Origin of the sequence: Tsukamurella sp. NPDC003166 (genome assembly GCF_040611135.1) — a bacterium.
GTDB lineage: Bacteria > Actinomycetota > Actinomycetes > Mycobacteriales > Mycobacteriaceae > Tsukamurella.
The window spans coordinates 170,693-227,372 of record NZ_JBEXNL010000006.1 but is presented as its reverse complement, the minus strand read 5'-3'; the positions used below and the strand labels follow the sequence as shown (position 1 = coordinate 227,372).

Here is a 56,680-nt window from a genome sequence, read left to right as displayed (position 1 = left end):
CCCGAAGCCGCACCCCGATGCCGTCGAGGTGCCCTTCCTGTTGCGCGCCGCCGACCTCGACATCATCCAGCACGTGAACAACGCCGTGTACTGGACGGCGCTGGAGGAGGCGCTGGCCACCCAGCCGGACCTGCGCGAGCGGTTGCCGCTGCGCGGCATCGTCGAGCACAACTCGGCGCTGCAGCTCGAGGACGAGCCCCGGCTGCTGGCCCACCGCGACGGTGACGTGCTGTACGTGTGGTTCATGGCCGGGGACCGCACCGCCGCGGCGATGAGCGTCGAGGCGCTGCCGGTCGAGGCGGCGGAGTAGGCGCGTGCCCGGTATCCCGATGCGCGGCCCCGTCCTGTCGAGCGCCGTCGACTTCGGCGCGGTCCGCACCGAGTTCGAGTTGGTCGAGGAGTTCCCCGCCGAGGCGCAGGCCCAGGCCGACGCTGCGGCGGACCGGCTCGCCGCGGGGCGCGCGGACCGTCGGGACATCGAGTTCGTGACCATCGATCCGCCCGGTTCCAGGGACCTCGACCAGGCCGTCCACATCGCGGCGGACGGCGACGGCTACCTGGTGCACTACGCGATCGCCGATGTCGGCGCCCTGGTCGAGCCCGGCGGCCCGCTCGAGGCGGAGACCCGCCGACGGGGCCAGACGATGTACCTGCCGGACGGCTCGGTCCCGCTGCACCCGCGCTCCCTGTCGGAGGGCGCGGGATCGCTGCTGCCCGACCAGGACCGGGCCGCCGCGCTCTGGGAGATCCGGCTCGACGCCGCGGGTGAGGTGCGCTCCGGGACCGTGCAGCGCGCCGTGGTCCGCTCGCGCGCCCGGCTCGACTACGCCGGGGTCCAGGCGGATTTCGACGCCGGCCGGGTGCACCCGAGCGTCGCGCTGCTGCCCGCGGTCGGCGAGCTGCGCGCCCGCTGGGGCCGCGCGCACGGCGCCATCGACCTGCGGCTCCCCGCCCAGGAGGCCGTGCAGGGCCCCGACGGCTGGACCGTGCGGATCGAGCCGCGCACCGACTTCGACGCCCACAACGCCCAGATCTCGCTGCTCACCGGCGTGTGCGCGGCCGCGATCATGCTCAAGGCCGGGGTCGGGCTGCTGCGCACCCTGCCCGCCGCGCCCGCCACCGCGGTCGAGGAACTGCGGCGCACCGCCGCGGCCCTCGGGCAGGACTGGCCGGCGGATGTTCTCGTCGGCGACTTCCTGGCGGGCCTGGACGTGAGCACCCCGCAGGGACTCGCCGTCATGACGGATGCGGCGCGACTGCTCCGCCGCTCCGGCTACGCCGCGTTCGGCACCGACGCCGCGCCGCAGCCGGCCGAGGACGCCGCGCACGCGGGGGTGGGTGCGCCGTACGCGCACGTCACCGCCCCGCTGCGCCGGCTCGCCGACCGGTACGCCACCGAGGTGTGCCTCGCCACGTGCGCCGGCGAGCCCGTTCCCGACTGGTCCCGCGGCGCGCTCGACGAGGTCGCCGAGATCATGCAGCGCACCAACTCGCTGGCGAGCAAGGTGGATCGGGCGTGCATCGACCTCACCGAGGCGGTCATCCTCGCCGACCGGGTGGGGGAGGACTTCCCCGCGATCACGATGCGCGAGGACCAGGTGCTGCTCGACGATCCGGCCGTCATCGCCGCCTGCACCGGCAGGCCGCCGGAGGGCGCCCGGGTCACGGTTCGCCTGGAGACGGCCGACGTTGCCGCCCGAAAGGTGTCCTTCGCGTACGAGAAGCGCTAGCGTGGGGCGATGAGCCGTCGTCTCGTCCTCATACCCGCTCTGGCAGCCCTGGTCGCGCCGCTGGCGCCGGCCCTCCTCGCCGCCCCGGCCTCGGCCGCGCCGACGTGCGCGGACTACACCTTCATCGGCGCCGCCGGCTCGGGCGAGGGACGCGAGGCCGGTGGCCTGGGCCCGACGGTGAACTCCGCGGCGCAGGCCTTCGCGGCTCGGGCCCGGGCCGCGGGCACGACGGTGGCGATCCGCCCGATCCACTACCCCGCAGCGCCCGTGCCCACCGGTCTCGACAAACTCGGCGGGTTCCTGGCCAGCATGAACACGGGCGCGGCGAACACGCAGGGCGATGCGGACATCGTCATCAAGGCCTGCCCGTCGACGAAGATCGTGCTGGTCGGCTACTCCCAGGGCGCCGCCGCGGTGCACCGCGCCCTGCAGCGCCTCGGCGACAAGAAGCAGATCGTTGCCGTCGGCCTCATCGCCGACCCGGACCGCATCCCGAACGACACCACGCGCTACCTGGGCACCGCCCCGCGGACGCAGGGCATGGCGCAGGCCTCGGCGATGATCAGCGGCGCGAACCCCGCACCGCTTCCGGCGCGCATCGGCGGCCGCACGATCACCGTCTGCAACACGGGCGATCCGGTGTGCCAGTGGACCGGCAACCTCGGCGACACGGTCGTGGACTCGCACAGCTCGTACTCCGGCGCCGACATCGGCGGCAGGGTGGCCGCCATCGCCGGCCTGTAGCCGCGGCGCCCCTAACGGAGCCTGCGGAGCAGCGCGGGCAGGCTGTCGCGGGCCTGCGCGGCGCGCCACTCCTCGACGGCGTCGACCCGGCCGAGCCGGAACGCGATCGCCGGGTCGGTCGTTTCCGCCGCCAGGCCGGCGATCGCGTCGCGGGCGATCGTGGCGTCCTGGAACTCGCCCAGCCGGTTCTGCACCTTCGCCAGGCCCTTGACCCCGGACCGCAGGTCGCCGCGCACCACCGGGTCGACGACGGCCGACGCGTAGCGCAGCCGCTTGGCGTGCTTGCGGATCGCGTGCACGTCGTGGTCGGTGCACGCCGGGTCGGCCAACAGGACGACGGACTGCCGCGCGAAGGACCGGATCCGCTTGTCCAGCAGCGGCGCCAGGCTTTTCACCGCGGGCTGCTCGGCCCGCGCCCGCAGCGGCGGGTCGGCGATGAACGCGTCGATCGCGTCCAGCAGCACGAAGTAGCGGTCGGAGTCCAGCGCCAGGTCGACCCGGCTCCAGCCGCGGGCCTCCGCCGCGTGCTGCCGCTGGGCCAGCGCCGCTCCGGCGCCCCCGAACTCGCCGCCGGCGTCGAGGGCTTCGAATCGCTGCGCCAGCACCTCGGCGTCGCGCACGGCGCCGAGGATCGACGCCAGCAGCTTGAGCTCCGAACTCAGCGCGGCACGCGCGGGCCCGTCGAAGAACCCGGAGAACTCGGTGAGCACGCTGCGCAGCTGTCGCGTGGCGATGCGCATCTGGTGCACCGAATCCTCGCCACGCGCACGGACTCTCGGGTCCTCCCACAACAGCTTGTCCCGGTAGGCCGCCAGCGCGGCGGTCAGCAGCTGCCCGGCCGTGGCGTGCGCGATCTTCTTCGGCAGGTCGACGGGGCGCCGGGCAACGTCGGCGTCAATGGCGCGCGCCAGCTTCGACGCGGCGTCGGGACGCTCGCCGCCCGCGGCGCGCAGCGCCTTGTCGACGGCGAGCGCCGTCTTGCGCCCCAGCGCGGTGTCCGGCACCTCGAACTCCCACTCGCGCCACGTCTGTTCGGGGCCGTCGGGGAGCAGGGAGACCGAGTGCACATGGTCGTCGACGAACTCGCCGAGGAGCTCCCCGTCGACCGCGTGGCAGTAGGTCGTGTGCCGCTCGTTCTCGACGATGGCGATGGGGGCGAGAGCGCGCCCGCGCACCAGGGCGCGGACGCGCTTGACCAGATCCTCCGGAACGTCCTCGGAGGTGCCCGCCGGGACGTCGCCCGCAGGCGCGCCGGCGGGCGAGTCGCCGAGGGGCACGGTCACCTCGCGACGGTCGGCACCGTCGGGCAGCTTGAGGTGCCACCCGTCGTCCTTGCCGCCCGTGCGGCGGCGCAGCGTGATCCGATTCGCGGCCAGGTCCAGGGCGTCGGTGTCGTAGTACACCGCCACCAGGTGGAAGACCTCGTCGGTCGTGACGTGGTCGACACCGGTCACCGCCGTCAGCGCGGGCGCGACGGTGTCGGCAGCGACCTCGTACTTGGTCTCGATCTCACGCTGCTCCGGCATCGGTCAGCCCTTCGCGAATCGGTCGGTGGCCTCGATGAGCGCCGAGCGGATGCCCGGCTCGAAGGCCGAATGGCCGGCGTCCGGCACGATCACCAGATCGGCGGTGGGCCAGGCGCGGTGCAGGTCCCATGCGCTGCGCGCCGGGCACACCACGTCGTAGCGGCCCTGCACGATCACGCCGGGGATCCCGGCGAGGCGATCGACGTCGCGCAGCAACTGCCCCTCGTCGAGGAACCCACCGTGCACGAAGTAGTGGTTCTCGATCTGGGCGAAGGGGATCGCGAACCGCGGGTCGTCGGCGTCCGCCGAACTCTCCGGGGTGTTGATCAGGTGGCTCGTGCTGCGCTCCCACATCGACCAGGCCTTCGCCGCGCGCAGCGCCACCGCCTCGTCGCCGCTGTGCAGGAGCCGGTGGTAGGCCGCGATCTTGTCGGCCGACGGTGTCCGGTCCGCCTCGTCGAGCGGGGCCAGGTAGTCCTCCCAGTTGTCCGGGAAGACGTGGGAGGCACCGTCGTTGTAGTACCAGTCCAGCTCGCTGCGCCGCAGCAGGAAGATCCCGCGGAGCACGAGCTCCGTGACCCGCTCCGGGTGGGCTTGCGCGTACGCCAGGCCCAGCGTGGAGCCCCAGGAGCCGCCGAACACCTGCCACCGGTCGATGCCCAGGTGTTCGCGGATCCTCTCGATGTCCGCAATGAGGTGCGGCGTGGTGTTCACCGCGAGCCGGTCGGCGAGCGAATCGCCCTCTCCGACGGACGGATCCGCGATGTGCGGCTTGGACTGCCCGCATCCGCGCTGATCGAAGACGACGATGCGGTACACCGCCGGGTCGAAGAAGCGCCGGCACTCGGGGGAGGTGCCGCCGCCCGGCCCGCCGTGGATGAACACCACGGGCTTGCCCGCGGGGTTACCGCTCTGCTCCACGTACACGAGCTGGCCGTCTCCCACGTCCAGCAACTCCGTGCTGTAGGTGTCGATGTCGGGGTAGAACTCTCGCATCAGAATCCGTGCTCCGGTCCGGGGAACTCGCCCGAGGCGACCTCCGCCACGTACTCCTGGGCGCCGCGCAGCAACTCGTCGCCGATGTTCGCGAACTTCTTGACGAATCGCGCGGTGCGGCCGCGGTTGAGGCCGGAGAAGTCCTGCCACACCAGCACCTGGCCGTCGCACCGATTGCCCGCGCCGATCCCGATGGTGGGGATCGCGATCTCCTTGGTGACCTGCGCCGCCACGTCCGAGGGCACCATCTCCAGCACCACGGAGAAGGCACCGGCGGCATCCACGGCCTTCGCGTCGAGCCGGATCTTGTCGGCCGCCTCGTCGCCCCGTCCCTGGACCCGGTTGCCGCCCAGCGAGTTCACGGACTGCGGCGTGAACCCGATGTGCGCCATCACCGGGATGCCGCGGCGCTGCAGGAACTCGATGGTGGGCGCCATGTGCACGCCGCCCTCGAGCTTCACGGCCTCGGCGCCGGCCTTCATCAGCTTCGCGGCGCTGCGGTAGGCCTGCTCCGGCGACTCCTCGTAGCTCGCGAAGGGCATGTCCGCCACCACGAGTGCGTACTTCGTACCGCGGCGCACCGCGGCCGTCATCGCGGCCATGACGTCCAGCTCCATCGGCAGCGTGGAGTCGAACCCGTACACGGTGTTCGCTGCGCTGTCGCCGATGAGCAGGGCGGTGACGCCGGCCTCGTCGAAGATCGAGGCGGTCATGTGGTCGTAGCTGGTGAGCATGGCCCACTTCTCGCCGCGCTCCTTGAGCTCGGCCAGGTGGTGGATGCGCACCTTCTTGCGGGGCGGCCCGGCGGGATCGGGCTCGGCGCCGGATCCTCCTCCGTACAACGGGTTCTCGCTCATGGATCTCTCCCTTTCACAGTCCCAGCCGGTGTCTCCGGTCCGGGCAGTCCCAGGTCCGGCGCTCAGGCCGGGTCGTGCCAGCGGTTCGTCACGGGCATCCGTCGATCGCGGCCGAAGGCCTTCGGCGTGATCTTGGGGCCCAGCGGGTACTGGCGCCGCTTGTACTCGGCGCGGTCCACGAGCCGGGCCACCTTGCGGATGAGCTCGGGCTCGTATCCCGCTTCGGCGATCTCCGCGACGCCCTGGTCCTGCTCGACGTAGCGGCGCAGGATGTCGTCGAGAACGTCGTAGTCGGGCAGCGAGTCGCTGTCCTTCTGGTCGGGCCGCAGCTCGGCCGACGGCTCCTTGGTGATGGAGTTCTCGGGGATGGGCGGCGTCTCGCCGCGTTCGACCGCGACCCCGTTGCGCCACCGCGCCAGCTCCCACACGAGCGACTTCTCGACGTCGCGGATCGGGGCGTAGGCGCCGACGGCGTCGCCGTAGATCGTCGAGTAGCCCACGGCCAGCTCGCTCTTGTTGCCCGTGGCGAGTACGAGGTGGCCGTCGAGGTTGGACAGCGACATCAGGGTCATTCCGCGACAGCGGGCCTGGATGTTCTCCTCGGCGAGGCCGGTCAGATGCAACTGGCCGACGAAGGACTCCACCATGTGCTCGATCGGCTCGAACCGGAAGTGGATGCCCATCCGCTGCGCCTGATCGGCGGCGTCGTCCTTGGAATGGTCGGAGCTGTACTTCGAGGGCATGCCCACGCCGTAGACGTTGTCGGCGCCCACCGCGTCGGCGGCGATCACCGCGACCAGGGCGGAGTCGATCCCGCCGGACATCCCCAGGCCGACGGTGCGCCCGCCCACCTTGTGCACGTAGTCGCGCGTACCGGTGACCAGCGCCGCCCAGATCTGCGCGAGCTCATCGAGGTCGGCGGAGGGGGCAGGTCCGGCCTGCACCACCACGGAGGGCCGCGCGGGGAGGGACACGGTCTCCACCGCCCAGCCGTCGACGGCCGCAGCGGCGTCGCGGCTCAGCGCGGGGACCTCGGTGACGGTGGTGGCCTCGACGAACTGCGGTCCCGGCGCCCAGTCGGAGCCGGGGTGGGCGATGAACGAGTCACCGTCGAAGACGAGCTCGTCCTGCCCGCCGACCAGGTTGACGTAGATGATCGGCGCGCCGGCTTCGGCGACCCGGGCGGCGAGGATCTCGCGCCGCTGCGCGGGCTTGCCCACCTCGAACGGGCTGGCGTTGAGGCAGAGCACCGCGTCGACGCCGAGCCGGCCCAGCCCGGCCACGGGACCGTCGGGCCACCAGACGTCCTCGCAGATAGCCAGGCCCAGCCGGACACCGTCGACGTCCAGGACCACGAGCCGGTCGCCGGGCGTGAACCAGCGCTTCTCGTCGAAGACCCCGTAGTTGGGCAGGAAATGCTTGTCGTAGCGCGCCACGAGCTCGCCGCCGTGCAGTACGCCCGCGGCGTTGCGGGCGCCGCCGGTGGGGTTCGTGCTGGTCTCGGGGGCGTCCGGGTCGCGGTCGAGGAAGCCGACGACCACGATGAGGTCGCCGCAGCCCGCCTCGTCCAGTGCGCGGGCGAGGCGCTGCACGGCCTGCCGGGAGTCGACGGCGAAGGACCGGCGCAGCAGCAGGTCCTCGACGGGGTAGCCCGTGAGGGCCATCTCGCCGAAGACGGCGACCTGCGCGCCGCTCTGGGCTGCGTCCCGGGCGGCGGCGGTGATGCGGGTGACATTGGCGTCCAGATCACCCACGACGGGGTTGATCTGGCACGCCGCGACACGAAGGGGCGTCATGGCTCAACCCTAGCGTCCCGGGAACCGCGCCCGCCGCGTGGCAGGATCGTCAGGGTGAAGGCCAGGAAGCTCCCGTTCGCCGCGCTCGCGGTCGTGTCCGTCGTCGCCCTTGCGGGATGCTCGGTGCAGATCGGGGGCAGCCCCGCACCGTCGGACAGGTCGACGGTGAGCGGCGGTTCCGCCGGGCCCACGAGCACCGTCGCGGGCGCTCCGTCGGGCCTGCAGAAGTACTACGGGCAGAAGCTGTCGTGGGGGTCGTGCGCCGAGATGGCACGGACCGACGACATCGACGAATACGACAAGACCAAGCTCGAGTGCGCGCACCTCACCGTGCCGATCGACTACAACGATCCGGGGTCGGGGGAGACCGGTCTCGCGGTCGCGCGGGTCAAGGCCACCGGGCAGAAGCAGGGCTCGCTGCTGATGAACCCGGGCGGCCCCGGCGGTTCCGGCGTGCAGCAGGTGGCCGGTAAGTCGCTGGAGGCGGGCAAGCTGCCCATCGCGCAGACCTTCGACCTGGTGGGTTGGGACCCGCGCGGCGTCGGCGCGTCCTCGCCTGCGGTGAAGTGCTTCAGCGACAAGCAGCGCGACGAGAACCGGCTCTCTACCATCGGCTTCGACAACTCTCCCGCGGGCATCACCAAGCAGGAGGAGTTCAACAAGTCGCAGGCGAACCTCTGCGCGGAGAAGATGGGCAAGAAGTTCCTCGAGCACGTCGGCACCGCGGACACCGTGCGCGACCTGGACGTGCTGCGCGCCGTGCTCGGCGACGAGAAGCTCAGCTACCTCGGCTACAGCTACGGCACGTTCATCGGCGCGATCTACGCCGAGACCTTCCCCGAGAAGGTCCGGGCCATGGTGCTCGACGGTGCCGTCGACCCGGCGCAGGACCAGATCACCTCCAACGTGCAGCAGATGGCCGGATTCCAGACCGTGTTCGACGACTGGGCCAAGGACTGCGCGAAGTACCCGACCTGCCCGGTGGGCACCGACCCGTCGAAGGCCACGGAGCGCTTCCAGCAACTGACCCGCCCGCTCATCGACAAGACGGTCCGCGGCCAGGGCGGCCGGCAGCTGAGCTACAACGACGCGACCACCGCCACCATCCAGGCGATGTACGCCACGCAGCTGTGGGAGCCGCTGCGCCGCGGCCTGACCGGCCTGCAGAAGGGCGACGGCTCGCTCCTGCAGCGCATCGCGGACCTGTACCTCAACCGCGACGAGCTGGGCCACTACTCGCCGATGATGGACGCGAACACCGCCATCAACTGCGTCGACGGTCCGGCGGTCACCGATCCCGCGGATCTGTCGCGCCTCGACTCCGGGATCCGCAAGGCCGCTCCGTTCCTCGACGACGGCCGCGGCACCGGTCGCGCGGCGAAGGGCACCTGCGCCTTCTGGGCGGCGGCGCCCACGCTCAAGCCGCACGAGGTGCACGCGGTCGGCGCACCCAAGATGGTGGTCGTCTCGACGACGCACGACCCGGCGACGCCCTATGCGAACGGCGTGAGCCTGGCCAAGCAGCTCGGCGCCTCGCTGATCAGCTTCGAGGGCAGCCAGCACACCGTCTCGCTGGAGGGCAACGCGTGCGTCGACGGTGCCATCGGCGCCTACTTCCGGGACCTCACGACCCCGCCCGCCGATCTGCGCTGCACCGCGTAGGTCTGGGCCGCAGATACGAGCTTCTCGACATCCAGCAGGAATATATTTTGTGAGTGGACGGTTGGTTCCAGGCATGAGCAACCAGAAGATCGTCCTGACCCTCGGAGCCAACGGGCGCATCGCGCGTCACGTCGTGAGCGCGCTCGCCGACAGCGATGGCGTGCATCAGCGCCTGTTCGTCCGCAACGCGGCGAAGCTGACGGACGTGCCGGCGAACGCGGAGGTCGTGGTGGGCGATGCCACCGATGAGGCGTCACTTCGGGCCGCCGTCCGCGGTGCCGACGTGGTCTACGCGAATCTCACGGGCGACGACATCGACGTGCAGGGCGAGCGGGTCGTCGCGGCGCTGCAGGCCGAGGGCGTGCGCCGGCTGATCTTCGTCGCCTCACTCGGGATCTACGACGAGGTCCCCGGGGCGTTCGGCGAGTGGAACCGCGCGATCATCGGCGAACCCCTCAAGCCCTTCCGCCGCGCCGCTGACGCGATCGAGGCGTCGGGGCTCGACTACACGATCCTGCGTCCGGGCTGGCTGGACGACGAGGCCGCGATCTCCTACGAGGTCACCGAGAAGGGTGAGGCGTTCCGGGGCACCGTCGTGTCGCGGCCCAGCGTGGCAGCCCTGATCACCGCCATCATCAACGACCCCGCGCTGCACTCGAAGGGCAACATCGGCGTCGACCGGCCTGGCACCGATGGTCCCAAGCCCTACTTCATGTAGCTCGCGCCGCCCGGCCGTCGATGAGCTTCGCGGGATGTAACACGCAGTTAACACCTACTCGCTTAGGGTCGTCAGCATGGATCGGCAGCAGGAGTTCGTGCTTCGCACCATCGAGGAACGGGACATCCGCTTCGTGCGGCTGTGGTTCACCGACGTTCTCGGATACCTCAAGTCCGTCGCGATCGCCCCGGCGGAGCTGGAGGGAGCGTTCACCGAGGGCATCGGCTTCGACGGCAGCTCGATCGAGGGCTTCTCCCGCGTCTCCGAGGCGGACACGGTCGCGAAGCCCGACCCGTCGACCTTCCAGGTGCTGCCGTGGACGAGCGGTGACGGGGAGATGCACTCCGTCCGCATGTTCTGTGACATCGCGATGCCCGACGGTACGCCGTCCTGGGGCGACAGTCGGCACGTGCTGCGGCGCCAGCTCAATCGCGCCGCCGACCTCGGCTTCTCCTGCTACGTGCATCCGGAGATCGAGTTCTACCTGCTGCAGAAGGAGCGGGGCGAGGGCGGTATGCCCGTCCCCGCCGACAACGGCGGCTACTTCGACCAGGCGGTCCACGAGGCGGCGCCGAACTTCCGGCGCAAGGCGATCGAGGCGTTGGAGGCCATGGGCATCTCGGTGGAGTTCAGCCACCACGAGGCCGGGCCCGGCCAGCAGGAGATCGACCTCAGGTACGCCGACGCGCTGTCCATGGCCGACAACGTGATGACCTTCCGCTACCTCGTCAAGGAGGTGGCGATGGCCGAGGGCGTCAAGGCCTCGTTCATGCCCAAGCCCTTCAGCGTGCACCCGGGCTCGGGCATGCACACGCACATGAGCCTGTTCGAGGGCGACTCCAACGCCTTCCACGACCCGGACGACGAACTGCAGCTCTCGGCGACGGGCAAGGCCTTCATCGCCGGCATCCTGCACCACGCGCCCGAGATCTCCGCCGTGACGAACCAGTGGGTGAACTCCTACAAGCGCCTGGTGACCGGGGACGAGGCGCCGACCGCCGCCACCTGGGGCGCCGCGAACCGCTCCGCGATGGTGCGCGTGCCGCTGTACACGCCGAACAAGTCCAGCAGTCGGCGCATCGAGGTCCGCTCGCCCGATTCGGCGTGCAACCCGTATCTCGCGTTCGCGGTGCTGTGCGCGGCGGGCCTCGCCGGCATCAAGGGCGGTTACGACCTGCCCGAGGCCGCCGAGGACGACGTGCGGCAGATGACGGCCCGCGAGCGCCGCTCGATGGGCTTCCGCGACCTCCCCTCGGGCCTCGACGACGCGCTGGTCCTCATGGAGAAGAGCGAGCTCGTGGCGGAGACGCTGGGGGAGCACGTCTTCGAGTACTTCCTGCGGAACAAGTGGGCGGAGTGGAACGACTACCGCTCCGTGGTCACTCCGTTCGAGCTCGACCGCTTCCTCTCCCTCTAGGGGCCGACGGTGCCGCCGACCAGTCGCGAGGTCCGCCGTCCGAGTGCGGGCAGGCTCGGCCTGCTCGACGCTGCGGCGGAGTCGAACCTCGAACTCCTGAACTGGGCCGACACGGCCTGTTCCGATGTGCTGTGGGCGCTTTCGCGCGCCGCCGATCCGGACTGGACGCTGCGCGCCCTGGTGCGGCTGCGGGAGGCGATCGGCGACGACTGGGCCGAGATCGACGGCCTGATCCGTTCCGACACCACCTTCCGCGGTCGCCTGTTCGGGTTGCTCGGTGCCTCGGACGCGTTGGGGGACCACCTCATCAGCCACCCGGACTCCTGGCGGCTGCTGCTGGACACGGCGCCGCTGAAGTCGCGGGACGACCTGATCACGGCGATGCTCGCGACCGTCGACGCCGTGAAGGTGCCGGGGCGGCGCGACGACGACCTGCTCTACCGCGCGGCCGTGACCGGCGGCGCGGCGATCGCGCGACTGCGGGACGGCTACCGCGACCTCGCGATGGTGCTCGCCGCGCGCGACCTCGCCGAGCTGGTGGAGAACGAGCCCACGCTGCCCTTCTCAATCGTGGGTGCGCACCTGGCCGACCTCGCGGACGCGGCGCTGACGGCGGCCCTGTCGGTCGCCGTTGCGACGGCGTTCCCCGATGCCGACCCGGAGGGTCGGCTCGCCGTGGTCGCGATGGGCAAATGCGGTGCGCGGGAACTGAACTACGTCTCCGACGTGGACGTGATCTTCGTCGCCGAGCCGGCCGACGGCCCCTCGGCGCGGCTGGCGGGCGAGATGATGCGGATCGGCTCCGCCGCCTTCTTCGATGTGGACGCGGCCCTGCGCCCCGAGGGCAAGGCCGGCAGCCTCACCCGGACACTGGATTCCCATGTGGCGTACTACAAGCGCTGGGCGAAGACCTGGGAGTTCCAGGCGCTGCTCAAGGCCCGTCCGCAGACCGGCGACATGCAGCTCGGCTACGACTATCTCGCGGCGCTCAGTCCCATGGTGTGGGAGGCGGCGGAGCGTGAGGACTTCGTGCAGGACGTCCAGGAGATGCGGCGCCGCGTCGAGGAGAACATCGCTCCCGCCCTGCGCGAGCGCGAACTCAAGCTGGGCCGCGGCGGCCTGCGCGACGTCGAGTTCGCCGTCCAGCTCCTCCAACTGGTGCACGGCCGCACCGACGAGACCCTGCGGGAGCGGAGCACCGTCGACGCCCTGGAGGCGCTCACGACGGGCGGCTACGTGGGCCGCGAGGACGGGGCCAACTTCACCGCCTCGTACGAATTCCTGCGCCGCCTGGAGCACCGGCTGCAACTGCGCCGCATGGAGCGCACGCATCTGCTGCCGCCGCCGGATCACGAGGAGGCGTGGCGGTGGCTGGCTCGCGCCGCGCACATCCGACCAGACGGGGACCGTGACGCCGCGGGCGTGCTGCGCGCCGAGCTGAAGCGGCAGTCGGCGCGCGTGCGGCGGCTGCACACCAAGCTCTTCTACCGGCCGCTGCTCGACGCGATCGCGAACCTCGACGCCGATGCCGTGAGCCTGTCCGACGACGCGATCGTCGCGCGGCTCGGTGCCCTCGGCTTCCATCAGCCGCAGCACGCCCTGGCGCACCTCAAGGCGATGGCCGACTCGTCGCGCCGCGGCCGCATCCAGACCATCCTGCTGCCCACGCTGCTCGAATGGCTCAGCGAGACACCGAACCCCGATGCCGGCCTGCTGAACTACCGCAAGCTGTCCGAGGATCTGCGCGAGACGGAGTGGTACCTGCGGGTGCTGCGCGACGAATCGGTCGTCGCGCAGCGGCTGATGACGGTGCTGGGTTCCTCGACCTTCGTCGCGGAGCTGTTGGCGCGCTCGCCCGAGGTGATCCGCCTGTACGCCGACGGTGCCACCGGCCCCAAGCTCACGGAGACCTCGCCCCGGGAGGTCTACAACGGCATGCTCGCGGCGGTCAGCCGTGCACACCACCGGGACCGGGCCATCGCGGTGGCGCGGGCCATGCGCCGCAGCGAGATCGCGCGCGTCGCGTCCGCCGACATCCTCGGGATGATGACGGTCCCCGAGGTCTGCGCCGCGCTGTCCTCCGTGTGGGGCGCCGCGCTCGACGCGGCACTGGTGTCGGAGGTCGCGACCTCGGTCGTCGAACGCGAGTCCAGCAGAAGCGATTACAAGCCCGGCGCGCCCGCTCGGATCGCGGTGATCGGGATGGGGAGGCTCGGCGGACACGAGATCGGTTACGGCTCGGACGCCGACGTGCTGTTCGTCTGCGTCCCCAACGAGGGCTACGACGAGTCCGACGCCGTGCGCTGGGCGAACCTGGTCGCCGACGCGGTGCGCAAACGGCTCGGCGCACCGTCGGTGGACCCGGGCCTGGAGGTCGATACCGGGCTGCGCCCCGAGGGGCGCAACGGGCCGGTCGTGCGCACCCTCGCCGCGTATCGCGCGTACTACCACCAATGGGCGCAGCCCTGGGAGGTGCAGGCACTGCTGCGCGCCACGCACGTCGCGGGCGACGAGGACCTCTCGCGCGAGTTCCTGCACATGGTCGACGAGATCCGGTATCCGGACGGTGGCGTCTCGGCGGCGACGGTGAACGAGTTGCGTCGCATCAAGGCCCGCGTCGACTCCGAGCGGCTGCCCCGCGGTGCCGACCCGGCCACGCACACCAAACTCGGGCGCGGCGGGCTCTCCGACGTGGAGTGGACCGTGCAGCTCGAGCAGTTGCGGCACGCGAGCGACGTGCCCGCGCTGCAGAACACATCCACCCTGGAGTCCCTGGACGCCATCGGGGCGGCGGAGCTGGAGCCGGAGGGCGACGTGGAGCTCCTGCGCACCGCGTGGCTCACCGCGACCCGCTCTCGCAACGCTCTGTTCCTGGTGCGCGGCAAGCCCGTCGACCAATTGCCCGGACCTGGCGCCGTCCTCGCCAACGTCGCCTTCGTGGCCGGCTGGCGGGGGCCCGCGCTGGACTTCCTCGAGGACTACCTGCGCACCACGCGGCGCGCGCGGGCCGTCGTCGACCGGGTGTTCTGGGGCGAATAGCGGTTCGCCCGGCAGAATGTCGGCATGAGGATCTTCATCCGGGCGGTGGCGGGCATCGTCGGCACCGCGGCGGCGATCGCCGCGCTCGGGGCCGTCGGGCTGCACTACTGGCCGGGAACGCAGAAGGTCACCGTGGCCGCCGCGGCGATGGCGCCCGTGCTCCTGGCTGCCACCGTGGCGCTGGCGGTGGTGTGCCTGCTGTACGCGCGGGCGTACATCCGGCTGGCGCTCGCGATCGTCGTGGCCGTGGCCGCTATCGCGGTGCAGGCGTCGCTCTGGCGTGGCGAGGCGGCGCCGACCGGGAAGACCCTGACGGCGCTGACGTCCAACATCCAGCTGGGCGGCGGGGACGTCGGCGAACTGGCGAAGCTGGTGCGCGAGAACAGCGTCGACTTCCTGGCCGTCGAGGAGCTCACCCCCGAGGCGGCGCAGCGGATCGCCGGGACCACCATCGCGGCCGACCTACCGCACTCCTTCGTGCGCCCCGACCGGCTCGCCTACGGCACAGGCCTCTACAGCCGCTATCCGCTCTCCAGCACGGCGACGGTGCCCGGCTTCGCGCTCGCCACGCTCACGGCGGTCGCGGCCGTGCCCGGCCGGGGAGACGTCCAGCTGTTCGCGGTGCACCCGGTGCCGCCGCTGGAGCCCTCGGACTGGGCCGATGAGCTGAAGAAGATCGAGGCGCTCCTGCACGGTGTCCCCGAGCCGCGCCCGGTGATCGCGCTGGGCGATTACAACGCGACGTACGACCACGTGCAGTTCCGCCGCCTGCTCGCCGACGGCTACCGCGACGCGGGGCAGCTGGCCGGCGCGGGATGGCTGCCGACCTATCCCACGGACAAGGCCTATCCGCCGCTGGTGGGGATCGACCACGTGCTCGTCCGCGGGCTCGGCGCCGCGGAGGTCACGGGACACGAGGTGTCCGGCGCCGATCATCTGGCGCTGCTCGCCCGGGTCGGCTGAGTGGGACCCGCGGCTCCCGGCGAGGGCCCGCGGATCCGTCCCGGTCCTACTTCGCGGACAGGATCTTGATGACGAAGATCAAGGTGTCGCCCGGCAGGATCCCGGCGGAGGGCTGGCCGGTCGGGTAGCCGTCGGCCGGTGCGATGGCCACACCGACGGAGGTGCCGACCTTCTGGCCCACGATGGCCTTGCGGAATCCGTCGATGACCTCGCCCGGTGCCACCGAGAAAGACGCCGGCTTGCCGCGGTCGTAGGCGCTGTCGAAGCGTTCACCGGTGCGGCCGTTCACGCCCAGGTAGCAGACCGACACGGTCGCGCCGGCGCCGACGACGGCACCGTCGCCGGGCGGATTGAACGACTGCACGTGGGTTTCCGCGACCGCGAAGGGCTTCTCCACGGTGACCTGCGGCGATGCGGTATCGGTGGGACCGGTCACCACGATCGAGCCGGTCTGGCCCTGATACGTCCAGTCGGGGGAGTTCGCGGTGTTCGGCGCCCCGGTCGGGCAGGTCGCCGCGGCGTTCGACGAGCACGCCGTCAGGGTCCCGGTGACGAGGGTGACGGCGGTCGCGGCGAGGAGCAGACGGGAGGGGCGCATCCCTTGAACTTACCGGCGTCGCTCCTGAGAGCCTCGCGTAGTCGGGCGATCATGCGAGCTGCGAATCCGACTCGCGAACTCGCTCGTCTGGCATCGTGCGGATCTGTGACGTGCTGTAGGTGGTTCGCACGTCGACCAGGGAGGCGTGATCGGTCATCGTTCACTCCGCGAAGTACTTGCTGACCTGCGAACCCATCGGCGATGGCTGATCGTCCGCCTGCCAGAATCGGTCGGTGAACATCACCGAGATCGCCGGGTACCGGATCGTCCGCCAGCTGGGCGCCGGCGGGATGGGGCAGGTGTTCCTGGTCGAGCATCCGCGGCTGCCTCGTCAGGACGCGTTGAAACTCCTCGACGCCGGCGTCTCGCGCAACGACGACTTCAAGGCGCGGTTCCAGCGGGAGGCGGACCTGCTGGCGCAGCTCTCGCACCCGAACATCGTCACGTTGTACGACAGGGGTGAGTTCGAGGACCGGTTGTGGATCACCATGGAGTACGTCGACGGCACCGACGCGGCCGAACTGCTGAAGGTCGAGGGCCCGCTGGACCCGGACCTGGCAGCGCAGCTCGTGTCGGGCGCCGGCGCAGCGCTGGACTATGCCTGGCGCAAGCAGCAGATCACGCATCGGGACGTCAAGCCTGCGAACATCCTGGTCGGGATCGATCAGGTCGACGGTGCGCCGCAGATCGAGTCGGTGAAGCTCGCGGACTTCGGGATTGCGAAGGCGGCGGGGGAGGCGACGTCGCTGACATCGACGGGCATCACCGTCGGGACGATGCAGTACATCTCGCCGGAGGCGATCGAGGGTGAGGAACTCGACAACCGCGCCGACGTCTACTCCCTCGGCTGCACCGCGTTCCACTTGCTCACCGGGCGGCCGCCGTACACGGGGAAGTCGATCACGGCGCTGATGAACGCGCATCTGACGCAGTCGCCGCCGTCGGTGACCGTGGTCGCGCCGCAGCTGCCGGCCGAACTGGACGAGGTGTTCGCGACGGTGCTCTCGCGCAACCCGGACGACCGGTTCCCGTCGTGCGCGGAATTCGTCGCGGCCCTGCAGGCCGGCCTCGGTGCCGCGGTGGACCCGGCGTTCACGCGGACGGTGACGGCTGCAACGCTGCCGCAGCGCGTCGTGGCGGACCCACATGCGGTGCCCCAGCTGCGGGCGACGGCGACGGCGGGTGCGGGTGCGGCGAAGTCGCGAAAGGTCCCGGTCCTGGCAGCCGTGGTGGCGTTGTTCGCTGTGGCGTCGGCATCGCTGGGTGCCTACGTGTTGACGAGGGACGGGGGAGAGGCGCCGGTCGCGGCGCCCGTCCCGAGCTCGACGACGGTGCCGCTGCCCACTGTCACAGCGACGGTCAGCATCACGCCGACCACCACGACGACCACGGCGGCGGCGGTGGTCACGACCACCGCCCCGACCACGAGCCGCGTCCGGACGACCACGGTCACGCCGACGATCGTCGACGGTATGCCCTGTAGCCGTGCGGCTGGTGACGATACATCCCCTGACGGGATGTTGGTCTGCAGCGGCCTCGATGGCATCTGGAAAGAAGTCGTGACGACGCCGACACCAACGGTGTCGCGTGGTGTGAGGTGCACCGAGCCCGGCAAGAAGGGCTCGATCGCCGGCTCATTCGGAGAGGCTCGGGCAGTGTGTGTGCCCTCAGGCTCGGGTGACTACGTGTGGAGCCAGCAGTAGCGCGCCCCGCTACTCCGGTTCGACGGACCGCCGACTCAGCGACGTGGCGTCGTGCTGCAGGCTCAGGTCCGCGGTCGGGATGACGAGCACCTCGCCGTCGGGCAGGGTGGTGCTGACCCGCATCCGTGCTGGGCCGCCAGCTCCCGCGCCGGAACGGTCCACCACGTCGTTGCCCTTGAGTTTCACCTCGAACATCGCGGTCCTCCTTCGCTTCCCATCGACGATACGCTCGCCCGCAGGCCCGGACCGCCGAACGCGAGCGGCCCCGCACCGTCGAACGACGATGCGGGGCCGGACTGCTTGCGGGACTACGCCTTACACGTCGTAGTAGAGCTCGAACTCGTACGGGTGCGGGCGGAGGTTCACCGGGGCGATCTCCTTCTCGCGCTTGTAGGCGATCCACTCCTCGATGAGGTCCTCGGTGAACACGCCGCCGGCGGTGAGGTACTCGTGGTCCTCCTCGAGACGGTTGATGACGTCCGCGAGCTGCGTGGGGGCCTGGGGGATGCCCTTGGCCTCCTCGGGCGGCAGCTCGTAGAGGTCCTTGTCGACGGGGGCGTGCGGCTCGATCTTGTTCTTGATGCCGTCCAGGCCGGCCATCATCATGGCGGCGAAGGCCAGGTAGGGGTTGCCCGAGCTGTCGGGGCAACGGAACTCGATGCGCTTGGCCTTGGGGTTGTTGCCCGTGATCGGGATACGGACACAGGCCGAGCGGTTGCGCTGGCTGTACACGAGGTTGATCGGGGCCTCGTAGCCCGGCACCAGGCGCTTGTACGAGTTGATCGTCGGGTTGGTGAAGGCGAGCAGCGACGGGGCGTGGTGCAGGATGCCACCGATGTACCAGCGCGCCAGGTCCGACAGGCCGCCGTAGCCGGCCTCGTCGTAGAACAGCGGCTTGCCGTCCTTCCACAGCGACTGGTGCGCGTGCATGCCCGAGCCGTTGTCACCGAACAGGGGCTTCGGCATGAACGTGACGGTCTTGCCCTCCTGCCACGCGGTGTTCTTCACGATGTACTTGAACAGCTGGACATCGTCGGCGGCGTGCAGCAGCGTGTCGAACTTGTAGTTGATCTCGGCCTGGCCGCCGGTGCCCACCTCGTGGTGGCCGCGCTCGAGCGTGAAGCCCGCATTCTGCAGATTGGTCGAGATCTTGTCGCGCAGATCCACGTAGTGGTCGTACGGCGCGACGGGGAAGTAGCCGCCCTTCGTCTTGACCTTGTAGCCACGGTTGGGCGAGCCGTCCTCCTCGATGGGGCGGCCGGTGTTCCACGAGCCCGAGATCGAATCGACCTCGTAGAAGGAGCCGTTGATCGACGAGTCGTAGGAGACCGAGTCGAAGATGTAGAACTCGGCCTCGGCACCGAAGAAGCAGGTGTCGGCGATCCCCGTGCTGAGCAGGTACTCCTCCGCCTTGCGGGCGATGTTGCGCGGGTCGCGGCTGTAGGCCTCACGGGTGAACGGGTCGTGCACGAAGAACGAGATGTTCATGGTCTTCGCGGCGCGGAAGGGGTCGATGCGCGCGGTGGTGACGTCCGGCAGCAGCATCATGTCGGACTCGTCGATCGACTGGAAGCCGCGGATCGACGACCCGTCGAACGCCAGGCCGTCCTCGAACACGCTCTCGTCGAAGGCCGCGGCGGGGATGCTGAAGTGCTGCATCGTGCCGGGCAGGTCGCAGAAGCGGATGTCGACGTACTCGACGTCTTCCTTCTTCAGGTAGTCGAGAAGTTCCTCTTTGGTAGTGAACACCTGTTACTTGCTCCTTCGTCGTCCGGCGGTGGCGACGCGGTCGTACCGTGACCACCACCACCGAGGTTACGAGAATGAACGGTATGGACGAGGTGTTGCCCGGGAACTAACGCAATGTTTCAACGGTGTTACACATCGGGACCTGTCCGACACGCGGGGTAACGCGCCACCCACGTACCCTGGGACGCATGCGTCGAGAAACGGGATCATGGCTCTCCGGTGCCTCCGCGGCACTCCCGGAGGGCGCCCACAGTGACTACCGGGGCCAGCAGCTGGGTCTGCCGCGCGACGGTGCCGGCTCGGTCGCGGGCGCCGGTCGCCGTGTGCTCGGGCTGTTCCTCGACTGGGTGCCGTCCGCGCTGATCGCGGTCGCGGTGGTCGGCCCGAGCAAGGTGTTCGCGGGGGAGCCCACGTCCTACGACACGCTCGCGCTCGGCATCTGGTTCGTCGTCGGCGTGCTGTCGGTGACGCTGTTCGGCTTCACGCCCGGTCAGTACTTCGCCGGCCTGCGGGTAGCGCGCATCGAGAACCCGCAGATGCGGGTCGGCATCGTCCGGGCGCTCGCCCGGAACCTGCTGATCGTGTTCATCGTGCCGCCCCTCATCCAGGACGTGGACGGGCGTGGAATGCAGGACCGGGCCACCGGCACCGTCGTCGTCCGGTCCCGGTAGCGCTGGTCCGGACAGCACTCGGGGCCCGCAGCTGCGGGCCCCGGAGGCGTGATCAGTTCGAGCCGGTCTTGCGCCGGACGGTGCGCTGCACACTGCGCATCTTGGCGCCCTGCGGCAACGGGCCGCGGGGCATCTGCGCCCCGCCGCCGCGGTTGGACAGCGCCGCGAGGCGGCCCTCCAACTCGTCGATCTTCTTGCCGCTGATGTTCGACGGCAGCTTGTTCAGCGAGCGCTGCAGCTTGCGGAGGGGGACCTGGTTCTCCTCGGTGCCGACCACGAACTCGTAGATCGGGGTCTGGCCGACGACGCGCGCCGTCTTCTTCTTCTCCTGCGCGAGCAGGCCCTTCACCCGGCCCTCGTTGCCCTCGGCCACCAGGATCACGCCCGGCTTGCCGATGACGCGGTGCACCGCGTCGGCGTGGGTGGTGCGCGCCACGGCCTGCGTGACGCGCCACGAGCCGCGCATGTTCTCCAACGCCCAGCCCGCGGCGCCGACCTGGCCCTCGTTCTTGCTGTAGACATTGCGCTCGAGGCGACGGGTGAACACGATGAACGCCCCCAGCGCGCCCAGCAGGACACCCAGGATGAGGAACATCCACCACGAGCCGACGAACAGGCCGACGATCAGCGAGAGCGCGATCGCGCCGACGAACACGCCGATCATGATCGGCAGCAGCGCCTTGTCCTCCTTGCGCTGCATCTGGAACGCCTGCCACATCTGCTTGCGGCTCGCCCGGGACTTCTCCCTGCGGGCGCGCTTCGCCTCGGCCTTCTGCGCCTTGAGCTTGTCGGCGGCTGCCTTGTCCTGTGCCATGTCTCCCAGCTTAATGTGCGGTCGTTCGGGGCCCTGCGGCCGAGTATCCGGCTACTTGGCCGCCGCGGCCATCCGGCTGAGCACGGAGGTGGCCTCCTGCGCCGCGTCGCCCTCGGCGGTCAGGTGCGCCATGTTCTCCGGGATCGGACGGCCGTGGTGCGCCATCGCCTTGGCGTAGAGCTTGCCCGCGCGGTACGACGAGCGGACCAGCGGCCCGGCCATGACGCCGGCGAAGCCCATCTCCTCGGCGGCGGCGGTGTGCTCGACGAACTCCTCCGGCTTGACCCACCGCTCCACGGGGTGATGCCGCGGCGAGGGGCGCAGGTACTGGGTGATCGTGATGATGTCGCAGCCCGCGTCGTGCAGGTCGCGCATCGCGGCCGTCACCTCCTCGGGGGTCTCGCCCATGCCGAGGATCAGGTTCGACTTGGTCACCAGCCCGAAGTCGCGGGCCTGCCGGATCACGTCGAGCGAGCGCTCGTAGCGGAACGCGGGCCGGATGCGCTTGAAGATGCGCGGCACCGTCTCCAGGTTGTGGGCCAGCACCTCGGGGCGCGACTCGAACACCTCGGCCAGCAGCTCCGGCTTGGCGTGGAAATCGGGGATCAGGTTCTCGACGCCCGTGTTCGGGTTCAGCGCGTGGATCTGGCGCACCGTCTCGGCGTAGAGCCAGACGCCCTCATCGGGCAGGTCGTCGCGCGCGACGCCGGTGATGGTCGAGTAGCGCAGGCCCATCGCCTGGACGGACTCCGCCACGCGGCGCGGCTCGTCCCGGTCCAGCTCGGCGGGTTTGCCCGTGTCGATCTGGCAGAAGTCGCAGCGGCGGGTGCACTGCTCGCCACCGATGAGGAAGGTGGCCTCGCGGTCCTCCCAGCATTCGTAGATGTTGGGGCAGCCCGCCTCCTCGCACACCGTGTGGAGGCCCTCACGCTTGACGAGGCCCTTGAGCTCGGTGAATTCAGGGCCCATCTTCGCGCGCGTGCGGATCCAGTTCGGCTTGCGCTCGATCGGGGTCTGCGCGTTGCGGACCTCGAGGCGGAGTAGCTTGCGGGGGTTCTCCGGGGTACTCACCCGCCCCATGCTACGCCCGGTCCCGGAGCCCGACGGTGGCGCGGGTCACGCCGCGCGACACAGGTCGTCAGGGCTTCGACGGCCACCAGACCCGGTCGCCGAGGGCCGTGATCGCGGCGGGCACGAAGACGGTGCGCACCACCACGATGTCGAGCAGGAGCCCGATGCCGATGGTCGACCCGATCTGCAGCAGGTTGATCACGCTGCCGCTCATCAGGGCGAACATGGTGATCGCGAAGACCAGGCCGGCCGTGGTGATCACGCTGCCGGTGGTGCCGAACGCGCGGAGCACGCCGCGCACCGTCGAATCGCCCGCGGCTTCCTCCCGGATCCGGTCGGCGAACAGCATGCTGTAGTCCGCGCCCACGGCCACCAGCGCCATGAACGAGATCGGCGGCACCGACCAGTCGACGGGGATACCCAGGCCGTGCTGCCACAGCAGGACGGAAGCCCCCGCCGCGGCGGCGAAGGAGAGCACCACCGTGGCGACCATGAACGCCGCCGCGATCACCGCTCGGAGCAGCACCAGCAGCACCAGGAAGACGCCGATCACCGCGACCGTGCCGAACAACAGGAAGTCGCGCAGCACCTGCTCGCGCATCTGCGCCGAGATCGAGGCCAGGCCGAAGCCGTCCATCGTGGACGACTCGAGGACCGTGCCCTTCGCAGCGGCCCGCGCCGCGGCGGGGATCGACGCCGCGGTGCCCAGGGCCTCGTCCGAATACGGGTTGATCTTCCAGACCACGAGCATGCGTGCCGTGCGGCCGTCGGGTGAGAGGAGTACGCGGGAGCCGTCGACGAACCGGTCCGACTGCAAGCCCTGCGTGGGGAGGTAGAAGCCCCGGCCCGGGCCGGACGTGGTGCCGGCGCTCAGCCCCGCGAGGTAGTCGGCGGCGGTCCCGAGACCGACCTGCAGGCGGCCCGTCATCTCCACCACCTGGTCGGTGCCGGTCTTGACACGGCCGAGGCCCGCGCTGAGCTGGGAGAGGCCGGTGGACAGCTGCGTGACACCGGCATTGAGCTCCGCGAGCTGTCCCTGGACCTGCTCCGGGCTGAGCCCGCCGAGCCCCGTGAGGAGCCCCTGCAGGCGGGCGAGGGCGTCGTCGGCTTGGGCGAGCGCGGTCGCCGCGCGATCCGTCGTACCGGAGGGCAGGACGACGGTGGCCGCGCGCACCGCGGTCGACGCCCGACCGGACGTGGCTCGGTCCAGCTGCGCGAAGGCCTGGCGCGCCGCGACGCAGTTCGCGTCGGCGGCGCACGCCGGCGAGGCCGGGCCGACCAGCGGGCCGAACACGTCGCCGATCCCGGCGTTCTGCCGCTGCGCGGTGCGGACCGCGTCGGCGGCGGTGGTCAGGGTGGATACGGCGGTGCGCAGCAGCGCCGTCGCGGCGTTGACGTCGACGGTGCCTCCGCTCGCGGTCGCGAGCGCCTGCTGGGCGGAGGTCAGCGCGTCCAGCACACCCGACGCGAGGCCGGTCACCCGCTCGGTGCCCGCGACGAGCTCCGGGACCCGGCGCGACGCCTCGCTCGCGCAGGAATTGAGCTGATCGACGCCGGCCGCGAGGGCTTTGAGCTGCGGCGAAGCCTCCGTCAGCTGACGGTTCGCGTCGCCCAGGCCGTTCGCCACCTTCTGCGTCTGATAGCCGACCGCGGACTCGGGGATCGGCTTACCGTCGGGCCTGGTGATGGACCGGACGTACGCGACCTGCGGCAGGTTGCTCACGCCGATCGCGACCGCTTCGAGCGCCGCGAGGTCGTGGGTGTTGCGCATGTCGTGATCCGCGCGGATCAGGAGGAACTCGGGCACCGCTTCGTTGACGCCCCAGTGCTCCTGCACCGTCTCGTAGCCGCTGCGGGAATCCGTGGCCCGCAGCTGCATCCGGTTCTCATCGAAGCCGATCACCATGCTCGGGAGTACCGCGGCGGCGGCGAGCAGGACGACCAGGGCCGCCGCGGACAGCGGCACCGCGCGGCGCATCACCCGCGCACCGGTCCGGCGCCAGCGCTTCTCCGTGCCCGGTCGCGGCTCCACCCAGCCCCGGGCGCCGAGGAAGCGCAGCAGGGCGGGCGGCAGGGTGAGGGCGATCAGGCAGGTGGTGATGATCGAGATCGTCGTGGGCAGGCCCGCGGTCACGAAGATGCCCACCTTGCAGAAGATCATGGCGCCGCTCGCCACGGCGATCGTGAGGGCGGACGCGACGATGATGCGTCCGACGCGGGTGGACGCGGCGACCGCGGCCTCGTCGGAGGGGGCTCCGGCGCGCCGCGCCTCGTGGTACCCGGCGACGGCGAAGATCGCGTAGTCGGTGGCCGCTCCCAGCACCATCGCCGTCATGATCGCGATGGAGAAGTTGGACACGGGGATCACCTCGTGCTCGCCGAGCAGCGAGACGATGGGCCGCGCGACGGCGAGCGAGAGCCCGATGGTCAGCAGCGGCACAATCGCCGCGCCGATCGACCGGTAGGTGATGAGCAGCAGCGCCATGATGAGCACCACCGAGACCGCGGTGATCACCAGCAGCGACGCGTCGATCGCGGTGAACAGGTCCGACAGGGTGGGTGCGGTGCCCGTGAACTCCACGGTCGTGCCCGCCGGCGCCGGGATCGAGCGGATCGTCTCCCGGATCGCCTCGGTGCTCGACTGCGCCTGGGTGGAACCGATGTCGCCCACCTCGGCGACGAGCAGGTTGATGGCCTTGCCGTCGGGGCTCAGGCCCACCTCGCGCGCGGCCGGCTTGCCGAACGTGTCGATGACGTACGCGACGTGCTCCTTGTCTGCCTCGAGGGCCGTGGTGAGCGCGCGGTAGTACTGCTCCTGCTCGGGGCCGATCTTCCCCTCGGCGGCGACGATGACGTTGCCCTGCGCCGTCGACGACGGGGTGCCGAACTCCTCGGCCATGGCGCGCAGGCCGTCGACGCCGGGCAGGTCGCCCGGGATGAACGGTGCGGAGTGCTTGTGGACCGTGACCTCGAGCTGCGGCACGGCGACGTTGAGGACGCCCGCGAGGGCGACCCAGAACAGCAGGATCCACGCGGCGTACCGCACGCAGAGCCGGCCGAGCCGTGCGAAGAAGGGCTGCTTCGCTGCGGAATTACTATGGGCGTCGATCACGGTCACCTTCCGGTCCGCCGGAGGAGCTCCGGCCGTGGTCCAAAAATCGAACTGGACTGATAGGTGTGAACCGTATCTCTATCGACGAGGCGCGCCTAGGGCCTGTCGGTGTGGATTCCGACGCAGAGCGGCAGGGGGAGTGACATGAGTCACAACGACGGGGATGTCGACCGACCGCTACCCGGGCGGCCGGTCCGCGGTTCGGACACCGGGCGGCCGATGATGGCCGCGCTGGACCTGTTCGGCCGGCGATGGGCCCTGCGGATCGTGTGGGAGCTGCGGTTCGGGAGGTCGCGGTTCTCCGACCTGCGCACCGAGATCGAGGGCATTTCGTCAAGCACGCTCTCGCAGCGCCTCTCGGAGCTCACGGCCGCGCACATCGTGACGCAGACGTCCGACGGTGCCTACCGCCTCAGCTACCAGGGCAAGGCCCTGTTGATCGCCCTCGGGCCCCTGGAGCTGTGGGCCAAGGCCTGGGCGAAGGCCGTCCGGGACGGCGTGGCGGAGGACCCGGCCGATCAGGCGTGATCGGCGGTCGCGTGCAGGGTCTCGTCGGTGACCGGGAGGTCGCCGTCGAGCGCGCGCTGCACCGCCTCGACCACGGCGTCGCGGACCTCGCCGACGGTGACATCGCGGCCCAGTTCCGCGCTCAGTGTCGTGACACCCGCGTCGGGGATGCCGCACGGGATGATCGCGTCGAAGCCGCCGAGCGTGTTGTCGCAGTTGAGGGCGAAGCCGTGCAGGGTCACGCCGCGCGCGACGCGGATGCCGATCGCCGCCACCTTGCGCTCGGGACGCGCACCGTCGGCGGGGAACCAGACGCCCGAGCGGCCCTCGACGCGCCCCACGGAGAGCCCGAGGCCCCGGCAGACCTCGATGAGGGCCTGCTCGATGCGCCGCACGTAGTCGACGACGTCCATCGCCGAGCCGAGCTTGATGATCGGGTAGCCCACGAGCTGGCCGGGGCCGTGCCAGGTGATCTTGCCGCCGCGGTCCACGTCGATGACAGTGCTGCCGTCCGTCGGCAGGTCCTGGGGCTCGGTGCGTTTGCCCGCGGTGAACGTGGGCGGGTGCTCGAGGAGCAGCAGCCGGTCGTCGATCACGCCGTCGGCGCGCTGGTTCGCGAGATCGTGCTGGAGGTCGAAGGCCTCCTGGTAGCCGATGGTGCCGAGGTCCTCGACGACGATCGGCGTGGATTCGGCGCGGGCGGAGCGTGCGGGCATGCCCCTGACGCTACGCCTCGTCGGTCAGCGCCACGGCGAGAGCGCCGGGAAGTGCGGTGTGCGCGAAGCGGAATCCGCTCTCGTGCAGCACGCGCGGCACGACTCGCTGGGAGCCGAGTAGGCCCTCGTCGGCGAACTCGCCGACCGCCGCGCGCAGGGCGAACCGCGGCACGACCCACCGCGCGGGGCGGTGCAGCTCGCGGCCGAGGGCCTCGTTGAACGCCTGCTGCCGTACGGGTGCGGGGGAGGCGATGTTGACGGGACCCGCGATCGTGCCGGCGAGGGCGCCGTCGAGCACGTGCAGCACGGCGCGAGCGGCGTCGTCGCGAGCGATCCAGGACATCCACTGGTGGCCGCTGCCGAGCCGGCCGCCCAAACCGAGCCGGTAGACGCGACGCAGCACGGGCAGGAGACCGCCGGCCGCGGAGAGGACGTGACCGAAGCGCAGGTGCGCCACCGTGACCCCGGCGGCACGGGCGGGGGCCGCGGCGGCCTCCCACTCGACGCAGAGGCTCGCGAGGAAACCCGAACCCGGCGGGGTGCCGTCCGGTCCGTCGAGGCATTCCGTCTCGCCCGCGTCGCCGTAGACGCCGATCGCGCTCGCGCCCAGGAACACCGGAACGCCTGCGCGCGCGGCCGCGTCGGCGAGCGCGGCGGACCCCTCGGTGCGGGAGTCGCGCAGGTCCTGTTTCACCGCGCCCGTCCAGCGGCGGCCCGCGATGGGGGAGCCGTTCAGCACGATCACCGCGTCGAAGCCGGCCAGGTCGGGGACCTCGCCGCGCGCCGGGTCCCACCGGAGCCCGCGCGCGGCATCGTCCCGAACGAGCGGAACGACGGTGTCGCCCCGCCGCGTCAGCGCTCGCGACACCGCGGTGCCGATGAGCCCCGACGATCCGGCGAGGGCGACCCGTCGTTCCATGAGATCGGGTGGTTCCGGGTTTACAGGCCCAGATCCGCCTCGAACGCGCCCTCCTCGAGACGGTGCTTGACCGTCGTGAGGAAGCGTCCCGCGTCAGCACCGTCGATGAGGCGGTGGTCGTAGGTCAGCGGCAGGAAGGCCATCGGGTGGATGCCGATGGACTCGGTGCCCGCGGCGTCCTTGACCACGACCGGGCGCTTGACGATCGCGCCCGTGCCCAGCATCGCCGCCTGCGGCGGGACCAGGATCGGGGTGTCGAAGAGCGCGCCCTCGCTGCCGATGTTGGTGATGGTGAAGGTGCCGCCGGACAGCTCGTCGGGCTTGAGGCCGCTGTTGCGCGTGCGCTCCGCGAGGTCGACGATCGCGCGGGCCAGGCCGGCCAGCGACAGGTCGTCGGCGTTCTTGATCACCGGCGAGAGCAGGCCCTGCGGGGTGTCGACGGCGATGCCCAGGTTCACCCCACCGTGGTAGGTGATCTCCTTGAAGTCGTCGCTGATCGACGCGTTGACGTTCGGGTGCACCTTGAGCGCCTCGATGACCGCCTTCGCGATGAAGGGCAGGTAGGTGAGGTTGACGCCCTCGTTGGCCTTGAAGGAGGCCTTCGCCTGCGCGCGCAGCGCGACGATCTTGCTGAAATCGACCTCGAAGACCTGGGTGAGCTGCGCGGAACCCTGCAGCGACTCCCGGGTGACCCTCGCGGTGATCTGGCGGATGCGGTTCGTCTTCTGCGAGGTGCCGCGGAGCGCCGCCAGCTCGGGACGCGCGCCCTTCGGCGCCGACGGTGCCGCAGGGGCGGCGGCAGCCGCGGGAGCGGCGGCCGCGGCCGGAGCTGCGGCGGGGGCCTTGGCGGCCTCGGCCGCTGCGAGCACGTCCTGCTTGCGGATGCGGCCACCGACGCCGGTGCCCTTGACCGCGTTCAGGTCCACGTTGTTCTCCGCGGCCAGCTTGCGCACCAGCGGGGTGACGTACGGCGTCGAATCCGACGACGACGCCGCCGGGGCGGGCGCCTCGGGGGCGGCCGGAGCAGCCGGGGCGGCAGCGGCCGGTGCCGGCGCGGGAGCCGCTGCGGCCGGAGCTGCGGGAGCCGGAGCTGCGGGAGCCGGGGCGGCCGGAGCCGGTGCGGGAGTGGGCTCGGGGGCCGGTGCCGGGGCGGCGGGCGCGGCCGGGGCCGCGGGGGCGCCGGAGCCGACGACGGCGAGCACGCCACCCACGGCGATGACATCGTCCTCGTTCGCCTTGATCTCCAGCAGCGTGCCGGCGACGGGCGACGGGATCTCCGTGTCGACCTTGTCGGTGGAGACCTCGAGCAGCGGCTCGTCGACGGCGATCTCGTCGCCGACGTTCTTGAGCCAGCGCGTGACGGTGCCCTCGGTGACCGACTCGCCCAGCTCGGGCATCTTCACCTCGGTGCCGGACGCGGGCGCGGCCGGGGCGGAGGGGGCTGCGGGCGCGGCCGGGGCGGCGGCAGCGGGGGCCGGAGCAGGCTCGGGCTCGGCGGCCGGCGCGGGGGCAGCGGCGGCGGGCGCGGGGGCAGCGGCGGCGGGCGCGGCCTCGCCGGCTTCGCCGATGGTGGCGAGGTCGCCACCGACCTCGACGACGTCGTCCTCCTGCGCCAGGATCTTCAGCAGCACGCCCGATGCCGGGGCGGGGATCTCGGTGTCGACCTTGTCGGTCGAGACCTCGAGCAAGGGCTCGTCGACCGTGACGGTGTCACCCTCCTGCTTGAGCCACCGGGTGACGGTGCCCTCGGTGACGCTCTCGCCGAGTGCCGGCATCTGGACGGAGAAGGCCATGTCCTCTGACTCCTCAGGTTCGGTTATCTGCTGTGATACGAGCTGAACGCGGGCTTCGGCTGGTGGCCTCCACCGACACCAGACCCTACCCTCAGAGGCCCGGTCCGCGCGGCGGTTGGGGGCTTACTCGCCGGTAACTCCCAGCGGGTGGGAGCTCAGCCCCGCTGCGCGATGTCGCGAAGCACGGCGAGCATGGTGCGGACCGGGACGCCCGTACCACCCTTGGGCGTGTATCCGAACGGGCCGCCGGTGTTGAAAGCCGGGCCCGCGACGTCGATGTGGGCCCACTGCACGCCATCGGCGACGAACTCCTGCAGGTACACGCCGGCGGTGAGCATGCCGCCCCACCGGTGCGGGCTCACGTTCGCGAGATCCGCGACGCGGGAGTTGATGTCGGCCCGCAGCTCCTCGGGGAAGGGCATGGGCCAGCCGTTCTCGCCGACGGACTGCGAGAGCTCCGCCACTCGGTCCCGGAACGCCTCGGTGCCCATGACGCCCGGCGTGCGGGTGCCGAGGGCGACCATCTGCGCGCCGGTGAGCGTGGCCGTGTCGATGAGGTAGTCGGGCTCGTCCTCGCAGGCGCGGACGATAGCATCGGCCAGGATGAGGCGCCCCTCGGCATCGGTGTTGATCACCTCGACCGTGACGCCACCATTGCCGGCGCCCGGGTAGTGCGTGATGACATCGCCCGGGCGCTGCGCGGTGTCGGACGGCATGTTCTCCGCCATCGGAACGGTCGCGGTCACGTCCACCGGCAGGCCCAGCTGCGCGGCCAGGATCACCGTGGCGATGACCGCCGCCGCGCCGCCCATGTCCGAGGTCATGTTCTCCATGCCCGCGGCCGGCTTGATGGAGATGCCGCCGGTGTCGAACGTGATGCCCTTACCGACCAGCGCGACGTGCTTGGCACCGTCGACCCCGGAGACGTGACGCAGGCGCACGAGGCGCGGCGGGCGCGAACTGCCCTGGCCCACCCCGACGATGCCGCCGTAGCCGTTCGCGGCGAGGTACCCCTCGTCGAAGACCTCGACCTCGAGGCCCGCCTCGGTGCCGAGGCGCTGCGCCCGGTCGGCGAACTCGCCGGGGGACAGCACGTTCGGCGGGGTGTTGACGAAGTCGCGGGCCAGCGAGACGGCGGCCGCCGTCAGCCGGGCCTGTTCGACGGTGCCGCGCGCCTCGTCCGCGAGGGCCTCCGAGCCCGGGGACGCCAGGAGTGCGAGGGCGGCCAGCGGACCGCGCTTCGGCGCCGAGGTGTTGCGGAACTCGGCGAATCGGTAGGCGCCGAGGTACGCGCCTTCGACGGTCGCGCCGAGGTCGAGCGCGGAGAGGGTGGTCGCGGCGGTCTCCACGCCGTCGAGGGCACGCGCCGCGGTACCCGCCGCGCGGCGCACCGTCTCCGCGGGAACGAGCGCGCCCTCGGTCGGCGCGGCGCCGAGGCCCGTGCCGAGCACCGTCGCAGCGCCCAACCCGGAACCGGCCGGGGCCGGGACGCGCACCGTCTCGCCCGCCTTGCCCGTCGCGCCGACCAGCGCCAGCGCCTCCGCCACGGGGCCGCGAGCGGCCTCCGGGACGCCGGCGTCCAGGGTGATCGCCGCGCCTTCCGAGCCGGAGAACACGCCCACGACGAGCACGTCCGTCGTGGCCCCGAGGTCGTCGGTCAGCGTGAATGCGGGTCCGGAGAACGGCGTGCTCAAGGGGTTTCCTCTCGTCGGGGCGGCGGGTGTGCTTGCCTGTACGGATGTTACGCCCGGGACGAGGGAGAGCGCCGTCGGCCACTGCCGTGGTCGGTGGTGCGGAGGCGGGTGCAGATCTGCCCGCCCCCGTCGTCGCCCACCTGATGGAAAGCCTCGCCCGGGAGGGGCATCCGGTCGCGGTGTGGGCGGAGCGGGCCGGGATCGCGGACCTCGACCCGGCTGCGGATCTCCGGCTCACCTTCGCGCAGGAGATCCGGTTCCTCCGGGCGGCGGTGCGCGCGCTGCCCGGTCGGCCGCTCGGACTCGAGACCGGCGCCCGTTCGCTGCTGCAGTCCTTCGGCATGCTCGGCGTCGCCGTCCAGACCGCCGACGACCTCGAGGCGGCGATCGCCGTCGGCCTGCGCTACCACCAGGCGGCCGGCAGTCTCGTCGACTTCGTCCTCGACACCGGCGTCGACGAGGTCCGGCTCACCGTCGTCCCCCGCACCGACGACGAGGAGGTCCTTCCCTTCCTCTGCGAGGAGACGCTGCTGAGCGTTCTCGCGCTGCTGCGGTCCGCGCTCGGGGACGACCGGTGGGCACCCGGCACCGTCGACCTGCCGTACCCGGAGCCGCCGTACGGCGGCGAGTACCCCGCCCGGTTCGGGTGCGCCGTCCGGTTCGACGCGCCCGCGGGCCGGATGACGGTGCCGGCAGCCCTGCTCCGCGCACCGCTCCCGCGGCGGGAACCCGCGGTGCACGCCGCGGCGCTGGCGGCCTGCCGGGCGATCTCCGCCGACACCGGAGCGGCGCCCGACGTGGACCGGGTCTGGGCCGTCGAGCAGCTGCTGCGCGCCGACCTGCGGCATCCCCTCACGATGGCCGGCGCCGCCCGTCAGCTGCAGACCACGGAGCGCACCCTGCGGCGGCACCTCGTGGACGCCGGCGAGTCCTTCCGGTCCATCCACGCGCGGGTCCGGCGCGAGCACGCGGAGCACCTGCTGCGCACATCCGGCCTGTCGCTGTCGGAGGTCGCCGGCGCCGTCGGGTTCGCGGACGTCCGCGATTTCCGGCGCGCCTTCGTCCAGTGGACGGGGCGGACCCCGGGCGAGGTGCGCGGCGGCCCCGGATCCGTTCGCGGGGCGATCGCGGACGCCGACGGGGGAACTGCGGTCACGCCGGGCTGACGGTGCCCTCCCGCCCGTACGATCGGTGCTCATGACAGGGAACGGAACGGGCGAGACCACGACCGACGCGATCGCGCTGGACCTGGGGGCGGCACCGTCCCTGGACCGGGACTGGGAGATCGACCCGCTGTCGTACTGGGCCACCATCGACGCCGCGACGCACGGCGTGGACGCGCCGATCCTGGCCGCCGACCTCGATGCGCTGCGCTACAACACCGCCGACATGCTCCGCCGTGCGGCGGGCAAGCCGATCCGGGTGGCGTCGAAGTCGCTGCGGTCGCGTCCGGTGATCGACGCCCTGCTGCGCGTGCCCGGCTATGCCGGCGTACTCGCCTACGACGTGGCCGAGGCGCACTGGCTCGCCGCGGACGGCGTCGACCACACCGGCGCCCAACGGCCCGGCTGCCCGGACGTGGTGGTCGCCTACCCCAGCGCCGACCTCGGCGCGATCGCCGCCCTGGGCGCCGACGAGTCGGTCGCGGCGCGGGTGACGCTGATGATCGACGACGCGGACCAGCTCGATCTGATCGACGCCGCCGTGCCCCCGAGCCGCCGCCCCGAGCTGCGGGTCTGCATCGACATCGACGCCTCGTACCGGGCCCCGGCGCTCGGCACGATCGGGGCGCGCCGCTCGCCGGTCCGGGACCGCGCCGAGGCGGCGGTCCTCGCCGCGACCGTGGTGGGCCGCAAGGGCTTCCGGCTCGTGGGTGTGATGACCTACGATGCTCAGATCGCCGGCGTCGGCGACCTGAGCATCGGCCGCCCCGGCGCGGGGGCGCTGCTGCGCACCATGCAGCGGGCCTCGTGGGACGAGCTCGTCGCGCGGCGGCTCGAGATCCTCACCGATGTGCGGCGCATCACCGACCTGGAGTTCGTCAACGGCGGCGGTACGGGCTCGCTCGAGCGCAACGCCGAGGACCCGAACATCACGGACATCGCCGCCGGCAGCGGCCTGTACGGCCCGCACCTGTTCGACGGCTACTCGCACTTCCGCCCGGCGCCCGCGATGGGCTTCGGGCTCGCCGTGGTGCGCCGCCCCGACGCCCGGACCGTGACCTGCCACGGCGGCGGCTGGATCGGCTCCGGTGCCGCGGGATCCGACAGGCTGCCGGTGCCCGTCTGGCCGACGGGGCTCAAGCTCACCGGCCGGGAGGGCGCGGGCGAGGTGCAGACCCCGCTCGAAGGCGATCGCGCCGAACGGATCTCGCTCGGCGATCGGGTGTGGTTCCGGCACACCAAGGCGGGGGAGCCGGCCGAGCACTCCGAGGACCTGGTGATCGTTTCCGACGGTGCCGTGCACGCCACGGTGCCCACCTACCGTGGCGAAGGGAAGTGCTTCCTGTGAACAAGTGGATACCTGGGCTGGACCAGCTGACCGGCAAGGCCGGCGAGTGGCGCAACTGGGGGCGCACCGCGTCCGCGTTCCCGGCGTACGTCTCGCGGCCCGCGACGATCGAGGCAGTGGTCGCGACCGTCGAGCGGGCGCGCGAGCGCGGCGGAACGGTCAAGGCGCTGGGCGCGGGGCACTCGTTCACCGCGATCTCCGCGCCGCGCGATGTCGCACTCGCCCCCGACCACCAGGGCGGTCTGGTCACCGTCGACACCTCGGCCAAGCGGGTCACGCTGCGCGCCGGCACGCGCCTCTACGACGTGCCCGCGCTGCTCGAGCCCTACGGCCTGGCCATGCCGAACCTCGGCGACATCGACCGCCAGACCGTCGCGGGGGCGATCTCGACCGGCACCCACGGCACCGGCCTGGGCTTCGGCGGCATCGCCACCCAGGTCGTCGGGGCGACCCTGGTGTCCGGGACGGGGGAGGTGGTCACCGTCGGCGAGGACGACCCGCGCCTGAAGGCCGTGGCCCTGGGCCTCGGTGCGCTCGGGATCCTGGTCGAGGTGACGCTGCAGTGCGTGGACCGGTTCGTGCTCGAGGCGACGGAGGCGCCGATGTCGCTGGCGGAGACCGTGGACGGCTTCGTTGAGCGCGTCCGCGGCGTGGACCACTTCGAGTTCTTCTGGTTCCCCGGGTCGGACGGCACGCTCACCAAATCCCAGATCCGTCGCCCGGGTGACCACAAGCGCAAGCCGATCGGGACGGTGCGGCGGTTCGTCGACGACAAGGTGGTCGGCACCGGGGCGCTGCTCGCCGTGTGCGAGGCGGGCCGCGCGATCCCGTCGCTGACGCCGCGGCTCGTCTCGCTCGCGACCTCGATGCTCTCCGAGCACACCGAGGTCGACTACTCCACCAACGTGCTCACCACGGACCGGTCCGTGCGCTTCCGCGAGACGGAATGGGCTGTGCCGCTGGAGAACACGATGCCCGCATTCGCCGCGATCAAGGCTGCGACGGAGAAGCACGACTGGAACCTCACCTTCCCGATCGAGGTCCGCGTCGCCGCCGCCGACGATCTCATGCTTTCGACGGCGTCGGGCCGGCAGTCCGGGTACATCGCCGCGCACCGCTACGTGCGCGACAAGCCCAGCGACTACTTCGCCGAGGTCGAGCGGATCATGATCGAGCACGGCGGCCGCCCGCACTGGGGCAAGATGCACACCCGCACCGCCGAGTTCTTCCGCGGCGCCTACCCCCGGTTCGACGAGTTCCTGGCCGTGCGCGACGAGCTCGATCCGGACCGCGTCTTCGCCAACGACTACCTGGACGTCGTGCTCGGGCGGTAGAACCGGGCGCGTCAGGGGCGACGCAGATCCTCGAGGAGCACGTCGAGCGCGGCCTCGAGGTGGCCGATATCGCCCGTGGCGCGCAGGATCTGGACGCCGCCCTGGATCGCCGCGACGAACGCCGAGGCGATGGCGTCCGGGTCTGCGCTCGCCCGAACCAGTCCCTGCGTGCGGAGCGAGCGAACTCCGTCCGCGACGCGGGAGTGCCACTGGGCCAACAGGACCGCGGCGACCTCGTCGGAGCCGGGCGAGGCGCGGACCTGGGTCATGAGCGCCGCGAGCGGGCAGTGGGAGCCCTGCGCGCGGTATCGGGCCACGACGGTGTCGCGCCACGACTCCCATGCGGTCCACGAGGTCAGGGCTGACAGGTGGGGCTCCTGGTCGTCGAGCACCCGCTCGGCCTCGTGGTGGGCGACCGCGAGCAGCAACTCGGGTTTGCCGCCGGGGAAGTAGTGGAACAACTGACCCTTGCTCGTCCTCGTCGCGGCGAGGATGTCGTCGAGCGTGACGTCGGCGGGATCGTCGCGCCGCAGGTGCTCGGCGGCCCCCGCCACGATCCGCTCGCGCGTCGCGCGCCCCTTCGCCGTGATCGCCATGGGTGCAGCGTACCGAGATTTCTGGACTGGCGGGTCCAGAAAAATGCTCCTACCGTCGCGGACATGGGAATACACACTGGGCGCAGCGCCCTCGTCACCGGATCCACCAGCAACATCGGCCGCGCCATCGCGATCGCGATGGCGGCCGAAGGTGCGCACGTCGTCGTCTCCGGGCGCGACGAGGCGCGGGGTGCCGCCGTCGTCGACTCCATCCTGACAGCGGGAGGTCGGGCCGATTTCGTTCGTGCCGACTTCGACGGCTCATCCGTTCGCAGTCGTGAACTCGGTGACGCCGCGTTGGCGTTGACTGGCGGCCGGATCGATGTCCTGGTCAACAACGCCGGGATCTACCCGTCGAGCACCGACGCTCCGATCGCGGACGACGCCCTCGTCGACCACATGTACGCCGTGAACGTCAAGGCGCCGTTCTTCCTGACGCATCACCTGGCTCCGCGCATGGCTCCCGGCTCCGCCGTGGTCAACCTCGGGTCCTGGGTCGCCCGGCTGGGCCTTCCGGGCGATGGGCTGTACGCCTCGACGAAGGCGGCCCTCGAATCGCTGACCAGGTCGTGGGCCGCGCAGTACGGTCCGTCGGGCGTGCGGGTCAATGCGGTGTCGCCGGGTGTGATCCGCCCGTCCGAGGTCGCCGCCGGCCGGTTCCCGGGCGATCCGTTGATGGCGACCGCACCCGCCGGGGAATCCGGTGCGCCCGAGGCGATCGCGGCCGCCGTGGTCTTCCTCGCGTCCGACGCGGCGTCCTTCGTGCACGGCACCGTACTCGATGTCGACGGGGGCCGCGCCGGCGTCCACCTCGCGGCACACGGGTAGGGGCGTGCGGGTGCCGGACGGCGCCTGCCAAGATGCACCGCATGACATTGCGTGAGCGGTTCACCTGGGCCGAGGTCGACGGCACCGACGTGGTGGGGCCGGGCCAGCGGCTGCCGTGGCCCAAGACTCTCGGCATCGGCGTCCAGCACGTGGTGGCCATGTTCGGGTCCACCTTCCTGGTGCCGGTGCTCACCGGCTTCCCGCCGGCGACGACGCTGCTGTTCTCCGGTGTCGGGACGCTGCTGTTCCTGGTGATCACCGGGAACCGGCTGCCGAGCTACCTGGGGTCGAGCTTCGCGGTGATCGCGCCGATCACGGCGGCGACCGCGTCGCATTCGATGGGCTCCGCGCTCGGCGGCATCGTCGCGGTGGGCGTGCTGCTGATGCTGGTGGGCGCGGTGGTCCACGTCGCGGGGACCGCCTGGATCGAGAAGCTGATGCCGCCCGTGGTCACGGGCGCGATCGTGGCGCTGATCGGACTCAACCTGGCGCCCGCCGCGAAGGCCAACTACGAGAAGGCGGCCGTCACGGCCACCATCACCCTGGTCTGCCTGATCGCCTCCCTGGCCCTGTTCAAGGGCATGCTCGGCCGATTGGCGATCTTCACCTCGGTGGTGATCGGGTACGTGGTCGCGTGGATCCGCGGCGAGGTCGACTTCTCGAAGGTCTCCGCGGCGTCCTGGGTCGGCTTCCCGGAGTTCCACGCCCCGTCGTTCTCCTGGGCCGTACTGCCGATGTTCCTGCCGGTGGTGCTCGTGCTCGTGGCGGAGAACGTCGGGCACGTGCGTTCCGTCGCGCAGATGACCGGCGAGGACTACGACCCGGTCATGGGACGGGCCCTCGTGTCCGACGGACTCGCGACGGTGCTCGCCGGCGCGGGCGGTGGATCGGCGACCACGACCTATGCGGAGAACATCGGCGTCATGGCCGCGACCCGCGTGTACTCGACCGCCGCGTACTGGGTGGCCGGCGTTGCCGCAGTGTTGTTGGGGATGTCGCCGAAGGTGGGCGCCGTCATCGCGTCGATCCCGCCCGGCGTGCTCGGCGGGATCACGACGGCGCTCTACGGCCTCGTCGGCATCCTCGGGGTCCGGATCTGGGTGCAGGCGAGGGTGGACTTCTCGCAGCCGATCAACCAGCTGTCTGCCGCCGTGCCGCTGATCATCGGGATCGCGGACTTCACGTGGTCGCTCGGGCGGGTGGTGTTCACCGGCATCGCGCTGGGATCCGTCGCGGCGATCGTCATCTACCAGGGGATGCGGCTGTTGGGACGGCACGGCTCGGAGGCGCTGGGCTGATCCGGCGGGCCACGTCGGGCCGCCGGCCCACGGAAGTGCCCGGAGAAGGGACGCCCGCGGCGGTACGATTCGGACATGACCGCCGCGTCCGATCCGCCGCTCCTCTCGTTCGAGCAGTGGTGCGCCTTGGGGGAGGACATCGACACGCGGACGGAGCTGGTGCGGGGGGAACTGATCGTGTTACCACGTCCGAGGACGGATCATCAGACGGCGATAGCGGAATTGTTGTTCCAGTTCCGATCACAGCTTCCGCCGGGGCTCCGCGCGTACCCGGAGATCGACGTGGTGCTCGACAGTGGCCCGCGGCCCACCGTCCGGGTGCCGGACATCGCCGTCGGCGCGTATCCGCCGCCGGCGCAGTTGGCGATCGCGGCGCACATGGTCCTGGTCGTCGAAATCCTCTCGCGCAGCACAAGCCGGACGGACCGCGTCGCCAAGCGCGCCGAGTACGCGCGCGCCGGCATTCCGCACTACTGGATCGTCGACCTCGACGCGCAGGAGGTCGAGGCCATGACGCTCGTGGACGGCGCGTACACGAGCGCGGTCGCCCACAACGAGTTCGCGACCACGGCGCCCTTCGCCGTCCGGATCGATCTGACCGCTCTCGTCTGAGCCGTTCGCAGCGGCACCGTCGACTAGAGTCCCAGCCATGAGCGAGACGCTGATCGAGGGACCCCTGAACGCCGTGCACGTCGAGCTGGGGGCGGCGTTCGCGCCCTTCGGCGGCTGGTCGATGCCCGTCAAGTACGCGGGCACCGTCGGCGAGCACACGGCGGTCCGCGAGGCCGTCGGCATCTTCGACGTGAGCCACCTGGGGAAGGCCACCGTCGCCGGGCCGGGCGCCGCCGAATTCGTCAACCGGGTCCTCACCGCCGATCTCGGCAAGATCCACCCCGGCAAGGCGCAGTACACGCTGTGCACCAACGAGTCCGGCGGCGTGATCGACGACCTGATCGTCTACTACGTCTCCGACGACGAGCTCTTCCTCGTGCCCAACGCCGCCAACACCGCGGCCGTCGTGGCGCACCTGCGCGAGCGCGCCCCGGAAGGGGTCACCGTCGTCGATCAGCACCGCGACTACGCCGTGCTCGCGGTCCAGGGGCCGACGTCGGCGGAGGTGCTGCAGGCCGTCGGGCTGCCGACCGAGATGGAGTACATGGCGTACGAGGACGCCTCCCTGAACGGCACGCCCGTACGGGTGTGCCGCACCGGCTACACCGGCGAGCACGGCTACGAGCTCATCCCCGCCTGGGGCGACGCCGAGACGGTGTTCCGCGCCCTGCTGCCCGAGATCACCTCGCACGGCGGCCAGCCCGCCGGCCTCGGCGCCCGCGACACCCTGCGCACCGAGATGGGCTACCCCCTGCACGGGCACGAGCTGACCGTCGACATCACCCCCGTGCAGGCCCGCGCGGGCTGGGCCGTGGGCTGGAAGAAGCCCGAGTTCGTGGGGCGCGACGCGCTGCTCGCCGAGAAGGAGGCGGGCCCGTCCCGCAAGCTCTGGGGCCTGCGGGCCACGGGCAAGGGCGTCCTGCGTGCCGACCTGACGGTCCTCGGGGCCGACGGTGCCGCCATCGGCACCACCACGTCGGGAACCTTCAGCCCCACCCTGAAGACGGGAATCGCCTTGGCGCTCATCGATTCCGCGGCGGGCGTCGCCAAGGGCGACACCGTGAGCGTGGACGTGCGCGGGCGAGGCATCGAGTGCGAGGTCGTGCTGCCGCCGTTCGTCGAGGCGAACACGAAGTAGGCGCTCGGCCCCCCTCGCGGGGCCCGGGGCGGGGCGCCGAAAAAATACTCGGGGTTCCTACTGATTGGTACGGCCCGCGCGGACCGGCGCGGGTCGTAGAATCAGCTCCCATGACAACTGGCACGGCCTTCGCCCTCACCCGCAACGACCACCCCCGCTCTGCGGCTGAGCGCTCCGAGATCCTGGCGAACCCGGGATTCGGCAGGTACTTCACCGACCACATGGTCTCCCTCCGCTGGAGCAAGGAGCAGGGCTGGCACGACGCCGAGGTCCTGCCCTACGGGCCCATCCCGATGGAGCCGTCGGCGGCGGTGCTGCACTACGCGCAGGAGATCTTCGAGGGGCTCAAGGCCTACCGTCAGCCCGACGGTGCCATCGCCACCTTCCGGCCCGAGGCGAACGCGGCCCGCTTCCAGCGCTCCGCGGAGCGCCTGGCGATCCCGCCGCTGCCGGAGGAGGTGTTCATCGAGGCGCTCAAGCAGCTCGTCGCCATCGACGCCGACTGGGTGCCCGCCGCCGGTGGCGAGGAGGCGCTGTACTTCCGGCCGTTCATCTTCGCCGACGAGGAGACCCTCGGCGTCAAGCCCTCCAACAGCTACCGGTTCCTCGTGATCGCCTCGCCGGCCGGCGCGTACTTCTCCGGCGGGGTGAAGCCCGTGTCGGTGTGGCTCTCGCGTGAGTACGTGCGCGCCGCCCCCGGCGGCACCGGCTTCGCCAAGTGCGGTGGCAACTACGCCGCGTCGCTCGTCGCGCAGGCGCAGGCCGCGCAGCAGGGCTGCGACCAGGTCGTGTGGCTCGATGCGCTCGAGCACGAGACGATCGAGGAGATGGGCGGGATGAACCTGTTCTTCGTCTTCGGCTCCGGCTCGGAGGCCCGCGTGGTGACGCCCGAGCTCACCGGCACGCTGCTGCCCGGCGTCACCCGCGACTCGCTGCTGCAGCTCGCGCGCGACGCGGGCTTCGAGACCGAGGTCCGGCGGATCACGGTCACCGAGCTCAAGGAGGGCGCCGCGTCCGGCGCCATCACCGAGGTCTTCGCCTGCGGCACCGCCGCGGTCATCACCCCCGTCGGGCGGGTCAAGGGCGCGTCCGAGGACTTCACCATCGGCGACGGAGGGTCCGGCGAGATCACCATGGCCCTGCGCGAGACCCTCACCGGCATCCAGCGCGGCACCGTGCCGGACACCCACGGCTGGATGGAGACGCTGGGCTGAGTGGGAGCTGCGGGTCCCTGGCCGCGATGGGATTCGGGTGTCGGGGAGGGCCGAGAACCGATGGTCCTTCTCGCAAGCGATGCGTCCCGCGCATACCCTGTGACCTGCGATGATTGAGGTCAGGGTATACACCGGCTGCATACCCTGATCGGGGCAGACCTGACGGATTCACTCGGGGTAGTTGGTTGCCAATGCTGCATCGAGCTTGTCGATCAGTGGATCCAAGGCCGCCACGCTACCTGGCGACGCCCTGCTGCCGCTGTCGCCCGCCCCGCCCGCCCGCTGGCTACCGACTGGACTTCCATCGGGTGTAGAGGGCGTCGATGGCGGGTGCCACGGCGTCGTAGAGTTGCCAGGTGTCCGGGGCGGCGTAGGTGGAGTCGTACCGGGCGACCTCCGGCACCGTCGAGTACGCGTCCAGGTACGCCGAGTACGAGGCGTCGGTGAAGGCGTTCCCCTCGTCGGTGAAGGCGCCGGCGTCGAACTGGCCCACCATGTGCTGCACCAGGTATGCGCCCGGCGTGAGCTTGCGGTCGTCGAGCAGGTCGAGGTGCGGATCCGGGACCGGTTCGGGGACCCCGTGCCACAGGGTCGTGCCGCTCGCGAGACCGTGCGCCCGCATCCAGGCGTAGAAGATCCCGATGTGCGTCGCGGCGCTGTCCTCGGGGAGGCCGAGCTCGTCGACGGTCTCCTGGTGCCACTCGGCATCGTCGTAGGTCATGACGTGAGGCTCCCGCGCGGCGGTTGGCGGCGCCTTGTCGCCCGGTTGGTCAGGACGTGACGTGCTGCGCCGAGTGGCCGATCGCGGCGTCCTCGCCGAGGGTGCGCATGAATCTCGCCTGGCTGACATCGCCGCGGCGGGCGGCCCGCTCGCGGCCGCCGGGGAGCTGGTTGAAGACCGACTCGACGAGATGGTACGGAATCTTCAGGGCGGGATACCAGGGGAGCGTCGGCGGGACGCCGAGCTCCTTCATCGCCGCGGTGCCGAGGTAGGCGGTCGCGATGGACAGGTGCTGCGACCGGGCGATGCGGCGGCGGATCCCACTGAGGTGCTGGTAGTTCCATGCCATCGGGTCGTCGGCCATCGGCTGCGCGAGGGCCCTGCTCGTCTCGTCCGGGGTGGAGAGCGCGCGGGAGGTCTGGAACAGGATCCGCAGGCTGTCGCGGTAGCTGTGGGGCAGGAAGTCGTCGTGCACGCCCATGAGCCGGCCGACGTACCGCGTCAGGTGCGCCGCGGCCTCGTACTCGCGCGGATGCGCGAGCATCCCGAGGCCCATGCCGGTGGCGACCGGCGCGATGAGCGCGCCGACCAGCGTGGCCGCCATGTCGGTCTGGTTGATCGGCAGGCCGTGCGCGTCGAAGTCCCAGTCGGGCAGGGCCATCACGTGCCGGCGCACCATCGAGTGGATGAAGCGCACGTGCAGCGTTGAGCGGTAACCGACGCCGCCGGGGCGCAGACCGTCGGGCACGATCACGTCGAGCGCCCACTGCGAGGTCTCCGCGAACCGCTTGTTCGAGCCCTTCTCGAGCGCGCCCGTGCGCAGCAGCGTCTGGTTGAAACCCGAGAACAGGTAGCCGCCCATGAGCGCCACATCGCGCGCGACGGAGAAGCCGTCCGCTCCGCCGCTGCGCATGAGCTGCCCGCCCAGGAGGATCGTGTCCCAGTCGACCCAGTCGGGGACCGCCTCCATCTCCGCGAAGAACTCCCGGATCTCCGACGGTGCTGCGGGCACCGTCGCGATCCCGTCGTTCAGGGCGCGCTCGAAGAGCGGCTTGCGGGCGTCGCGGTCCTCGTAGATCCAGTCGACCAGCCGATCCATCTGCTCGTCGCCGACGGTGAGGAGCTCGCCGAACCGGCGGAACTCCGCCGGAGTGGGCTCGGGGAGGCGGAGGAAGCGGCTGACCATCATGATGCCGGGCGGCACGCGGCGCGGGGACGAGGGATGGCGCGCGGGGACCTCGGTCGGGGCGGTAGCGGTCATCTCGGCCTCCGGATCGTCAATGACAACTGTCGTTGTCAAATCTAGGCGGACTCCTCGAACGAGTCAACAACCAAGTTAGTCGTCGTTCTTGGCGCGGTGACCGGATCAGACCACGCAGAGGCCGACCAGCGCGATCACCGCGGCGATCTCGATGCCGAAGCCGAGGACATCGCCGCTGACGCCGTCGAAACGACGCACGCAGTGCCGCATCGCGAGGAACGCCAGTGCCAGCCCGCCCGCGGCGGCGAGCGGGCCCTGCCAGGGGAGGCCCGGCACCGCCGGGACCGCCACGGCCAGCGCGACCAGGACCCAGAACCCTTGCGCCGCAAGGCCCTGGGTGCCGGCCGTCAGCGCGCCGAAACCGTCGGGGTTCGACGGTGCCCAGTCCGTCCGGCAGCCGAGGACCGCGGCGACGCGGGCGGTACCCACGGCGACGCCGATCGCGAGCCACAGGCCGCGCTCCGCGAGGGCCCCGATGGCCGAGCTTTCGGCGACGAGGAGCAGTACGAGGGCGGCGGCGCCGAACGGCCCGACGGTGCCCTGGCGCATGATCTCCCGCGCGCGTTCGGGCGGGCCGTAGCTGCCGAGGCCGTCGACGCAGTCCGCGAATCCGTCGAGGTGCATGCCCCGCGTGACGAGCGCCGCGGCGCCGACCGCGAGCGCGCCGACGAGCACCGGCGGCAGGCCCGCGAACTGCGCCACCCAGGCGACTGCCACCGTCGCACTCGCGACGACCGCGCCGGTGATGGGCACGCGGGCGATGATGCGGGCACCGTCGGCCCTCGCGACCGGGCTCGGCTGCAGCGAGCCGGGCACGGGCAGCACCGTCATCCAGGCGACGGCGGCGGACAGGTGCCGCACGTCAGTCCGAGGACTTCCCCGACACCCCGGCGGAGTCGAAGGTCGCCATCTCGCCGAGGACCGCGACGGCCGACCGGACGAGCGGCAGCGCGAGGGCTGCGCCGCTGCCCTCGCCGAGTCGCAGGCCCAGGTCGAGGAGCGGCTCGAGGTCGAGGCGGCGCAGCGCCAGCGCATGCGCGGGCTCGGGGCTGAGGTGGCCCGCGGTCCACCAGCTCGCCGCGCCGGGCGCGAGGTCGTTCGCGACCAGTGCGGCGGCCGTGACCACGACACCGTCGAGGATCACCGGCGTGCGGCGGACCGCCGCCTGCGCGAGGAATCCGGCCATCGCCGCCAGGTCGGCCCCGGCGACGGTGCGCAGCAACGCCTTCGGATCACCGGTGTGCGGGCGCGCGCGGTACATGCCGTCGCGGATCGCGGCGGCCTTGCGCATCCACGCGTTGTCGTCGATGCCGGTGCCGCGGCCGACCACCAGGACCGGCTCGGTGTCGGTGAGCGCGCCCACGAGGACAGCGGCGGGCGTGGTGTTGCCGATGCCCATGTCGCCGAGGACGAGCAGATCCGCCCCCGAGTCGATCTCCTCGTCGGCGATCCGCCGGCCGGCGGCGATCGCGGCGATCGTCTCCTCGTCGGACATCGCATCGGTCGTCGCGATGTCGCCCGACGAGCGACGGATCTTGTTGCGGCTCAGGTCCTCACGCGTGTCGCCCGCGACGGCGATGTCCTCGACCCGGACCGTGGCGCCGGCCTGCGCCGCCAGCACGTTGATCGCCGCGCCCCCGGCGGCGATGTTCGCCACCATCTGCGCCGTGACCTCCGGCGGGTACGCCGAGACGCCGCCGGCTGCGACGCCGTGATCGCCGGCGAAGACCACGATCCGCGCGCGCTCGAACTGCTTCGGCGGGCACACGCCCTGGCAGGCCGTGATCCACTCGCCGAGCTGCTCGACCCGGCCCAGCGACCCCGCGGGCTTGGTCAGCTCCAGCTGGCGGTCGCGGGCCTCCCGGCCGACGAACGGGTCCGGCGGGGACAGCTGGGGGAAGGCGAGCGGATCGGTACCGGGGTCGAAGGGCGGCAGCTCGACCGGGGGGAGGGCGGGCGCCGCGGGCCCCGACGGTGCCGGGGCGGCGACCGGCGCGGCGGCGGGGAGCGGCGCACCGTCGGGCACGGCGCCGGGGAGTGCGGCACCCGTCAGCAGGACCGGGATGCCGGCCACGACGAGCTCGGCCCGGTCCGCGATCGCCGCGAGGCGTGCGTTGACCGTGCCGAGGAGGTCCTGGAAGACGCGGCCTGCGTGCGTGGCCGGGACGACGGACAGGCCCACCTCGGGGCTGACCAGGACCAGGTCGCCCGGGTAGGCGGCGGCAGCGGCGACGAGGCCGTCGAGTTCCGTCGTCATCTTCTCGGGTGTGTCCCAGCCGACGGCGTCGAGGCGCGCGGCGAGCCAGCCGCCGAGGTCGTCGACGAGCGTGGGTGCCGAGCCCTCGGACAGCACCGACCGCAGGTCCTGGGTCTCGACGGTGGCCCACGAGTCCGGGCGGCGCTCGCGGTGCGCGGCGACGCGCGCGACGAGGTCCGGGTCACCGTCGGGCCGCGGGGCGGTAGCGACGTAGCGGACCGGACCGGTGCCGATCAGCTGCTCGGCGCGCGCGGACTTACCCGACCGGACCCCGCCGAGAACGAGGGTGAGCGCCACGGGTTAGACCGCGTCGCCGGGCTTGACCCGCGGGCGCGGGATGCGCATGCGGCGCAGCTGCGTGGTGCGCATGAACGCGTACCAGCCGAGGCGGAAACCGGTCTCGGTGGTGTCGGGCCAGCGCTCGCGGACCCGGTTGTTGATCCGGCGGCCGGTGAGGAAGCCCTCGACGCCCATGATGATGACCATGGCCAGGAGGAGCAGCATCGGGATGCCGGCCAGTGCGGGCATGTTGACGGTGACGAGCATGAAGACCATGACCGCGACCGCCACCGGGATGAACATGGTGGAGACGTGGCGCTTCGCGTCGATCAGATCGCGCACGTAGGCCTTGACGGGGCCCTTGTCGCGGATCGGAAGATACCGATCGTCGCCCTGCATCATGAGCTCGCGGCGCTCGTTCGCCAGCGTGCGGCGCTCGGCCGAGGCGGCCTTGCGCTCCTCCTTGCTCATGGAGTTCTTGAGCTCCTTGCGCCGGGCCCGGGCCTCCGCCCGGGTCATCGGCGCGGGTGCGACGGGGCCGCGCTTGCGGCCCTGCGCCTCGCGACGGCTGGGCGTCGGGCGGCCCTTGCCGGGCGTCTGTACGGGCTTGGCGAGGTTCTCGGCCGCGGTCTCGTCGACGGACGCGGAGCCGTCGGCGTCCGCGGCCTCGGAGGTCGTATCGTCGGCCTTCTGCCAGGGAAGTTTCACGTCGTCCAGCCTATTCGATCGGGGCGGGCGGGCGGTGATGCGGGGGAGGGACGCGGGCGGTGGGGACTACGGGGAATGTCGGCCGGGGGAGTACCGTTGAACCAGACACCGACGTGCGTCTGTGAGGAGAACCTATGACTACTGCTGAGAGCGAAACCACCGGTGTGGTGCTGACCGAGGCCGCTGCCTCGAAGGCGAAGGCACTGCTGGACCAGGAGGGTCGTGACGACCTGTCGCTGCGCATCGAGGTGCAGCCGGGCGGCTGTGCCGGCCTGCGCTACCAGCTGTACTTCGACGACCGATCGCTCGACGGTGACGTGCTGTCCGAGTTCGGCGGCGTGAAGCTGTCCGTGGATCGGATGAGCGTTCCGTTCCTGATCGGCGCGAAGATCGACTTCGTCGACTCGATCGAGAAGCAGGGTTTCACCATCGATAACCCGAACGCCACCGGCTCCTGCGCCTGCGGCGACTCGTTCAACTGACGCAGCACTGACGCCCCTCGGGGCGTGCGAAACCCTCTCGCGGTTAGGCTCACGGAATACATCCGTCGCCAACCACGGGAGGGTTTCGCCGTGTCGATCGCCGTGTCCGGCTCCATCGCCACCGATCATCTGATGCGCTTCGAGGGGAAGTTCTCCGAGCAGCTGCTCGCCGAGCACCTCGCGCACGTGTCGCTGAGCTTCCTGGTGGAGGAGCTGGTTCTGCAGCGCGGCGGTGTCGGCGCGAACATCAGCTTCGGCATGGCGCGGCTCGGCCGCCGGCCGGTGCTGATCGGCGCCGTCGGCAAGGACTTCGACGAGGGCTACCGGGCCTGGCTCGAGGACTCGGGCGTCGATACCCGCGCCGTCCGGGTCTCGGACACCGCCCACACCGCCCGCTTCCAGTGCACGACGGACGCCGAGATGGCGCAGATCGCCTCGTTCTACTCGGGCGCGATGGCCGAGTCGCGGGAGATCGCGATCGCGGACGTGGTCGGCACCGTCGGAGCCCTGGACCTCGTGGTGATCGGCGCGAACGATCCCGCGGCGATGGCGCTGCACAGTGCGCAGTGCCGCGAGGCGGGGATCCCGTTCGCGGCGGACCCGTCGCAGCAGCTCGCGCGGCTGAACGGTGAGGAGGCGCGAGCGCTCGTCGAAGGTGCGAAGTTCCTCTTCACCAACGAGTACGAGTGGGGGCTGCTGCAGCAGAAGACCGGCGTCAGCGCCGAGCGGCTCACCGAGATGGTCGAGGTCCGGGTGACGACGCTCGCCGAGAAGGGGGCCGAGATCGTGGTGAACGGTGCCGACGGCGCCGTCGCGCAGCGGATCCATGTCGACGTGGTGCCGGACCGCGGCCGGGTCGACCCCACGGGTGTCGGCGACGCCTTCCGTGCCGGCTTCCTCGTGGGCCTGGACGCGGGCCTGTCGTACGAGCGCGCGGGCCAGCTCGGCTCGTACGTCGCGGTGAAGGTGCTCGAGACCGTGGGGCCGCAGGCCTGGGACTACGACGCCGACGATGCCCGCGAGCGACTGGCCGAGGCCTACGGCGCCGAGGTGGCCGCGGAGATCCTCGGAGCGCTGTAGCTCACAATCCCTGTTACCGATGAGTAACCTACGGTATCGTAGGTTGCATGACGATCGCCGGAGTCCCTGAGGTCAAGCCACGGCTGCGTGGGGTGATCCACCAGTTCGGGGCGTTCGGCGCCGTGCTGTTCGGTGTCCCGCTCGTGGTGGCGGGGTTCCTCCAGTCGGCGGCCGCCGGGTTCGCCCTGCTGGTGTACGCCGTCACCGTGTTCGGGGTGTTCGGGGTCAGCGCCGCGTACCACCGCGGCAAGTGGACCGAGGCGCAGCGGATCTGGATGAAGCGCGCCGATCACTGCATGATCTTCGTGTTCATCGCCGGCAGTTACACGCCGATCGCCGTGCTGGCGCTGCCGTCGTCCGTGGCCAGGTGGGTGCTGGCGGTGGTGTGGGGCGGGGCCGCGGCCGGTGTCGCGCTGAAGCTGCTGTGGCCGCACGCGCCGCGCTGGGTCGGCGTGCCGCTCTACATCGCTCTCGGCTGGGTGGTGATCGCGGTCGCGGGCGATCTCGTGCGCGGCGCCGGATGGACCGCCGCGATCCTGCTTGTGATCGGCGGCGTTCTGTACAGCGGGGGAGCGGTGCTCTACGCGACCCGCTGGCCGAATCCGTGGCCGGGCGTCTTCGGGCACCACGAGTTCTTCCACGCCGCCACCGTGATCGCCGCGGCCTGCCATTACGCCGCAATGTGGATCACGCTGCTGCGCTGAGCCGAGGCGGCGGGACGCCGCGGGGCGGTGGGTGCGTTCGCGCGAGCCATGCGTGCCGCGCATGGTTCTGATAGGTGCTGGTCAAAGGCTATTTTCGAGTCGATGATCATGCGCCGCGTGCATACCAGCCTGGATCCGCGGCGCGGCCCGTGGGGATCCGTGGATCGCGGGCGCGTTGTCGTCCCGCGTCCGCGCGAGTGCGGGAATGCGGCCTGCGCGGCGGCCGCAAGAGCTTGACCTTGTCGCAGCGTCAAGGTGTGTACTGCTTCCATCACCCCAGATGGAGGTCCCATGAGAATCGGCGACGTCGCCCGCATCGCGGGCGTATCGACCCGCGCGATCCGGCACTACCACCGGATCGGGATCGTCGCGGAGCCCGCGCGAGAGTCCAACGGCTACCGCTCGTACACCCTCGATGACGTGGTCCTCGTGCTGCGTATCCGGCGTCTGGCCGAGACCGGCATGTCGCTCGACGAGATCGCGGACGTGCTGGACGACGACGGGCACCACCGCGAGCTCGACGAGGTGCTCGCCGAGCTCGACGCGGACCTCGCGCGACAGGAGGACGCGATCCGGGATCGCCGGCGTCGCCTGGCGGACCTGAGGGTGACCGCGGCCGGGTCGCCGGTATCCGAACGGGTCGGCGCGATCGCCGGGCGGATCGTTGAGGTGTACGGGCCCGACGGTGCCGCGGGCCGGATGGAGTTGGCGGTGATGGAGGTGCTCACCAGCGTGGTGCCCGGCGCCGTCGAGCTGTACGAGGCGGCCCTCAGCGATCCAGCGATGGTGTCGGCGTCCGGGGACATCGCGACCGCCTTCGACGCACTGCAGTCGGCCGACCCGGAGGCACCCGAGGTGCGTGCCCTCGCCGACGGCCTCGTCGCAGTGGCGGGCATGCTGACCCCGCCTCCTGGGGCGGCTCCGGGCGCTCTGCGCATCGCACCTGACGACGTGACCGCGTGGTTCGACTCCGCGGACTGGATGTCCGCGGCGCAGCGGCGCTGCATCGAGCTCATGATGCAGGGGATGAGGGCGGGGTCATGAGCCTCCGGCGCACCGAGGCCGCGCTCGGCAGGATGCTGCCCGCGAAGGTCGTGACCCTCTTGCTCGCCGAACCTCGTGGCGCGGCAGCGGTGTTGACCTTGATCCGCCGACGGCGACCGGCCGGACAGTCGTTTTCCCACCACCGCGACGTCGTGATCATCCTGTGGGTCGTCGTCGCCATGACGGTGCTCGAGGGCGCCGTGGTCGACGTGCTGTTGCGCGTGATCCTCGGACCCTCGCCGTGGGTGTGGATCGCGCTGGGGCTGCACGTGTACGCCGTCTACATGATCGTTGCGGTGTACGCAGGCATGGTCACCCGCCCGCACTCGCTCGACGGTGCCGTGCTCCGCCTGCGATCGGGGCTCGGGGCGGAGGTGGTCGTCCCGGTCGCCGCGATCGAGGAGGCGAGTCCGGGGCGGTTCAGGGACTTCGACAACTCGGGCTGGAAGGTCGACGGGGACGGGAACGCCACGATGGCCTCTCGCGAGGCGAACTTCCGGCTCGCGCTGACCCCGGACGCTGAGGTCGTGGTGAACGGGCGAGTTCGCCCGGCGCCGCAGACGATTCACCTCACCGTCGACGAACCGCGCCGCCTCTCCGACGCGCTCGCCGGGTCACGCAGGCTCCCCGGACTCTGGGAGTCCGACGGTGTGCCGCTCACCGTCGGGCATGAATAACGCAACGGGAGCGCCGGAAGAGGCCACCCGGCCCTACAGGCGCACCGGGTAGACCGGCTCCTCGATGACGGGATGGATACGGTCCTCGACGAAGATGCCGTGCCAGACCATGAACACCAGGACGGTCCAGATCCGTCGGGAATGGTCGGTGCCACCCGGCCAGCCCTCGGGCGCCTTGGCCTTGTGCTCGTCGAGCATGGCGAGCACCGCGCGGCGATCGACCCACTCGTCGGTCTGGGACTGCTCGATCGTCTCGCGGGCCCAGTCGTAGAGTTCCGGGCCGGCGAGCCAGTGCCGCAGCGGCACGGGGAAGCCCAGCTTCTTCCGATGCAGTACGTGCGGCGGGATGATCTCCTCCAGTGCGCGGCGCAGCGCGTACTTGGAGGTGCCGCCGGCCAGCTTGAGGTCGGCGGGCAGCGTCTCCGCGACGCGGAAGACCTCCTTGTCGAGGAAGGGCACGCGCAGCTCGAGCGAGTTGGCCATCGTCATCTTGTCGGCCTTGACCAGGATGTCGCCGCGGAGCCAGGTGAACTGGTCCAGGTGCTGCATCCGCTCGACGGGGCCCCAGCCCTGCGTCGTGGCGTAGATCGGCGCCGTGACATCGGTGTGCGTCCAGTCCTCGCGGAAGCCGGGCAGTACCGCCCGCAACTGCGCGTCGTTGAACGAGCGGGCGTTGCCGTAGTAGCGCTCCTCCAGCGGCAGCGAGCCGCGCTGCAGGAGGGACTTGCCGCGCCTGCCCTCGGGCATGCGGTCGCCGATCCGCCCCGCGGTCCGTCGCGCCCAGGCGGGCAGCCGGTCGAAGGGCGCGAGCGAGAGCGGCTCCTTGTAGATGGTGTAGCCGCCGAACAGCTCGTCGGCGCCCTCGCCCGACAGCACGACCTTGACGTGCTTGCGGGCCTCCTTCGCCAGGTAGTAGAGGGGCACGAGCGACGGGTCGGCCACCGGATCGTCGAGGTACCAGACGATGGCCGGGATCGCGTCGCGGAACTCCTCGGGCGACACGGTCTTGATGACGTGCCGCGCGCCGATCGCCTCGGCGGACTCGGCCGCGACGTCGACCTCGCTGTAACCCTCGCGCTGGAAGCCGGTGGTGATGGTGATCAGGTCGGGGTTGTGCTGGATCGCGAGTGCGGCGACCGCGGTCGAGTCGATGCCGCCGGACAGGAACGAGCCGACGGTCACGTCCGCTCGCATGTGCATCTTCACCGAGTCCCGCAGGGCGTCCGCGATGTCGCGGTAGATCGCCTTCGCCTCGGCCGACTCCAGCCCACCCGTCACGGGCTTGACGGGGAAGCGCGGCTCGAAGTAGCGCTTGCCGGTCACCTCGCCGCCGGGGGAGACGGTGGCGTAGCACCCAGACTCGAGTCGCCGGATCCCCAGGTGCAGCGACTCGGGTTCGGGGACGTACTGCAGGACGGTGTAGTGCTGCACCGCGCGTGGATCCAGGCCGGGCCGCAGTCCGGCCTCGTCGGCGAGGGCCAGGACGGACTTCTTCTCCGAGGAGAAGACGGTGCCCTTGCTTCCGGTCCCGACGTACAGGGGCTTGATGCCGAACGGGTCGCGCGCCAGGGTCAGCTCGCGGCGCTCCGTGTCCCACAGCGCGAAGGCGAACATGCCGCGCAGCTGCGCGAGCACGCCCTCGATGCCCCAGTGATGGAATCCCGCGACGATCGGCTCACCGTCGCCCTCGGTCCGGAACGCGACGCCGAACTCCTCGGCGAGGCGCGTGCGCAGCTCGAGGTAGTTGTAGATCTCGCCGTTGAAGGTGAGCGCGTACCGCTCCGGGTTCTCCGGCGGGCCCCAGCGCAGCGGCTGGTGCGCATGGTCGATGTCGATGAAGGACAGGCGGTTGAAGGTGAGCGCGAGGTCGTCGTCGTGCCAGGACCGGCCCGACTCGTCCGGACCGCGGTGCCGCATGCACCGGCCGGCCGCGGTCACCGCGTCGACGACATCGCCCGCGCTCTGATCGGCGGACAGGAATCCCAGGAGGCCACACACGGTCAACCAGTATGCCGGAACGGCCTCGGGTACCGGAACGGCGCAGGCCAACGCAGGAGACGGCGGAAACGACGCGCCATTTGCCGACCCCGCAACGTGGACCGGCCCCTGTTGGTCTACGCTGCGTAGTACAAGGGGAACGTGCAGCCCCGGCGCTGAGTTCCCGAGGGAGTCTCGACCGTCGGAACGGGCCCCGCAGCACTGACCGTGTTTCAGCAGGAAGGCGCGACATTGGCACCCGGAAGTAACGCCCACGGTGGGGCCGCGTCCTGGCGTAAGCGCCTGGTTCTGGCCGCCGGGCTCGTGGTCGGCATGTTCGCTCTGGCGGGCTGCTCGGCCGACGAGGTGATGCGTTTCGGTTGGCCCGAGGGTGTGACCCCCGAGGCCCGCGACATGACAGAGCTCTGGAGCTGGTCCGTGGTGGCCGCGCTCATCCTCGGCGTCCTGGTGTGGGCTGCCACCTTCTGGACCATCACCTTCCATCGCAAGAAGGCCGGTTCGGAGGACTTCCCTCGGCAGACGGCGTACAACGTGCCGCTGGAGCTCACGCTCACCGCGATCCCGTTCCTCATCATCGCCGTCCTCTTCTACTTCACCGTGGTCGTGCAGACCAAGGTCGAGAAGCTCGAGGACAACCCGGGCGTCACCGTGGACGTGACCGCGTTCCAGTGGAACTGGCGGTTCGCGTACCGCGAGGTCACGCTCGACGGCAACACCGTCAAGCTCGAGCGGCCGAACCCGTACGGCCAGCAGCCCGACATCGCGAAGCTCAACGAAGAGGCCGCGAAGATGAAGGAGCACGGGCACGTCGAGAAGCAGGACGAGCGCGGCCCGAACCACGGCCGGTTCCAGGACATCCGCGACTACCTGAAGTTCAGCAGCGTCGAGGTGCAGGGCTCCACCGCCGAGATCCCCGTGCTGGTCCTCCCGATCAACACGCGCATCCAGTTCGATCTGGCCTCGGCAGACGTGGTCCACTCGTTCTACGTGCCGCAGTTCGCCTTCAAGCGCGACGTGATGCCGAACCCCGTGCAGAACCACACGCAGAACAAGTTCCAGATCTCGAGCATCGACCGCGAGGGCTCCTTCGTCGGCCGCTGCGCCGAGATGTGCGGTGACTACCACTCGATGATGAACTTCGAGATCCGCGCCGTCACGCCCGAGAACTTCAAGAAGTACATCCAGGCGCGCCAGGCGGGCCAGGACAACGCCGCCGCGCTCGGATCGTTGACCACTTCGGCCGGCGTTCGTGAGTCGGGTACGTCGACCAGCACCTTCCCGTTCGACACCCGCCGCACCGGCCGCACCGCGTCGGGCGAGAGCACCAAGCCCGTCACCGAAGGGGTGAAGTAACCCAATGAAGGTCGAAGCGAAGCTCTTCGAGTTCCTGACCGCATTCTTCTTCCTCGCGGGCATCCTGTACACCGTCGTCACCGCGCTGTGGGGTCCCGGCTACGGCTACGGCGCCGTGGAGTGGGTCGGTGTGGTCGGAATGTTCCTCACCGGCGGCCTGACGCTGATCATCGGTACCTACTTCCGGTTCGTGTCCAACCGCGTCGACACCCGCCCGGAGGACTACGAGGACGCCGAGGTGTCCGACGGTGCCGGCGAGCTCGGCTTCTTCAGCCCCCACTCCTGGTGGCCGATCCTGCTGTCGGCCTCGGTCGCCGTCGTCGGCATCTCCGTCGCGCTGCAGCTGTACTGGCTGTGGATCTTCGGTGGCGCGCTCGTCATCGCCGCGGCCTGGGGCCTCGTCTTCGAGTACCACAAGGGTCCCGAGAAGCACTAGATCCACGGATCGTCGAACGGCGCCCGTCCCGGAATTCACCGGGGCGGGCGCCGTTCTTCTGTTCGCGTTCACCGGGCGGCCGCCCGCGGGTGATTGCATGCAAGCCATGACGCAGGTCGAATCCGGGCTGTCCGTACGCAAGCTCACCGCCGATGAGATGCGGGGGCGGGGCGGGTCGAGTGCCGCGCCGACCGCGAAACTCGATTTCTCCGTCACCGAGCCGGAGGCGCACGGCGGTGGCGAGTACGGCGTCGTCGGGCACATCGGCGTCGTGCACGCGCCGGAACGCGCCTACCTCGCCGTCGGCACCGTCGGCAGCCCCCGGACCTCGGACGACTTCCGGACCGCGGCCGAGGCCCTTTACGCGGCCGCGTACGGCGTCAAGGTGCGCAACAAGGCGCTGGCCCGCCGCGGTACCCCCGGAGCCGACGACGAGGTGCGCAGCGATTTCACCATCCCGCCCCTGGAGCGGCTGCGCGGAGACCTCACCGCGCACACGACCGCGGAGGCCCGGTGGACCCTGCTACTGCGCCGGCCCGCGTGGATCGACGACGCCGAGGTGGGGGACGTCCTCGAGCAGCTCGAGGTGTCCAAAGGGGTCAAGAACCTCACCCGCGTGCGCTGTCTGGACCTGCCGGCATCGTCGTACCTGCAGACCCGCGTCGACGGACGGTGGTCCGCCGCGGTCACGCCCACCGCGAAGGCCTTCGCGGTCCAGCTGCGGGAGCGGGGCCTGACGGCCGTCGACGGTGCCTGGCACGAGGTCTGCCTCGGGGAGCCCGGCGCGCCCGTGGGGCAGAGCAGCTACCTGCTGCGCCTCCGACTGGCCTGAACTCAGCCGCGCTCGTCGCGGACACGCGCCTTGTCACCGCGGCCACCGTCGCTGTTGGGCATGTGGCTGTGGGGGCGCGCTGGGGCACCGAGGGCAAATCGGGTGCGGGAAGGCATCCGCACCCTCTACGCGCGACCGCACCCGGCATGCCGGGTGCGGTGAGGTGAATCAGGTGCGAGAGGCCATCCGCACCCGAAACGCCCGGCGACGAGCTCTGCACACGAAACCCCCTGCGCCGAGCTCCGCACCGGAACGCCACGGCTGGCAGTGTCCGCCGAGGGGAGCGGGCCCGGTCGTTCGCGGCCCGGTCGTCCTTCCCGGCCCGGAGTAGCGTGCCGGGCGTGCCGGGCGTGCCGGCGGCGGACCGTCGGACCCCGGGCGGACAGACGACTGCGGCCCCTCCCCGGAGTAGTGGGGGAGGGGCCGCAGTGGCTGATGCGAGGACCTACTCGACGTCGATCTTGCCGCCGTTGTCCTGGACCTTCTTGATGGCCTCGAGCGCCTTGAGCTCGTTCGCGTGATCGCGCTCGGCGTTCTCGCGCTGCTCGTCGGCGGGATCGGCCCGGAGGAACGAGCCCGTGCCCGGCTTGCCGGCTGCGCCCAGCTGGTTCGCCTTCGTCGGGACGACCGCGCCCTCGTAGGGGAGCGGGACGGCGTGACCGTGGTCGTCGACCGGTCCGAGCGGCTGGTGGAGCTCGATGAACTCACCGTTCGGGCGGCGGACGATGACGCCGGTCTCGATGCCGTGCTCGAGCACCGCGCGGTCGGCGCGCTGCAGGCCGATGCAGAAGCGGTAGGTCACCCAGTAGGCGACCGGCGGCAGGATCACCAGGCCGATACGGCCGATCCACGTCATCGCGTTGAGCGACAGGTGGAACTTCAGCGCGATGATGTCGTTGATGCACGACAGGGTCAGCACGATGTAGAAGGCGATCGCCATCGCGCCGATCGCGGTGCGGACCGGAACGTCGCGCGGACGCTGCAGGATGTTGTGGTGCGCGTCGTCGCCCGTGAGCTTCTTCTCGATCCACGGGTAGCTGAACATCAGGCCGATGATCACGCCGATGATGATCGCGACGAAGGCCGCGCCCGGGACGGTGTGGCCCCAGAAGTACAGCTCCCACGCGGGCCACAGACGGGCCAGGCCGTCGGTCCACATCATGTAGATGTCGGGCTGGACGCCCGCGGACACCTTCGCCGGGTCGTACGGGCCGATGTTCCAGACCGGGTTGACCGTGAAGATGCCGGCCATCAGCGTGATGATGCCGAAGGTGGCGGCGAAGTACGCGCCGGTCTTGACCGCGAAGACGGGGAGGATGCGCACACCCACCACGTTCTCCTCGGTGCGGCCGGGGCCCGCGAACTGCGTGTGCTTCTGGTACCAGACGAGAGCCAGGTGGCCCGCGATCAGCGCCAGGATGATGCCCGGGAACAGCAGGATGTGCAGTACGTAGAGGCGCGGGATCAGCAGCTCGCCGGGGAAATCCCCGCCGAACAGGGCCCAGTGGACCCACGTGCCGACGACCGGGAGGCCCACGACGATGCCCGACATCGCGGCGCGGACGCCGGTGCCCGACAGCAGGTCGTCCGGGATCGAGTAGCCGAAGAATCCCTCGAACATCGCAAGCAGCAGCAGCGCGCAGCCGATGACCCAGTTGGCCTCGCGCGGACGGCGGAACGCACCGGTGAAGAAGATGCGGACCATGTGGATGATGATCGACGCCGCGAACATCAGGGCCGCCCAGTGGTGGATCTGGCGGACGAACAGACCGCCGCGCACCTCGAACGAGATGTCCAGGGTGGTGGCGTAGGCGCGCGACATCGCGACGCCGTGCAGCGGGTCGTACGCGCCCTCGTAGTGGACCTCGGCCATCGACGGGTCGAAGAACAGCGTGAGGTAGACGCCCGACAGCAGCAGGATCACGAAGCTGTACAGCGCGATCTCACCCAGCATGAAGGACCAGTGCGTGGGGAAGACCTTGTTGATCTGGCGGCGGATACCGGGAGCGAGATGGTAACGCTGGTCCATCTCGTTCGCCTGGTGCCCGACGCGCTCGCCGAGTGTGGTCATCAGTGCGTCGCCTCCCAGAAGGCCGGTCCGACCTGTTCGATGAAGTCGCCGTTGGCGACCATGTAGCCCTGCTCGTTCACCGAGATCGGCAGCTGCGCCAGCGCGCGGGCGGCCGGGCCGAAGACCGGCTTGCCGTACTCGAGCGCGTTGAACTGCGACTGGTGGCAGGGGCAGAGGATGCGGTTGGTCTGCTGCTCGTACAGCGACGTGGGGCAGCCGAAGTGGCTGCAGACCTTGGTGTAGGCCCAGTAGTCGCCGTAGTTGAAGTCCTCCTGGCCCTGCCGCTTGACGGCGCGGACGCCGTCCTCGGGGCGCAGGCGGATCAGCATGACCGGGTTACGGATGCCCTTGAGGCCGTGCAGCAGCTTGGTGCGCGACTCCTCGGTCTCGCCGAAGCCGTCCGACGCGCGCCACGGGAACACCGTCATCATGCCGCCGGCGTCGAGATCCT

The 56,680-nt window shown here is 71.1% G+C and carries 50 protein-coding genes (2 of these 50 cut by a window edge); 27 read left to right on the top strand and 23 right to left on the bottom strand.

Annotation, left to right across the window (positions count from 1 at the left end):
- The 3 genes in view from ABZX10_RS10075 to ABZX10_RS10065 are tightly spaced (at most 19 nt apart) and all read left to right on the top strand, a layout consistent with a single transcriptional unit that may run on beyond the window.
- Positions 1-310: the 3' end of an acyl-ACP thioesterase domain-containing protein gene (locus tag ABZX10_RS10075; RefSeq protein WP_355538136.1), read on the top strand. The gene continues 485 nt to the left of window position 1, outside the view; 310 of the gene's 795 nt are visible here — the last part of the coding sequence; the start codon falls outside the window, past its left edge; the stop codon is at positions 308-310.
- Positions 311-329: 19 nt separating this feature from the next.
- Positions 330-1,730 carry an RNB domain-containing ribonuclease gene (locus tag ABZX10_RS10070; protein ID WP_355538244.1) on the top strand — a complete coding sequence of 467 codons (1,401 nt, stop codon included), beginning with the start codon at positions 330-332 and terminating at the stop codon, positions 1,728-1,730.
- 9 nt (positions 1,731-1,739) lie between these two features.
- Positions 1,740-2,474: a cutinase family protein gene (locus ABZX10_RS10065; protein WP_355538133.1), complete on the top strand. Its 735-nt coding sequence runs from the start codon at positions 1,740-1,742 to the stop codon at positions 2,472-2,474.
- An 11-nt stretch (positions 2,475-2,485) separates the two neighbouring features.
- On the opposite strand, the gene ABZX10_RS10060 is transcribed toward ABZX10_RS10065, so the two are convergent.
- From ABZX10_RS10060 to ABZX10_RS10045, 4 genes are all read right to left on the bottom strand, one after another.
- Complete coding sequence (locus ABZX10_RS10060) at positions 2,486-4,000, bottom strand: CYTH and CHAD domain-containing protein (protein WP_355538130.1); 1,515 nt, start codon at positions 3,998-4,000, stop codon at positions 2,486-2,488.
- Between the two features lie 3 nt (positions 4,001-4,003).
- On the bottom strand, positions 4,004-4,996 hold the full coding sequence (gene pip, locus ABZX10_RS10055; RefSeq protein ID WP_355538127.1) for a prolyl aminopeptidase: 993 nt from the start codon (positions 4,994-4,996) through the stop codon (positions 4,004-4,006).
- On the bottom strand, positions 4,996-5,853 hold the full coding sequence (gene panB / locus ABZX10_RS10050; protein ID WP_355538124.1) for a 3-methyl-2-oxobutanoate hydroxymethyltransferase: 858 nt from the start codon (positions 5,851-5,853) through the stop codon (positions 4,996-4,998). Before panB ends, pip begins: the two co-directional genes overlap by 1 nt.
- A gap of 62 nt (positions 5,854-5,915) precedes the next feature.
- Positions 5,916-7,649: an NAD+ synthase gene (locus tag ABZX10_RS10045; RefSeq protein WP_355538121.1), complete on the bottom strand. Its 1,734-nt coding sequence runs from the start codon at positions 7,647-7,649 to the stop codon at positions 5,916-5,918.
- Positions 7,650-7,703: 54 nt separating this feature from the next.
- Between ABZX10_RS10045 and ABZX10_RS10040 the strand changes: the two genes are divergently transcribed.
- The 5 genes from ABZX10_RS10040 (at position 7,704) to ABZX10_RS10020 (ending at position 15,448) form a co-directional block, all read left to right on the top strand.
- Complete coding sequence (locus tag ABZX10_RS10040; RefSeq protein WP_355538118.1) at positions 7,704-9,311, top strand: alpha/beta hydrolase; 1,608 nt, start codon at positions 7,704-7,706, stop codon at positions 9,309-9,311.
- A 73-nt stretch (positions 9,312-9,384) separates the two neighbouring features.
- Positions 9,385-10,029 carry an SDR family oxidoreductase gene (locus tag ABZX10_RS10035; RefSeq protein ID WP_355538115.1) on the top strand — a complete coding sequence of 215 codons (645 nt, stop codon included), beginning with the start codon at positions 9,385-9,387 and terminating at the stop codon, positions 10,027-10,029.
- A gap of 76 nt (positions 10,030-10,105) precedes the next feature.
- Positions 10,106-11,446: a type I glutamate--ammonia ligase gene (glnA, locus tag ABZX10_RS10030; RefSeq protein WP_355538112.1), complete on the top strand. Its 1,341-nt coding sequence runs from the start codon at positions 10,106-10,108 to the stop codon at positions 11,444-11,446.
- Between the two features lie 9 nt (positions 11,447-11,455).
- Positions 11,456-14,485 (top strand): bifunctional [glutamine synthetase] adenylyltransferase/[glutamine synthetase]-adenylyl-L-tyrosine phosphorylase, encoded by a 3,030-nt coding sequence (locus ABZX10_RS10025; RefSeq protein ID WP_355538109.1) that lies wholly within the window; start codon positions 11,456-11,458, stop codon positions 14,483-14,485.
- A gap of 24 nt (positions 14,486-14,509) precedes the next feature.
- Complete coding sequence (locus tag ABZX10_RS10020) at positions 14,510-15,448, top strand: endonuclease/exonuclease/phosphatase family protein (RefSeq protein ID WP_355538106.1); 939 nt, start codon at positions 14,510-14,512, stop codon at positions 15,446-15,448.
- A 46-nt stretch (positions 15,449-15,494) separates the two neighbouring features.
- Here the strand turns inward: ABZX10_RS10020 and ABZX10_RS10015 are convergent, their stop codons facing one another.
- Complete coding sequence (locus ABZX10_RS10015; RefSeq protein WP_355538103.1) at positions 15,495-16,046, bottom strand: FKBP-type peptidyl-prolyl cis-trans isomerase; 552 nt, start codon at positions 16,044-16,046, stop codon at positions 15,495-15,497.
- Positions 16,047-16,279: 233 nt separating this feature from the next.
- Between ABZX10_RS10015 and ABZX10_RS10010 the strand changes: the two genes are divergently transcribed.
- Entirely contained in the window at positions 16,280-17,749 is a 1,470-nt protein-coding gene (locus tag ABZX10_RS10010; protein ID WP_355538100.1) for a serine/threonine-protein kinase, read from the top strand.
- Between the two features lie 9 nt (positions 17,750-17,758).
- Here ABZX10_RS10010 and ABZX10_RS10005 read toward each other — a convergent pair whose 3' ends face one another.
- Together ABZX10_RS10005 and glnA (ABZX10_RS10000) are read right to left on the bottom strand one after the other, a co-directional pair.
- Complete coding sequence (locus ABZX10_RS10005) at positions 17,759-17,944, bottom strand: hypothetical protein (RefSeq protein ID WP_355538097.1); 186 nt, start codon at positions 17,942-17,944, stop codon at positions 17,759-17,761.
- A 120-nt stretch (positions 17,945-18,064) separates the two neighbouring features.
- Positions 18,065-19,498 carry a type I glutamate--ammonia ligase gene (gene glnA, locus ABZX10_RS10000; protein WP_355538094.1) on the bottom strand — a complete coding sequence of 478 codons (1,434 nt, stop codon included), beginning with the start codon at positions 19,496-19,498 and terminating at the stop codon, positions 18,065-18,067.
- Between the two features lie 188 nt (positions 19,499-19,686).
- Between glnA (ABZX10_RS10000) and ABZX10_RS09995 the strand changes: the two genes are divergently transcribed.
- The gene (locus ABZX10_RS09995) at positions 19,687-20,169 is read left to right on the top strand and encodes an RDD family protein (protein ID WP_355538091.1); all 483 of its coding nucleotides are present in this window, start codon (positions 19,687-19,689) and stop codon (positions 20,167-20,169) included.
- A gap of 52 nt (positions 20,170-20,221) precedes the next feature.
- On the opposite strand, the gene ABZX10_RS09990 is transcribed toward ABZX10_RS09995, so the two are convergent.
- Genes ABZX10_RS09990 through ABZX10_RS09980 form a run of 3 tightly spaced genes read right to left on the bottom strand, consistent with a single transcriptional unit; the run spans position 20,222 to position 25,172 of the window.
- The gene (locus ABZX10_RS09990) at positions 20,222-20,983 is read right to left on the bottom strand and encodes a DUF4191 domain-containing protein (RefSeq protein ID WP_355538088.1); all 762 of its coding nucleotides are present in this window, start codon (positions 20,981-20,983) and stop codon (positions 20,222-20,224) included.
- A gap of 51 nt (positions 20,984-21,034) precedes the next feature.
- Entirely contained in the window at positions 21,035-22,063 is a 1,029-nt protein-coding gene (gene lipA, locus ABZX10_RS09985) for a lipoyl synthase (RefSeq protein WP_168547292.1), read from the bottom strand.
- A gap of 58 nt (positions 22,064-22,121) precedes the next feature.
- Positions 22,122-25,172 (bottom strand): MMPL family transporter, encoded by a 3,051-nt coding sequence (locus tag ABZX10_RS09980; RefSeq protein WP_355538083.1) that lies wholly within the window; start codon positions 25,170-25,172, stop codon positions 22,122-22,124.
- 138 nt (positions 25,173-25,310) lie between these two features.
- Here ABZX10_RS09980 and ABZX10_RS09975 point away from each other — a divergent pair, with 138 nt between their 5' ends.
- The gene (locus ABZX10_RS09975) at positions 25,311-25,694 is read left to right on the top strand and encodes a helix-turn-helix domain-containing protein (RefSeq protein ID WP_355538080.1); all 384 of its coding nucleotides are present in this window, start codon (positions 25,311-25,313) and stop codon (positions 25,692-25,694) included.
- On the opposite strand, the gene lipB is transcribed toward ABZX10_RS09975, so the two are convergent.
- The 4 genes from lipB to ABZX10_RS09955 form a co-directional block, all read right to left on the bottom strand.
- The gene (lipB, locus tag ABZX10_RS09970) at positions 25,685-26,389 is read right to left on the bottom strand and encodes a lipoyl(octanoyl) transferase LipB (protein WP_355538077.1); all 705 of its coding nucleotides are present in this window, start codon (positions 26,387-26,389) and stop codon (positions 25,685-25,687) included. The two genes, ABZX10_RS09975 and lipB, sit on opposite strands and share 10 nt — an antisense overlap.
- Before the next feature lie 10 nt (positions 26,390-26,399).
- Positions 26,400-27,308: a TIGR01777 family oxidoreductase gene (locus tag ABZX10_RS09965; RefSeq protein ID WP_355538075.1), complete on the bottom strand. Its 909-nt coding sequence runs from the start codon at positions 27,306-27,308 to the stop codon at positions 26,400-26,402.
- Positions 27,309-27,328: 20 nt separating this feature from the next.
- Positions 27,329-29,101 carry a 2-oxoglutarate dehydrogenase, E2 component, dihydrolipoamide succinyltransferase gene (gene sucB / locus ABZX10_RS09960; RefSeq protein ID WP_355538072.1) on the bottom strand — a complete coding sequence of 591 codons (1,773 nt, stop codon included), beginning with the start codon at positions 29,099-29,101 and terminating at the stop codon, positions 27,329-27,331.
- Positions 29,102-29,256: 155 nt separating this feature from the next.
- Positions 29,257-30,795: a leucyl aminopeptidase gene (locus ABZX10_RS09955; RefSeq protein ID WP_355538069.1), complete on the bottom strand. Its 1,539-nt coding sequence runs from the start codon at positions 30,793-30,795 to the stop codon at positions 29,257-29,259.
- A gap of 44 nt (positions 30,796-30,839) precedes the next feature.
- Between ABZX10_RS09955 and ABZX10_RS09950 the strand changes: the two genes are divergently transcribed.
- The 3 genes from ABZX10_RS09950 to ABZX10_RS09940 are packed head-to-tail and all read left to right on the top strand — an operon-like array spanning position 30,840 to position 34,640.
- Positions 30,840-31,961, top strand: coding sequence for an AraC family transcriptional regulator (locus tag ABZX10_RS09950; RefSeq protein WP_355538066.1), 1,122 nt, complete (start codon positions 30,840-30,842; stop codon positions 31,959-31,961).
- A 31-nt stretch (positions 31,962-31,992) separates the two neighbouring features.
- Complete coding sequence (locus tag ABZX10_RS09945; protein ID WP_355538063.1) at positions 31,993-33,306, top strand: amino acid deaminase/aldolase; 1,314 nt, start codon at positions 31,993-31,995, stop codon at positions 33,304-33,306.
- On the top strand, positions 33,303-34,640 hold the full coding sequence (locus ABZX10_RS09940; RefSeq protein ID WP_355538060.1) for a D-arabinono-1,4-lactone oxidase: 1,338 nt from the start codon (positions 33,303-33,305) through the stop codon (positions 34,638-34,640). Before ABZX10_RS09945 ends, ABZX10_RS09940 begins: the two co-directional genes overlap by 4 nt.
- 11 nt (positions 34,641-34,651) lie before the next feature.
- Here ABZX10_RS09940 and ABZX10_RS09935 read toward each other — a convergent pair whose 3' ends face one another.
- Positions 34,652-35,236, bottom strand: a complete 585-nt coding sequence (locus ABZX10_RS09935) for a TetR/AcrR family transcriptional regulator (RefSeq protein WP_355538057.1) — start codon at positions 35,234-35,236, stop codon at positions 34,652-34,654.
- A gap of 63 nt (positions 35,237-35,299) precedes the next feature.
- On the opposite strand from ABZX10_RS09935, the gene ABZX10_RS09930 reads away from it, so the two are divergent.
- The 5 genes from ABZX10_RS09930 to ABZX10_RS09910 all read left to right on the top strand — a co-directional run bounded on the left by ABZX10_RS09930 (position 35,300) and on the right by ABZX10_RS09910 (position 40,326).
- Positions 35,300-36,064, top strand: a complete 765-nt coding sequence (locus ABZX10_RS09930) for an SDR family oxidoreductase (RefSeq protein WP_355538054.1) — start codon at positions 35,300-35,302, stop codon at positions 36,062-36,064.
- A 41-nt stretch (positions 36,065-36,105) separates the two neighbouring features.
- Positions 36,106-37,362 (top strand): solute carrier family 23 protein, encoded by a 1,257-nt coding sequence (locus ABZX10_RS09925; RefSeq protein WP_355538051.1) that lies wholly within the window; start codon positions 36,106-36,108, stop codon positions 37,360-37,362.
- Positions 37,363-37,437: 75 nt separating this feature from the next.
- Entirely contained in the window at positions 37,438-37,974 is a 537-nt protein-coding gene (locus ABZX10_RS09920) for a Uma2 family endonuclease (protein WP_355538048.1), read from the top strand.
- Positions 37,975-38,011: 37 nt separating this feature from the next.
- A complete protein-coding gene (gcvT, locus tag ABZX10_RS09915; protein WP_355538045.1) occupies positions 38,012-39,112 on the top strand; it encodes a glycine cleavage system aminomethyltransferase GcvT in 1,101 nt (366 codons plus the stop codon).
- 110 nt (positions 39,113-39,222) lie between these two features.
- On the top strand, positions 39,223-40,326 hold the full coding sequence (locus ABZX10_RS09910; RefSeq protein WP_355538042.1) for a branched-chain amino acid aminotransferase: 1,104 nt from the start codon (positions 39,223-39,225) through the stop codon (positions 40,324-40,326).
- Positions 40,327-40,612: 286 nt separating this feature from the next.
- On the opposite strand, the gene ABZX10_RS09905 is transcribed toward ABZX10_RS09910, so the two are convergent.
- The 5 genes from ABZX10_RS09905 to ABZX10_RS09885 all read right to left on the bottom strand — a co-directional run bounded on the left by ABZX10_RS09905 (position 40,613) and on the right by ABZX10_RS09885 (position 45,552).
- Positions 40,613-41,047 (bottom strand): hypothetical protein, encoded by a 435-nt coding sequence (locus ABZX10_RS09905; protein ID WP_355538039.1) that lies wholly within the window; start codon positions 41,045-41,047, stop codon positions 40,613-40,615.
- Positions 41,048-41,096: 49 nt separating this feature from the next.
- Positions 41,097-42,308: an oxygenase MpaB family protein gene (locus tag ABZX10_RS09900; protein ID WP_355538036.1), complete on the bottom strand. Its 1,212-nt coding sequence runs from the start codon at positions 42,306-42,308 to the stop codon at positions 41,097-41,099.
- 105 nt (positions 42,309-42,413) lie between these two features.
- Positions 42,414-43,169 carry an adenosylcobinamide-GDP ribazoletransferase gene (locus ABZX10_RS09895; RefSeq protein WP_355538033.1) on the bottom strand — a complete coding sequence of 252 codons (756 nt, stop codon included), beginning with the start codon at positions 43,167-43,169 and terminating at the stop codon, positions 42,414-42,416.
- 1 nt (position 43,170) lies between these two features.
- Positions 43,171-44,862, bottom strand: coding sequence for a nicotinate-nucleotide--dimethylbenzimidazole phosphoribosyltransferase (gene cobT, locus ABZX10_RS09890; RefSeq protein ID WP_355538030.1), 1,692 nt, complete (start codon positions 44,860-44,862; stop codon positions 43,171-43,173).
- Between the two features lie 3 nt (positions 44,863-44,865).
- Positions 44,866-45,552, bottom strand: coding sequence for a DUF3043 domain-containing protein (locus ABZX10_RS09885; RefSeq protein WP_355538027.1), 687 nt, complete (start codon positions 45,550-45,552; stop codon positions 44,866-44,868).
- A 134-nt stretch (positions 45,553-45,686) separates the two neighbouring features.
- On the opposite strand from ABZX10_RS09885, the gene ABZX10_RS09880 reads away from it, so the two are divergent.
- The 5 genes from ABZX10_RS09880 to ABZX10_RS09860 all read left to right on the top strand — a co-directional run bounded on the left by ABZX10_RS09880 (position 45,687) and on the right by ABZX10_RS09860 (position 49,539).
- Entirely contained in the window at positions 45,687-46,034 is a 348-nt protein-coding gene (locus ABZX10_RS09880) for an iron-sulfur cluster assembly accessory protein (protein WP_355538024.1), read from the top strand.
- A 90-nt stretch (positions 46,035-46,124) separates the two neighbouring features.
- Positions 46,125-47,114, top strand: coding sequence for a carbohydrate kinase family protein (locus ABZX10_RS09875; protein WP_355538021.1), 990 nt, complete (start codon positions 46,125-46,127; stop codon positions 47,112-47,114).
- A 47-nt stretch (positions 47,115-47,161) separates the two neighbouring features.
- Positions 47,162-47,818, top strand: coding sequence for a hemolysin III family protein (locus ABZX10_RS09870; RefSeq protein ID WP_355538018.1), 657 nt, complete (start codon positions 47,162-47,164; stop codon positions 47,816-47,818).
- Between the two features lie 291 nt (positions 47,819-48,109).
- Entirely contained in the window at positions 48,110-48,862 is a 753-nt protein-coding gene (locus ABZX10_RS09865) for a MerR family transcriptional regulator (RefSeq protein WP_355538015.1), read from the top strand.
- Positions 48,859-49,539: a hypothetical protein gene (locus ABZX10_RS09860; protein ID WP_355538012.1), complete on the top strand. Its 681-nt coding sequence runs from the start codon at positions 48,859-48,861 to the stop codon at positions 49,537-49,539. The genes ABZX10_RS09865 and ABZX10_RS09860 overlap by 4 nt, the downstream gene beginning before the upstream one ends.
- Positions 49,540-49,572: 33 nt before the next feature.
- Here the strand turns inward: ABZX10_RS09860 and asnB are convergent, their stop codons facing one another.
- Complete coding sequence (asnB, locus tag ABZX10_RS09855) at positions 49,573-51,537, bottom strand: asparagine synthase (glutamine-hydrolyzing) (RefSeq protein ID WP_355538009.1); 1,965 nt, start codon at positions 51,535-51,537, stop codon at positions 49,573-49,575.
- A 231-nt stretch (positions 51,538-51,768) separates the two neighbouring features.
- On the opposite strand from asnB, the gene ABZX10_RS09850 reads away from it, so the two are divergent.
- From ABZX10_RS09850 to ABZX10_RS09840, 3 genes are all read left to right on the top strand, one after another.
- A complete protein-coding gene (locus ABZX10_RS09850; RefSeq protein ID WP_355538006.1) occupies positions 51,769-52,890 on the top strand; it encodes a cytochrome c oxidase subunit II in 1,122 nt (373 codons plus the stop codon).
- A 4-nt stretch (positions 52,891-52,894) separates the two neighbouring features.
- The gene (locus tag ABZX10_RS09845; protein ID WP_355538003.1) at positions 52,895-53,326 is read left to right on the top strand and encodes a cytochrome c oxidase subunit 4; all 432 of its coding nucleotides are present in this window, start codon (positions 52,895-52,897) and stop codon (positions 53,324-53,326) included.
- A gap of 106 nt (positions 53,327-53,432) precedes the next feature.
- Positions 53,433-54,158: a hypothetical protein gene (locus ABZX10_RS09840; RefSeq protein WP_355538000.1), complete on the top strand. Its 726-nt coding sequence runs from the start codon at positions 53,433-53,435 to the stop codon at positions 54,156-54,158.
- A 445-nt stretch (positions 54,159-54,603) separates the two neighbouring features.
- On the opposite strand, the gene ABZX10_RS09835 is transcribed toward ABZX10_RS09840, so the two are convergent.
- Complete coding sequence (locus ABZX10_RS09835) at positions 54,604-56,229, bottom strand: cytochrome bc complex cytochrome b subunit (RefSeq protein WP_355537997.1); 1,626 nt, start codon at positions 56,227-56,229, stop codon at positions 54,604-54,606.
- On the bottom strand, positions 56,229-56,680 hold the end of the coding sequence (locus ABZX10_RS09830) for a ubiquinol-cytochrome c reductase iron-sulfur subunit (protein ID WP_355537994.1). It continues 730 nt past the right edge of the window; only the last 452 of its 1,182 coding nucleotides appear in the window; its start codon lies beyond the right edge, outside the window; the stop codon is at positions 56,229-56,231. The genes ABZX10_RS09835 and ABZX10_RS09830 overlap by 1 nt, the downstream gene beginning before the upstream one ends.

What these genes read in the sequence shown, in the direction of transcription:
- pip (WP_355538127.1), bottom strand. Translation starts at nt 4,996, where the DNA reads ATGCGAGAGTTCTACCCCGACATCGACACCTACAGCACGGAGTTGCTG.
- ABZX10_RS09845 (WP_355538003.1), top strand. Translation starts at nt 52,895, where the DNA reads ATGAAGGTCGAAGCGAAGCTCTTCGAGTTCCTGACCGCATTCTTCTTC.
- ABZX10_RS09865 (WP_355538015.1), top strand. Translation starts at nt 48,110, where the DNA reads ATGAGAATCGGCGACGTCGCCCGCATCGCGGGCGTATCGACCCGCGCG.
- ABZX10_RS09905 (WP_355538039.1), bottom strand. Translation starts at nt 41,047, where the DNA reads ATGACCTACGACGATGCCGAGTGGCACCAGGAGACCGTCGACGAGCTC.
- ABZX10_RS09935 (WP_355538057.1), bottom strand. Translation starts at nt 35,236, where the DNA reads ATGGCGATCACGGCGAAGGGGCGCGCGACGCGCGAGCGGATCGTGGCG.
- ABZX10_RS09995 (WP_355538091.1), top strand. Translation starts at nt 19,687, where the DNA reads ATGCGTCGAGAAACGGGATCATGGCTCTCCGGTGCCTCCGCGGCACTC.
- ABZX10_RS09990 (WP_355538088.1), bottom strand. Translation starts at nt 20,983, where the DNA reads ATGGCACAGGACAAGGCAGCCGCCGACAAGCTCAAGGCGCAGAAGGCC.
- gcvT (WP_355538045.1), top strand. Translation starts at nt 38,012, where the DNA reads ATGAGCGAGACGCTGATCGAGGGACCCCTGAACGCCGTGCACGTCGAG.
- ABZX10_RS09900 (WP_355538036.1), bottom strand. Translation starts at nt 42,308, where the DNA reads ATGACCGCTACCGCCCCGACCGAGGTCCCCGCGCGCCATCCCTCGTCC.
- ABZX10_RS10045 (WP_355538121.1), bottom strand. Translation starts at nt 7,649, where the DNA reads ATGACGCCCCTTCGTGTCGCGGCGTGCCAGATCAACCCCGTCGTGGGT.
- ABZX10_RS09870 (WP_355538018.1), top strand. Translation starts at nt 47,162, where the DNA reads ATGACGATCGCCGGAGTCCCTGAGGTCAAGCCACGGCTGCGTGGGGTG.
- ABZX10_RS09835 (WP_355537997.1), bottom strand. Translation starts at nt 56,229, where the DNA reads ATGACCACACTCGGCGAGCGCGTCGGGCACCAGGCGAACGAGATGGAC.
- ABZX10_RS09880 (WP_355538024.1), top strand. Translation starts at nt 45,687, where the DNA reads ATGACTACTGCTGAGAGCGAAACCACCGGTGTGGTGCTGACCGAGGCC.
- ABZX10_RS09945 (WP_355538063.1), top strand. Translation starts at nt 31,993, where the DNA reads ATGACAGGGAACGGAACGGGCGAGACCACGACCGACGCGATCGCGCTG.
- ABZX10_RS10015 (WP_355538103.1), bottom strand. Translation starts at nt 16,046, where the DNA reads ATGCGCCCCTCCCGTCTGCTCCTCGCCGCGACCGCCGTCACCCTCGTC.
- ABZX10_RS09840 (WP_355538000.1), top strand. Translation starts at nt 53,433, where the DNA reads ATGACGCAGGTCGAATCCGGGCTGTCCGTACGCAAGCTCACCGCCGAT.
- ABZX10_RS09975 (WP_355538080.1), top strand. Translation starts at nt 25,311, where the DNA reads ATGAGTCACAACGACGGGGATGTCGACCGACCGCTACCCGGGCGGCCG.
- ABZX10_RS09965 (WP_355538075.1), bottom strand. Translation starts at nt 27,308, where the DNA reads ATGGAACGACGGGTCGCCCTCGCCGGATCGTCGGGGCTCATCGGCACC.
- ABZX10_RS09860 (WP_355538012.1), top strand. Translation starts at nt 48,859, where the DNA reads ATGAGCCTCCGGCGCACCGAGGCCGCGCTCGGCAGGATGCTGCCCGCG.
- glnA (WP_355538112.1), top strand. Translation starts at nt 10,106, where the DNA reads ATGGATCGGCAGCAGGAGTTCGTGCTTCGCACCATCGAGGAACGGGAC.
- ABZX10_RS09910 (WP_355538042.1), top strand. Translation starts at nt 39,223, where the DNA reads ATGACAACTGGCACGGCCTTCGCCCTCACCCGCAACGACCACCCCCGC.
- ABZX10_RS10070 (WP_355538244.1), top strand. Translation starts at nt 330, where the DNA reads ATGCGCGGCCCCGTCCTGTCGAGCGCCGTCGACTTCGGCGCGGTCCGC.
- ABZX10_RS09930 (WP_355538054.1), top strand. Translation starts at nt 35,300, where the DNA reads ATGGGAATACACACTGGGCGCAGCGCCCTCGTCACCGGATCCACCAGC.
- panB (WP_355538124.1), bottom strand. Translation starts at nt 5,853, where the DNA reads ATGAGCGAGAACCCGTTGTACGGAGGAGGATCCGGCGCCGAGCCCGAT.
- ABZX10_RS10035 (WP_355538115.1), top strand. Translation starts at nt 9,385, where the DNA reads ATGAGCAACCAGAAGATCGTCCTGACCCTCGGAGCCAACGGGCGCATC.
- ABZX10_RS10020 (WP_355538106.1), top strand. Translation starts at nt 14,510, where the DNA reads ATGAGGATCTTCATCCGGGCGGTGGCGGGCATCGTCGGCACCGCGGCG.
- ABZX10_RS09925 (WP_355538051.1), top strand. Translation starts at nt 36,106, where the DNA reads ATGACATTGCGTGAGCGGTTCACCTGGGCCGAGGTCGACGGCACCGAC.
- lipA (WP_168547292.1), bottom strand. Translation starts at nt 22,063, where the DNA reads ATGGGGCGGGTGAGTACCCCGGAGAACCCCCGCAAGCTACTCCGCCTC.
- sucB (WP_355538072.1), bottom strand. Translation starts at nt 29,101, where the DNA reads ATGGCCTTCTCCGTCCAGATGCCGGCACTCGGCGAGAGCGTCACCGAG.
- ABZX10_RS09950 (WP_355538066.1), top strand. Translation starts at nt 30,840, where the DNA reads ATGTTACGCCCGGGACGAGGGAGAGCGCCGTCGGCCACTGCCGTGGTC.
- ABZX10_RS10065 (WP_355538133.1), top strand. Translation starts at nt 1,740, where the DNA reads ATGAGCCGTCGTCTCGTCCTCATACCCGCTCTGGCAGCCCTGGTCGCG.
- lipB (WP_355538077.1), bottom strand. Translation starts at nt 26,389, where the DNA reads ATGCCCGCACGCTCCGCCCGCGCCGAATCCACGCCGATCGTCGTCGAG.
- ABZX10_RS10005 (WP_355538097.1), bottom strand. Translation starts at nt 17,944, where the DNA reads ATGTTCGAGGTGAAACTCAAGGGCAACGACGTGGTGGACCGTTCCGGC.
- ABZX10_RS09920 (WP_355538048.1), top strand. Translation starts at nt 37,438, where the DNA reads ATGACCGCCGCGTCCGATCCGCCGCTCCTCTCGTTCGAGCAGTGGTGC.
- ABZX10_RS10060 (WP_355538130.1), bottom strand. Translation starts at nt 4,000, where the DNA reads ATGCCGGAGCAGCGTGAGATCGAGACCAAGTACGAGGTCGCTGCCGAC.